We start from the raw sequence: 57,366 nt of genomic DNA on the forward strand, positions 1-57,366 counted from the left end.
CCTTGGGCTGGCGAGTAGAGGCCAGGATCCAGATGGCGGAGCGTGTAATCTCAAGCCCGACCCTGAGCGAGGGGCGGGAGAGTGGCTGATGAGCGACGGGCACTCAATGCATGGAGAGCGGTTTGGGAAATGCCCTACAGGAAATGTCGTAAGTTTTCCCAGTGCAGGAGGTCGTGCTACCGGTTTGTGTCAGGAATAATGCCCGCCCGGCTAAAGCCAGTCCTACGCAATTGCGTAAGTCTGTAGCAGCGGGAGCAGGGCGCTGGCATTCGCTACATGGTTTTTCAGAACTGCGGTGATTTCTACGGCAGTGGAGCAAACGGCGTACGCCCTTCAGCGGTTTGCAATTCCAGCAAATACTTGCGGAAAATCTGTCCCAGCACTTGAGTGGCTACTTCAAGTTCGTCGCGCTGCATGTGCTCGGCGACTTCGTCGGCAGCGTCCAGTGCGTCTTCGGAGCCGTTGACCGAGGCCATCTTCAGTACGATATACGCCTGAACATTGTTGGCCTGCACGCCTTCCCCCTTGGAGAACATCAAGCCGAGCTGATACTGCGACTGCGCGTGACCCTGCAGCGAAGCCTGCTCGAAATAACCAAGTGCCTTGGGCAAGTCTTGTGGCGCGTGTTTACCGTCGTAGTAAAACTCGCCCAACTCGTATTGTGCTTGTGCATCCCCGGACTGAGCCGCTTGCTGACACGCCGAAAGCGCCGCAGGCAGGTTGTCTGGCTGGGTATTGAGGGTGCAACGACCCACCGCTGGGATTAACAACGAGTTGCCGCCTGCATTCGCCAGCAGGGGATGAATAAGCAACAGGCAGCCCAATGCAAGGGTGCGGCCGGTGCGGTTCATGGGAATCGACTTACCTCTGAAAAAGGTGCGGGCGTGCCCGTCCAGCTAAACGTGCTGGCTGCGCATTATGAAATAAGCGAGGCCAACCTTACAAAGTCTTTACTGTTTTTCTGCTGCGCGGGGCTGAAAAGCCCGGTTTTGCGGGGGTAACGATACGATTAAATCCTGTGGGAGCGAATTCATTCGCGAAGAGGCCGGTACATATGACAGAAAATCATCGTTTGTAAAACCGTCTTCGCGAATGAATTCGCTCCCACAGTTGGTCATGCGCTGCCCTTATTTCAACGCCGCAAACGCCTTCTCGGCCGCATCCAGCGTCAACTTCAACTCTTCTTCGCCATGGGCAATGGAGGTGAAGCCTGCTTCAAATGCGCTTGGCGCCAGGTACACGCCGCCTTCGAGCATCAAGTGGAAGAAGCGCTTGAAGCGATCGGCGTCGCTGGTCATCACGTCATTGAAGGTGACGATTTCCTTGGCTTCGCTGAAGTACAGACCAAACATGCCGCCCGCCTGGGTGGTCACGAACGGAATGCCGGCAGCGTCGGCGCGTTGTTGCAGGCCCTCGAGCAGGCGACGGGTGAAGTCGCTGAGTTCGTCGTGGAAGCCCGGACGGCTGATCAGGCGCAAGGTGGTCAGGCCAGCTGCCATGGCCAGCGGGTTACCGGACAGCGTCCCTGCCTGATAAACCGGGCCGAGTGGCGCGATGTGCGACATGATTTCACGCTTGCCGCCGAAGCAGCCAACTGGCATGCCGCCGCCAATGATCTTGCCGAAGGTGCTCAGGTCTGGTGTTACACCGTAATAAGCCTGTGCGCCGCCAAGGGCCACGCGGAAACCGGTCATGACTTCGTCAAAAATCAGCACTACGCCGTGTTCGTCGCACAATGCGCGCAGGCCTTGCAGGTAACCCGGTGCTGGCGGTACGCAGTTCATGTTGCCCGCAACGGGCTCAACGATGATGCACGCGACTTCCTGACCCACTTCGGCCAATAGCTCTTTGACGGCGTCCAGATCATTGAACGGTACGGTCAGCGTGTGTTTGGCGAATGCTGCGGGTACGCCCGGCGAGCTTGGCACGCCCAGAGTCAGTGCACCGGAGCCCGCTTTGACCAGCAGACTGTCGGAGTGGCCGTGGTAGCAGCCTTCGAATTTGATGATGCTGTCGCGGCCGGTATAACCGCGGGCAAGACGAATGGCGCTCATGGTCGCTTCGGTGCCCGAGCTGACCATGCGGACCATCTCCATCGAAGGCACGATGGAGCAGACCAGATCGGCCATTTCGGTTTCCATGGCGGTGGGCGCGCCATAGGACAAACCGTGTTCCAACTGACTGCGTACGGCATCCAGCACTTCCGGGTGGCTATGGCCGAGGATCATCGGCCCCCACGAACCCACGTAGTCGACATAACGCTTGTCGTCTTCGTCGGTGACATACGCACCGACCGCGTGTTTGAAGAACAGCGGCGTGCCGCCGACGCTTTTGAAGGCCCGTACGGGCGAGTTAACGCCACCGGGAATGTGTTTTTGAGCATTGGCGAACAAGGTTTCAGAGCGGGACATAATTAAATCTCTTACGTAATCGAAATAAGGGCCGGGCGCGATCAGCGGCTGGAAAGCAAGGCGTTGAAGGCGCGGGCGCGGCGGGTAACTTCCTGAGTATTTTCGGCACCGAACAGGCCGTGCACCACGGCCAGCAGGTCGGCACCGTGCTCCACCAGTTGCGGAGCATTTTCCAGGGTGATGCCACCGATGACGGCAATCGGCATATTGAAGCGGGCCCGGGCCTGAGCCAGAACGTCCAGCTCGATGGCGGGGGCGTCGGGTTTGGTCGTCGAGTTGAAGAAACGTCCGAAAGCGAGATAAGTCGCACCGTCCGCCTTGGCTTTCTCAGCCATTGCGAGACTGCCGTGGCAGGTCGCGCCGACAATCGCCTTGTGGCCCAGCAGTGCGCGGGCGTCGGTCAGTGATCCGTCGGTTTGACCCATGTGCACGCCAACACCCAGACGAGCCGCAACCTCGGCGTCATCGTTGATAATCAAACGGGTTTTGTACTGCTCGCAAAGCCTCAGCAGAGCGGTGGCTTCACGCAGGCGTTTGGATTCATCGCCAGACTTATCACGGTACTGCAGCAGTGTAACGCCGCCATCAAGGGCGGCTTCGACGTAAGACAGGAATTTGCCAGCCAGCAGGCGACTGTCGGTAACGGCATACAAGCCACGTAGTTTCATAGAAAAAGCCTCATCACGTGGCGTTACGAACAGAAGTCCAGGGGCAGGCGACGGGGAACAAATTGTCCTTTACCCAGCTGTTCAGCATCGCGCAGCGTGCGCCAAGTGTAGTCAAGCGCGGTCTGCACGGCGCTGATCAGGTTTTCACCTTGCGCCAGTCGGCCCGCCAGGGCGCTTGCCAGTGTGCAGCCGGAGCCGTGGTAGCTGCCAGGCAGGCGCTGGCAGATGAAGGTGCGTGTTTCACCACCACGGATATATAAACGGTTATGGACTTCCACTTCATCGCCATGGCCGCCGGTGATCAACAGATGCTCGCAAAATGGCAGCAGCTTCTCGGCGCACTCGTCGGCTGTGCCTTCCGGCAGCTCGGCCAGAATTCGGGCCTCCGGCAGATTGGGCGTCGCAATGGTTGCCAGCGGCAGCAAGCGCTCACGCATGGCATAGCCGACTTCATCCTTGCCCAACCGTCCACCGCCGCCCGCACGTAGCACCGGGTCGCAGACCATCGGCAGGTGCGGATGCGCTTCAAGCAGCTCTACGACGGTATCGACCATTTCCAGCGAACCGAGCATACCCAGCTTAACTGCGGCGACAGTTGAGTCGTTGAGTACGGCATAGGCTTGCGCCAACACCCATTCGCGGTCCAGCACCCTGAAATCGGTGACATTCACGGTGTCTTGAACGGTCAAGGCGGTGATTGCCGGAGCTGCGTGGCAACCCTGGGCGAGCAATGCTTCGATATCTGCTTGCAGACCGGCACCGCCACTTGGATCGTGGCCGGAGAGGCAGAGGACAACAGGGCGGGAGCTATAGATATTCATGGTGCGCGAGCTTACCACTAAACTTTTTTGGGCACCGCTCAGCGGACTCGGAATTTTCATACAGCCGATAGAGATTCTGACGCGACGTTCAGCGCATGAATTTACTCTGAAAAAAGGTCGGCCTGTCTGTAAGTGCCGAGATAGAGCCTTTAAGGAGTTTTCATAAATTAATGCATAAGACCATTAGGCAGCTATGCTTTAACGCGTTGGCATGAAATAGTGATGGCATTAACCCGGTACCGCTGTTTGAGGTGAGCAGGTCTGCACAAACAGGCCCGCATTGAGTTCGTTGTTTCAGTCTGTCTGGAGCTACTCTAAAAAAATCAGGAATCGCAGAAAGCGTCGCTCCAATGGAAGGGGGCCAGCGGCGTCAACTGACGAATCTATCCGGGGCTTTATGCGCTATTTGTTGATCATGCTGGTCGCCTTGTTGTCGCAGCTAGCCAGTGCCGTCGAATTCGACGAGAGCACTCGCAGCCTGGCGTTGGGCCGTGCAGTTCAGGTGTTTGAAGATGTCAGCGGCGAAGCGACGATCAGTGATGTCAGCTCGGCGGCAATGGCGTCGAGTTTTCGAGCCCTCGACAGTGACACCCTCAACGCTGGCTTTTCCAACTCTGCCTTCTGGCTCAGGGTGGATTTGCGCTATATGCCCAAGGACGTAACCGCGCACCGCGACTGGATGGTAGAGCTCGCCTATCCGCCCATGGATTACGTGGACTTTTACTTGCCCGATGCCATAGGCACCCAGCACCTTGCCTGGCAGACCGGGGACATGCTGCCGTTCTCCAGCCGACAGATCAAACAGGCTAATTACCTGTTTGAAGTCAGTCTGGAGCCCGGGCAAAACAAGACCATTTACTTGCGTGTAAAAAGCGCTGGTTCGATTCAGGTCCCGCTGAGTATTTGGGACAGCAGTGCCTTTCTGGAAGATCAACCCCCGCGCATGTATGTGTTGGGTGTGCTGTACGGCGTGCTTCTGGTGATGCTGATCTACAACCTGTGCATCTATCTGGGTGTGCGTGACGTCAGTTATCTGTATTACGTGCTTTACATTGCCCCCCTCGGGCTTTATCAACTGGCGCTCAACGGCATCGGTGTCGAGTTTCTCTGGCCGGAAAGTCCCTGGCTGGCCAACGTTGCGCCCTTGTTTCTGCTGATGATGTCGGTTCTTTTTGCTTGTCAGTTTGCCCGTTCGTTCCTGCAGACCAGGAAAATCGGCACTTGGCTCGATCATTCGCTTGTACTTGTAATGGCCGCCGCAGGCGTGGTGATGCTATTGAGCTTGTCACCCAACCTGAACCTCGCGTTTCGCCTTTATGGCGGGTTGATGCTGATCTTTACCTCGATGATTTTTGTCGCTGGCATCACTGCAATGTGTCACGGGGTACGTGAAGCTCGTTACTTTGTCCTCGCCTGGACAGCGTTTCTGCTGGGCAGCGTTATTCACGTCGGCATGTTGGCGGGGTATCTGCCACACAACTTCTTCACCATGTACGCCAATCAGATCGGCTCGGCGATGGAAGCTGCGCTGGTTTCCATGGCATTGGCTGTGCGGATCAATCAGAGCCGTGAGGAACATGCGCAAATCATGCGCGAGGCCCGGGAAAACCTTGAGCGTGCCAACCAGCAACTGGCGGCAAGCAATCGGCTCAAGGATGAGTTCCTTGCCTCGTTGACTCACGAACTGCGCACCCCGATGAATGGCGTGATTGGTTCGCTGGAACTGATGCAGACCGTAGAACTGAATCCCGAACTCTCTTCGTATCACCAGACCGCTGCCAGTTCTGCACAGGACATGATGGGCATGGTGAATGGCATTTTGACCCTGACGGAGCTGCAGGCAGGAAGGCTTCATGTCGTGCCTGAATCCTTTGATTTAAGGTGCCTTGTTTATGGGCTCAAGGGGCAGTTCACCAACGCGGCGCAGGACAAAGGGATTAAATTGATCGTCGAGTGGGTGGAGCCGTTGCGGGCCGGTCTGATCGGGGATGTCTATAAGTTGCGCCAGTGTCTGGAATGCCTGCTGGACAACGCGATCAAGTTCACCCAGTTCGGCTCCGTCAGAATCCGCGTTCAGCAGCAGGCTCAAGGCGAAGAGCAGGTGCAGTTGTTGATTGAGGTCATCGACAGCGGCATAGGCTTCACCCGGCTGGATGAGTCGACGCTCTATCAGCACTTCTTTCAGGTGGACGGCTCGTTGACTCGTCAATATGGCGGGTTGGGCATTGGCCTGGCTATTTGTCGACAGTTGATTGAGTTGCATGGCGGGCGGCTCAGCCACAGTTCAGCGCCGGGAGAGGGCAGTTGTTTTGCGCTCAAAGTGACGCTGGGATGCGCGGCGCGGAATTTCGCGCCTGCAGAAACGTCTGTGAAACTGCACAGCGCTGACTAACAGAGGCAGGGCAAAAGCGCCGTGGATTCGTCGTGTATGGCGCTTTTTAAAGCGAGGTGTGCGTGATTCACTTCATGTCTGGTTGTGCTCGAAGCGCACCCGACAGAGAGGATATCGCCATGAACCTGCATCAGTTCGCCGAAACCCACGAAGTCACCAACCAGCCGCCCCCTCTGGACGGCGCGAATCTCTATCGCATCGATCTGCCGCTGCAGCAATGGACGGAGTGCTTTGGTGCCGGTTGGGCTCAGGGCCGAATCGACGCGTATGGCGCGCTGGCGGGCGGGCCGCTGATGGAGGCGGGTTTTCTCGCCAATCAGAACAAGCCGGTTTTCGCCAGTCATGATCGGTATGGGCATCGTATTGATCTGGTGGAGTTCCATCCGGCTTACCACCAGTTGATGAGTACTGCAGTGGAGCACGGTATTGCGTCGCTACCCTGGACAGATCCACAACCTGGTGCTCATGTTGCCCGCGCCGCCATGAGCTATCTGCACAGTCAGGCGGAAGCCGGTAGCGGATGCCCGTTGACCATGACCTTTGCCAGTGTGCCTGCGCTGCGCGTGCAGCCTGATCTTGCTGCCCGGTGGCTGCCCAAAATCCTTGCACGGGAATACGATCCACGAAATGTCGGCATGGCGCACAAGGCTGGCGTGACCATCGGCATGGCGATGACCGAGAAGCAGGGTGGCACCGATGTTCGCGCCAATACCACGCGGGCCTATCCCGTTGGAGCGTCAGGCCCGGGCCAGGCTTATGAGCTGGTCGGGCACAAATGGTTTTGTTCGGCGCCGATGTGCGATGCGTTCCTGACGCTGGCGCAGACTGACAAGGGCCTGACCTGTTTCCTGCTGCCGCGCCATCGTCCGGACGACACCCGCAACGAGTTCTACATACAGCGCCTGAAGAACAAGCTGGGCAATTGGTCCAACGCGTCCAGCGAAGTGGAATTTCGCGGGGCGTTTGCCTGGATGCTCGGTGAAGAAGGCCGTGGTGTGCCGACCATTATCGAAATGGTTGCCATGACCCGCTTCGACTGCATGGTCGGATCCAGTGCCCTGATGCGTCAGGCCTTGAGCCAGGCTGCACATCATTGCGCTCATCGCAGTGTTGGCGGTCGGGTCTTGGCTGAACAGCCTTTGATGCAGAACGTACTTGCTGATCTGGCACTGGAGAGTGAGGCGGCGCTGGCCTTGAGTATGCGCATGGGGCGCGCACTTGATCATCTGGACGATCCGCACGAGGCGCGTTTCGCCCGGTTGGTGACGGCAGTGGGCAAATACTGGATCTGCAAACGAGCCCCGGCCATGATCAATGAGGCTGCGGAGTGCATGGGCGGCGCGGGGTATGTCGAGGACAGCATCCTGCCGCGGCTTTATCGTGAAGCACCGGTCAACTCCACGTGGGAAGGCTCCGGTAACGTGCAATGCCTGGACGTGCTGCGGGCGCTGTCCAGGGAGCCGGGCGTGCTTGATACCCTGTTCGCAGAGTTGGGCGACGGGCATGGCGATCAGCATCTGGCGATGCATATCGATGGCTTGAAAGCCGCGTTTCGGGATACCGGTGATATCCAGTACCGGGCTCGACAACTGACCGAAGACATTGCGCTGGCGCTGCAGGCCAAGCTGTTGCTTGAAGTGGGCAATGCGGCGGTCAGTGATGCGTTTATTGCCAGTCGCCTGACGTCGCGGAGTTCGGTGTATGGCACCTTGCCAAGAGGCGTTGATGTGCAAGCGCTGGTCGCAAGATCCACCCCGATGGTTGGCTGAGGCACATAACCCACCGGGATCGCCTGGACCCTTGTGGGAGCGAGGCTTGCCCGCGATACAGACGCTGCGGTGTATCAGATAGAGCAAGTCGCCCCTATCGCGGGCAAGCCTCGCTCCCACAGAGATCGCGCGATACCGTAGGACCGGCTTTAGCCGGGAGAGCGTCAGGACATTCAAAAAAATCTTCTTCGCCAGGGATACCGCTCTTGTGGCTAAAGCGGAGCGCCTCCCGGCGATCAAGCTTTCAGGCAAACATAATATCTCCCACAGAGACCGCGCTTGCCCGTAGAACGGCTTTAGCCGGGAGGAGCCCGTGGCATTTGCTAGATATCCTTCGCCAGAAATACTGCACTCCCGGCTAAAGCCGGTCCTACGACTATTCCCCCCGCAATACGCCACTAGTGCCTTCCCTTCACGATGCAGGCAAGATGGGCCACTGCAAGATCAGAAGGATACTAATTGTGACTGAAACCTTTATTGTCGTTGAAACGCCTGAACAAGCCGTGGATCGCCTTGCTGAGCTGCATGAGCGCGCAACCAGTGCGCTGAGTAAGGCACTCAAGCAGTATCTGAAAGACCGGATCGAGCCTGATGCCGAGCAGCGTGCCCTGTTCCGTTATCCAGAATTGCGCCTGACTTATCACTGCCAGGGCGAAGTGCCGCTGACCACTCGCGCTTATGCCAAGGTTCAGTTGCCCGGCAACTACAGCGTGACCGTGACTCACCCGGCAGCCTTCCGCAAATACCTGCTCGAACAACTCGGGCCATTGATGAACGACTTCACGATTACGGTGGAAGTCGGCGTCAGTGAGCAAAACATTCCGTATCCCTATGTGGTTGAGCAGGGCGACGAACTGGCGGGTTCTGGCGTAACGGCCGCAGCGTTGGCGCGGGTTTTCCCCAGCACTGACTTGTCTGCCGCCACTGATGGCATCGCCGACGGTCTGTACGACTGGGCCAACACCGACCCTCTGCCGCTGGCCTTGTTCGATGCCGCCCGCGTGGACTTTTCCCTGCGACGTCTGGTGCATTACACCGGTAGCGACTGGCGTCATGTGCAGCCGTGGATCCTGCTGACCAACTATCACCGCTACGTTGACCAGTTCATCGTCCACGGGCTGGAAAAGCTGCGTGAAGACCCGCGTTTTGTACGCATGGTTCTGCCGGGTAACGTCATCGTCGAGAAGAGCATGGATCACGGTGAAGCGCAGGCCATCGTCGCCAGCGTGGTCTGGCATCGGTATCAAATGCCGGCTTATCACCTGATCGCCGAAGACGGTCATGGCGTCACGCTGGTCAACATCGGCGTCGGCCCGTCCAACGCCAAGAACATCACCGATCACCTGGCCGTGCTGCGTCCGCATTGCTGGCTGATGATCGGCCACTGTGGCGGGCTGCGCCAATCCCAGACTATCGGCGACTACGTGCTGGCTCACGCCTACATGCGTCGCGACGGGATTCTTGACCGCGTACTTCCGCCGCATATTCCGATTCCGGCGTTGGCCGAAGTGCAGCTGGCTCTTCAGGAGTCTGCAGCGCAGATCACTGGCGAGCGAGGTGACGATCTGAAGAAGCGTCTGCGTACCGGTACGGTTCTCACTTATGACGACCGTAACTGGGAGCTGCGCTGGGCTCAGGAGCGTCCGCTGATCAACCTGTCCCGTGCAGTGGCTGTGGACATGGAAAGTGGCACCATTGCAGCCCAGGGCTATCGCTTGCGGGTGCCGTACGGCACGCTGCTCTGCGTTTCGGACAAACCGTTACACAGCGAAATCAAGCTGCCCGGCTCGGCCAACGCGTTTTACGAGCGCGCGGTCAGCCAGCATTTGAAGATCGGTATTGCAGCACTGGACCTGATGCGTACTCAGCTTAATTCGCTGCATTCGCGCAAACTGCGCAGCTTCGATGAGCCGCCGTTCCGTTGATTTATTAGGTGATGAACGAAAGGGCCATTAAAGTGGCCCTTTCTGTTTTCCGAATACCGAAACTGTCATGTCCCTTACCCAGCGTCCTCCTGCTCGTCGCCCATCGCCTGCCAATGCCGGTGCAACCCGCCGTGTCGCCAAGGCTCCGCCCGCCGAGCCTAAGCTCATCCTGTTCAACAAGCCATTCGATGTGCTGACTCAGTTCAGTGATGGAGAAGGGCGGGCGACACTCAAGGATTTCATTGAGATCCCCGGCATCTATCCGGCGGGACGACTGGATCGGGACAGCGAAGGTTTATTGCTGCTGACCAACGACGGCCAGCTTCAGGCGCGCATCGCTGACCCGAAACACAAACTGCCAAAAACCTATTGGGTGCAGGTTGAAGGTGAGCCGAGTGCCGAGCAGTTGCAGCAATTGCGTGACGGTGTGCAGCTCAATGACGGCCCGACCTTGCCCGCTCAGGCTCGGCAACTGGACGAACCACAACTCTGGCCACGCGATCCTCCGGTGCGCTTTCGCAAAAGCGTGCCCACCAGTTGGCTGGAGTTGATCATCAAGGAAGGCCGTAACCGACAGGTTCGGCGCATGACTGCCGCGGTAGGTCTGCCGACGCTAAGGCTGGTGAGGGTCAGGATTGGCGACTGGACGATTGAAGGGCTGAATCAAGGGCAATGGCGGGAAGTGCCTGCGAAATTGTGAGCGGGTCTAGACCTTGTGGGAGCAGAGCTTGCTCGCGATGCAGGCAACGCGGTCTATAGTGAATCGTGTGCAGCCCTATCGCGAGCAAGCTCTGCTCCCACATGAAATTGCTTTAGCTCTCAAGATAAGCAATCACAACCGTCTTGATCACAAACGCCATAATCCCCAGGCCCAGCACGAAGAACAGGATCAGAGAGCCGAATCGTCCGGCTTTGGACTTCTTCGCCAGGTCCCAGACGATGAAGCCCATGAAGCCGACCAGAAGGGTGATGAGGCTTGTCATCATCCATTGTTCGTAAACTTCAGGCTCCATCACGCTCTCCAGCCAATCAGTTGCGCAGATGCACCAAAGGCAGCTCAGTGCTGGCCATCACCTGATTGAGCACGAAGCTCGATTTCACGCTGGTCACACCGTCAATACGGGTAAGGTGCCCTAATAGCAGCTTTTGATAGTGATCCATGTCAGCCACCACGACTTTCAACTGATAGTCCGCATCCATACCGGTCACCAGACTGCATTCCAGGACCTGAGGCAGGTTGCGAATCTGTGCTTCAAAGTTCTCAAAACGATCAGGCGTATGCCGATCCATGCCGATCAGTACATAGGCTGTCAGATTGAGGCCAAGCTTTTTTCGGTCCAGCAGTGCGACCTGTCTGACGATGTAGCCGTCGTCTTCCAGCTGCTTTACGCGTCGCGAGCATGGCGAAGGGGACAGACCGATTCGTTCAGCCAGCTCCTGATTTGAAATGCGCGCGTCACGCTGCAATTCCGCCAAAATACTCAGATCATATCTGTCGAGTTTGCTCACGAAGTTCACCTTCCTGGGTTGTATTGCGCTGAATTATTCATCCGAAGCTAAAAATTGCGCAAGTAATGTTTTATTCCGCAATTTTAGCAATCCTCTGCTACCGCCTCAGGCCTATGCTTTTAAACAGAATCACTGCCCGGACATAGCGTCCAGCGCGGCTCGCCCAATCAGGCCAGCTGCGGCCTCCAGCCCAAAAGGGTTGGCACGGCCCCCGGGCTACATACTGTCCAGAAGACGGCATGAGGTGAGCCGACGCCACAAGCGTTGAGCCAGGACGAAATTCTCGAAGGGGGGCCGCAAGGTCCCCCTTTTTCTTTGTGCATGGTTGTTTGCGCACAGGAACATGTTCGCGCTAGTAGCGTGCTGATAGCATGCGGCGAACGGCGCATCAATAATGCAGTCTTAACCCCATACATCCGGCGCCCCTGTGAGGAAAGCATGAAATCGCGTATCTGGCATTTGGCAGGTTTGAGCCTGTTATGTGTAAGCATCAGCACTCAGGCTTTGGCCGGGGATGACGCACCACGTGATCAGATTCGTGGCAGCGCGGGCGCGGGTCAGCAGCGCGAGCAACCCAATGCTCCGCAGCAAATGCAGCAGCGCCAGCAACAGAACCTGCAACAGCAACAGATCCAACAGCAGCGCGGTGTCGAGCGTCAGCAGGATCAGCAAATGCGTGATGTTCAACGTCAGCAGCAACAGCAGATTCAACAGCAACAAAATCAGCAACGTCAGGTCGAGCGCCAACAGCAGCAACAGATTCGTGACGTTGATCGCCAGCAACAGCAGCAGATTCAGCAGCAGCAAATTCAACAGCGTCAGGTTGAGCGCCAGCAACAACAGCAAATTCAGCAGCAACGCCAGGTTGATCGTCAGCAGCTACAGCAGCGTCAGGACAATCTACCGATTCAGAGCGGCCCCGGCGAGGCGCGCCAGACCCAGCCACCGCGTCAGGGGTATTACCAGGACCAGAACAATGGTTATCGCGGGAGTCGGGGTGATAACCGTCCTAATGATCACTGGACCGGTCGTCCTGATGGTCACGGCAATGGCTGGGGTCCCGGCCCGCAATATCGTCCGGGCCATGTGATTGACCGAGTGCCGGGCAGTTATTCCCGCGTCCCGTATCGCGGCCTGGATTACTACTATTCGGACGGCTACTGGTACCGTCCGCAAGGTCCGCGCTATGTGATCGTGACGCCGCCGTATGGCGTACGAGTACGCAGCTTGCCGGCCTATTCTCAGGAAGTCTGGATTGGCAGCTCGCTGTTCTTCGTGGCTGCCGGGACGTACTACAGCTATCAGCAAGATACACAGGATTATGTGGTGGCCTATCCGCCGCAAAACGTCGAGCCGGTTTATACGCCACAGGCGCCTGCATCCAGCCCGTATGACCCGGTCGCCTACCCAAACAATGGCCAGAGCGCCGAGCAGGTCGCACAGGACAAATATGACTGCTATCGCTGGTCGGTAGAACAGAGCAGCTTTGATCCGGCCGAACCGAATGTAAACAATGCACCGGCGATGATTCAGGTCTACCGTCGTTCGATGGTGGCTTGCCTGATGGGGCGCGGCTACACCATTAACTGATTCAGATCGTAGCTGGGCGCACGACTTCCTGCGGGTCGGCGTGCACCAGCACTTCGGCCTTCGGATACTCGCTGTTGATCGCGGCTTCAACCTGATCGCAAAGAGCGTGGGCGACGGACAGCGTCAGGCTTCCCGGCAACTCCAGATGCAACTGCACGAACCAATGGTTGCCGGAAATTCTGGTGCGCAAGTCATGGGCACCGAGTACGCCCGGTACGCTGCACGCCAGCTCCAGCATTCTTTCGCTGACATCCGTCGGTAATTCCTGATCCATCAGCACCGAAACGGTTTCCCTGGCGATCTGGAAAGCACTCCACAGGATGTACAGGGAGATACCCAGGCCAAACCAGGCATCCAGTTGCTGCCAGCCGAACCATGCCAACACCAGCGCCAGCAAAATGCCCATATTCAGCAACATATCTGAGCGGTAATGCAGCGAGTCGGCGCGGATCGCGGCGGAGCCGGTTTCCTTGATCACCTTGTGCTGGAAGGTCAGCAGGGCAAAAGTCAGCACCAGCGAAAGCAACATCACGGCGATGCCCAGACCGGGCGAGCCTATCGGTTCCGGATTCTGAATCCGCTCGACCGCCTGAAAGCCGATCAGGCAGGCACTGACTGCAATGAATAGCGCCTGTGCCATGCCCGACAGCGCTTCCGCCTTGCCATGCCCATAACGGTGATCGTCATCGGCCGGTCGCAGGGCGTAATGCACCGCCAGCAGGTTCAGAAATGATGCCGCTCCATCGAGCAACGAATCGGTCAACCCGGCTAGCAGGCTGACCGATCCACTGAGCCACCACGCCACCGCCTTGGCAATGATCAGGGTACTGGCAACTGCCAGCGAGGCCCGGGTTGCCAGACGCAACAAGCGGGCGTGTTCGAGGCTGGTGCTCATGGTGCTTCCTTCAGATTACAGTCAGGCCGACGGGGCGAGGCCCAGCGCTGCCAGTTGTTGCACGCTGCCACGATGCTGGATCAGGCGTGGATCGTTCAATGGCAGAGTGCGACCCAGTTCGGTTTCCAGAATGGCTTGCAGCTTGCTGTTGTCGACACTGCCATCAGCGTTCACAGCCGGTTGCAGTTTTTGCGGGTCGATCTGCGCACTCTGGCCGTGCGGGAAGTAGATCGCGCCGGTAGCGAAGTCGACACCAAAAGCGATCAGGCCAGGGATTACGTAAAACAGCAGGCCGACCGCGTCGAGCACGGCGATCGCCGGGTCAATCTTGCCATCGATCTGGCCACGACGATCAGGATAGAAAATGCTGCCGCATGCGGTGAGTTGGGTCAGCAGAGTAGCGACCACAACGCCGCCGATTAAACGAGAAGGAATGCGCATGAACATCTCCAGGAGTTGAAGTGGCAACTATACAAGGCAAATAACGCAGAGCTATGACTATTGCACGGTTCGGCGGTTCAGCAGTTACCCTCGTAGGACCGGCTTTAGCCGGGAGAGGGCGTTTAAAGTCGCTGCATCCTTGTGAGTTGGAACATTGCTCTCCCGGCTATAAGCCGGTCCTACGGATCGCTTGCCGACAATACAACGTCGATATTTACTCGCCCATCCATGCACTGCATATTGCCCACGTACTCAAAGGGAGACGAACAATGACAATCAGGGTTTTGACGTTGCCGGGGCTGTTCAATTCGGGCGAAACCCATTGGCAATCGCAGTGGGAGCGGCAGTTTCCCGAGCTGTACAGGGTAGAGCAGCAAGACTGGGAAACACCGTTTGCAGCGGATTGGGTTGAGCGTCTCAATCAGGAAATCACGGCAACCGACGGTGAAGTCGTGCTGGTCGGCCATAGCCTGGCCTGCACCTTGATCACTCTTTGGGCGGAGCAATATCCAGAGGCGAATAAGGTACTCGGCGCCCTGCTGGTGGCTCCCAGCGATACGGAAGCAGAAAGCTATCCGCCCGGTACGAGCGGCTTCACGCCGATGTCGACGCGGCGCCTGCCATTCCGAAGCATCACAGTGGCTAGCACGAATGACCCCTATGTCACCCAGAAACGAGCCCGGCTCTTCAGTGAGGCGTGGGGCAGCGAGTTGATCTGGCTGGAGAATGCCGGGCACATCAACGGACAATCCGGTTACGGTCCTTGGCCCGAGGGTATCGAGTTGTTGTACCAACTGACGGGCGACGCTCGTTTTAAGCTCAAATAGCCATCGGCACGTATAATCTGCGGCCTGTTCTGGAGCCGCTATGATTTCCCTGCCCATTGATGCTGTTTTACCCGACCTGCGCCAGGCGCTGTCCGAGCGCCATGAAGCGGTGCTCGAAGCCCCGCCCGGCGCAGGCAAAACCACGCGCGTGCCGTTGGCGTTGCTTGAGGAAACCTGGCTGGCCGGGCAAACCATTCTCATGCTCGAACCGCGCCGGTTGGCAGCACGGGCAGCGGCTGAACGACTGGCCAGTGAGCTAGGCGAAAAGGTGGGTGAAACGGTCGGCTACCGGATCCGTCTGGAAAGCAGGGTAGGGCCCAATACCCGTATTGAAGTCGTCACCGAAGGCATTCTGACCCGACGCTTACAGGATGATCCGGCGCTGGAAGGCGTGGGCTTGCTGATTTTTGACGAGTTCCACGAGCGCAGCCTGGATGCCGATCTGGCGTTGGCCCTGAGCCTGAACGGCCGCGACCTGTTTCGCGACGAGCAACCGCTGAAGATCTTGCTGATGTCGGCCACGCTGGAGGGCGAGCGGCTGTCGAGTTTGCTCGACGATGCGCCGGTGGTGCGCAGCGACGGTCGGATGTTCCCGGTGCAGATGCAGTGGGGGCGACCGTTTCAGCCCGGCGAATTCATCGAGCCGCGTGTGGTGCAGACGGTGCTGGATGCGATCAACGATGAAAGCGGCAGCCTGCTGGTGTTCTTGCCGGGGCAGGCCGAGATTCGGCGGGTCAATCAGCAACTGGCGGATGCGCTGGGCTCGCGCTCCGACATCATGCTGTGTCCCTTGCACGGCGAGCTTGATTTGAGCGCCCAGCGTGCAGCCATTGAGCCTGCGCCCAAAGGCATTCGCAAAGTGGTGCTGGCGACGAATATTGCCGAAACCAGCCTGACCATTGATGGCGTGCGCGTGGTGATCGACGCCGGGTTGGCGCGAGTCCCGCGTTTCGATCCGGGCAGCGGCATGACCCGCCTCGACACCCAACGCATCTCCCGTTCCAGCGCAACTCAGCGCGCGGGTCGAGCAGGGCGGCTGGAGCCGGGAGTGTGTTATCGGCTGTGGTCCGAAGCTCAACATGAACAATTGGCTGCTTACGGTGCAGCGGAAATTCTTCAGGCCGATCTCGCGGGTTTAGCCTTGCAACTGGCGCGCTGGGGCGTAACGCCGACACAGCTGGTCTGGCTCGATGTACCGCCCGCTGCGGCTTACGGCCAGGCTCAGGATTTGTTGGTCCGTCTGGGCGCGCTGACCCGTGAGCCGGGGCAAGAGCCCAAGCTCACGTCTCATGGTCAGGCCATGGCTGAGTTGCCCGCTCACCCGCGTATCGCCCATTTGCTCCTGCGCGGTCAGGCGCTGGGCCTTGGCAGTCTGGCCTGCGACGTTGCTGCACTGCTTGGCGAGCGCGACATTTTGCGTGGTGCCGGTGCCGATCTGCACAGTCGTCTGACGCTGCTTGATGGCAGTGAGCGCGCTGCCCGTGGCGCTCAGGGCGGCGTGCAACGGGCTAAACAACTGGCTCGCCAATATCGCGGCTATTTGCGCGGTTCTGCGTCTGAACCCGTCAGCGACCCCGACCATCCGCGCTGGCTTGGCGCGCTGCTGGCGCTGGCGTATCCCGACCGGGTTGCGCAACAACGCAAGGCGGGTGGTGCGGAATACCGGCTGGCCAATGGTCGTGCCGCCTTGTTTGCCGAAGTCGATGCGTTGATGAAGCAACCGTGGTTGGTTATCGCCGACCTTGGCAGTCGTCAGGGACAGCGCGAAGAGCGTATCTACATGGCGGCCGAGTTCGATCCTGCGTTGTTTGATTCAGTGCTGGCGGAACAAGTGGTTCAGCTCGATCAACTGGATTGGGATGAGCGCGAAGGTGTGTTCCGTGCCGAGCGGCAGCGCAAGGTGGGGGAGTTGATTCTAAGTCGTGAGCCGCTGACCGGGCTGGACGAGTCCGCCAAAGGTCAGGCTTTGCTGGCTTTGGTGCGCCGTAAAGGCCTTGAGCTGCTGCCGTGGACACCCGAACTTCGCCAATGGCAGGCACGAGTTGCTTTGCTGCGCTCGCTGGATTTAGAACAAAAAGACAGCAGCGAATGGCCGGATGTCAGTAATAACGGTTTGCTCGAACGGCTGGAAATCTGGTTGCTGCCCTATCTGGGCAAGGTGTCGCGGCTCAGCCATTTCAGCAATCTGGACCTGTCGTCGATCCTCCACAATCTGCTGCCGTGGCCACTGCCCCAGCGTCTGGATGAGCAGGCGCCACACCACTTGGGCGTTCCTTCGGGGTCATCGGTGCGGCTGGATTACAGCGAACACCCGCCAATTCTCGCAGTGCGCCTGCAAGAGCTGTTCGGTCTGGCCGATACACCACGCATCGCCAACGGGCGGCAGATCGTCAAACTGCACCTGCTGTCCCCGGCCCGCCGTCCGGTGCAGGTCACACAAGACCTGGCCAACTTCTGGCGCAGTACGTATGCCGAAGTGAAGAAGGATTTGAAGGGGAGATACCCCAAGCACTATTGGCCGGATGACCCGCTGATTGCCGAGCCGACTGCGAGGATCAAGCCGAGGAAGTGAGCCTGTTCGCACGCCGCCCCGTAGGACCGGCTTTAGCCGGGAGGGCGTCATTCCTTACGAAGAGAATGTGTCGGGTCTACTGGCCTTCTCCCGGCTAAAGCCAGTCCTACGGTGGAGTGGTGTTCTTAGGAGCGGCTTTAGCCGCGCGAACTCAGGGCAATACCGGCAACGAAAACCGCCCGATCACTCTGGAAGCTCGCGGTTAGGAGATGAACTCAATAGGACGGAGTTAAAGCACCGACCGTTCCAGAAACAACATCAAACGAAAATCTGTAATCCAGATTATTGATGTTTACAAAGAAGCACAGTTGCCCGGACACATAATAGACATCAGAAAAAATTCCTTGGCCGACTACGGTTTTTGCAGCCGCGCGGACATCCCACATCAGGTCGCCGTCAGGCTTGATAATCAAGGCTTCATTTTCTTTGATATCAAAGGGAGCAATCACAACCGCTATGCCAGTAGCGTCCACTAATAATTCGGGAATCAGTTTCTGGGGGTTTTCGATTCTGTGAGAACACCCAAGAAAAGACCATGCGACTCCGGTAGGCAACAGCTCCCAGACACTTAGCCCATGAAGGTTGGCGCCATGATCATGCGATCCAAGAATCGAATAATTTTCAATAACGCTCATTTACACCCCACTTGAACCTGATCACCTTCATGTATATGCCGTTTTTGCACGTGTCATATATCAGGCCTGAACTCTGGAATCACAGCCAGATGATTCGGAAAATAACGAACTGGCTGCGCGGATCAAACCGACTAAGTGAAGGGGCTGACCCTGCATACATGGCGCCGCACTTTTCGCGGCAAATCCGTGATCTGTAGGAGCGAGGCTTGCCCGCGAATCAGTCGACGAGGTAAGTCAGGTGTACCGCGTTATCGTTCTTCGCGGGCAAGCCTCGCTCCCACCTATTCCTGTTCCAGTTCGCAGGAACTCAGGGCAACACCGGCAACAAAAACCGCCCAATCACTGGCAAATGATTGGAGATCAGCAGCGTATCTTCCTGGCGCACAGCCGCCCCCACACGTTTGAGTCGCGGGCTGAAAAACAGGTAATCCACGGTGCGGTCAGGGCCACTGACGCGCGGATCATTGGGAAAGTGCGTTAGCCATTTCGAGCGATCAATGCCGCCGACTTCAACGTTGTTCGGGATCATCGGGTATTTGTCCCACAGCACATGTAACTTGCTGTCTGGCTGATACAACGAGCGCTGTTCGGCAGGCAGACGTTGATACTGACCGAGCGGCAGCAGGTTGAAATCCCCGCCGATCAGCCAGGGCGTGCCAGTGGCTTCGAATTTGTCGAGCAGCTTGCTGGTCGCCTGCACCTGACGCTGCATGGCGTCGTCGCCTTCAATGAATGTGTCCAGATGGGTGTTGATCACAGCCAGATGACCGCCGTCGCGCAGGGGCAGGTAACTGACCAGCAATGCGGGTTTGCGCTGGAACTGTCGACTGATCAGGTTGGCGTCGCGAATCGGTAGCTGAATGCGTTCGGCCCGGTCGATTTCGAATCGGCTCAGGGTCGCGAGTTTCATGCCGACGCTGCCTGCGATGTGCCGATTCGGGACGAAATCGGCTTTCCAGTAAAACGCCTCGGAGCTGCAGGGATACAGGTCGGTGACGCGCTCTTGCAGCAGCGCCAGTTGATCGTCGTAATCGGTGTTCTTCGCGCCGTCGTTCACTTCCTGCAACAGGACGATGTCCGGCTGTTCGTCGCGAATCACCCGGGCGACTTCATCAAGGTTGAAGGCGACATCTTCCGGCGTTGGCCGCTCGTCCTGACCGCTGCCATCAGTCACGTCATACCAGAACACGTAACGCTTGCCCGCCAGATACTGGATGTTCCAGGTCATCACCTTGAGCGCTTGCCCGGGTATCAAACGCGGTGCTTTATCAGCAGGACTGCAGCTGACAGGCAGTTCTTCGCGGGGTACAGGGCGCCAGGTCAGGGTGTAGACCAGCCCCAGCAGCACGCCGGCCAGCAATACAAGAATCAGCATGAAACGGATCAAGCGGCTCATCGGCTCGGCTTAGAACGCGTTGCGTTCAGTCAGAAGGTCGCGTTGCAGGGTTTCGAAAAAAGTGCAAACCCGAGCATAGCCCGACTGGAACATGATTGGCAGCCTTCGTCTCGTTTACTCCAGCTCTTCGGGTTGTTCAGGCGGTTCGTTGAGTAGCATGAACAGGCGAAACATCACCACGCTGGTGAACAGTTGCAGGAAGCTGCTGACGACGTTGATCAGCAAAACGGCGGCCTCATTTGGTTTCTCCGGGAGCAGGATATAAGCGCTTCCTTCAAGCAGCGACAGGGGAATATAGATGCACAGCACGCAGGTCAGGATACGCACGAAGTGACCCTGGCTCATCTCGAAGCTTGCGCGCATCGCCATCAGCGGCGTCAGGCCGCGCAGTACCAGCAGGTATTCCGAGAACACCAGTCTGACCATCACCCAGATACCGGGAAGGATAAACAGCGACAGACCGAACAGGATCAGTAGCGTGCTCAGCGCCGAGAGCACGGCGAAGGTCGGCCACATGCGTAATGCCATGGCGAGCAGATCAAGCGTTCCAGGCTGGTCACCACCACGGGTGCGTGCATCCAGAAACAGGATCAGGGCACAGGTGTAGAGCGGGTAGAACAACACACCGATCAGTAACTCGTAAGTCGATGAAGTGTTGGCCGCCAGCGAACTGCTCAGCACCTGCTTGGCCAGCGCCTCGACGATGACCAGCGGTAGACACAGCACCAGGATGCTCGTCAGGTTGCGCCGGAAAAAGTACAGGGAGTCGGTAAGAATGGTCAGCGGGTTCATTAGGATCGGGTCACAGAAAAAGCAGTCGGTCACTTTAGCTGGCTAACCAGGCACCGGCCAGAGCCTTCTTAACATTTACGACAGTCTATTGAAACGCCCTGGATTAGCCCCATTACCTTGCTTACGCGTTGGCTATTCGGCCAGGCGAAGATTTTTAACGGCAATCTAACGAGGTCGCCATGAACAGCGAAGAGCAAACCCTGATCGATGGTCTTTTCAGCAAACTGAAAAGTGCCGAAACCGGTTCAGCCCCCCGTGACGTCGAGGCTGAGGCCAGGATCAAGGAGCATCTCAACCAGCAGCCCGCCGCGCCTTATTACATGGCGCAGGCGATTCTGGTGCAGGAAGCGGCAGTGAATCAGCTCAACCAGCAGGTCAAAGAGCGCGACGAGCAAATCCAGCGTTTGCAGGCTGAACTTCAGCAGGCGAAGGCTCAGGGCTCTTCGGCTCCGGCGCAGGGCGGTGGTGGGTTTCTGTCGAGCATCTTCGGTGGCGGAGGCAACCGTCCGCAGTCTCAGCCGCAGCAGTCCTTCTCCCAGCCGCCAGCCTCGTCCGGTGGTGGCTGGCGCGACGGTGGTCCTTCCAGCCCGCCGCCTTATAACGCTCCGCAAGGTAATCAGGGTAACTACGCCGCTCCGCAACAGCAGGCTCCACGCGGTGGTGGTTTTCTCGGTGGCGCGTTGCAAACCGCAGCGGGCGTCGCCGGTGGTGTAATGCTCGCGCAAGGTCTGAGCAGCATGTTCGGCAGTCACAATCAGCCTGAAGAAGTTGTCGAAGTCATCAAAGAAGAGCCTGCTCAGGTTGCTGATCATAGCCCTCAGGATTCCGGTGGCGGCTGGAACGATAACCAAGAGAGTGTGACCAGCAACGATTCATACGGCAGCGATCAAGGCGGCTGGGATGACGGCGGTTTTGATGGCGGGGATGATGATTCGTTTGTTTGAGTGTTGAGCCGCACTGAAATCTGTAGGACCGGCTTCAGCCGGGAGTTGGCCGGTACTTCACAGAATCTGCGTTGTTACCTACATCGCCCTCCCGGCTAAAGCCGGTCCTACGGAGCTGTTAGCTCTGGCATACTAAGCGCCGATTCAACTTCTGAATCGGCGTTGTCGTTTGGCTGCGCTGCTGCGTCATGAGGATTACCGGTGAAGAAAATCGCTGTGTTCGCCGATGTACAGAACCTCTATTACACGGTCCGGCAGGCCCATGGTTGTCATTTCAACTATGCGGCGTTGTGGGCGGATATCAGCAAGCGTGGGGAAATTGTTGAGGCTTACGCCTATGCCATCGACCGTGGCGACAGCAAACAGCAGCAATTCCAGCAAATCCTCCGCAACCTCGGCTTTACCGTCAAACTCAAGCCCTACATCCAGCGCAGCGATGGTTCGGCCAAAGGTGACTGGGACGTGGGCATCACCATCGATATCATGGACGTCGCGCCACAGGTCGACGAAGTGGTGCTGGCTTCCGGCGATGGCGATTTCGATTTGTTGCTTGAGCGCATCATCAGCAAACATGGCGTCGAAGCGGTTGCCTATGGCGTGCCGGGGCTGACCGCCAACTCGCTGATTCGCGCCGCCACTCGTTACGTGCCCATCGAAGGCGCGTTGCTTTTACGTTGATTTTTCAAAGGTTCATCAAGTGTTGGAACAAGTAGCGGTCATCGACTTTGAAACCACTGGTATTTCTCCCAGCCAGGGCTGCCGTGCCACGGAGATTGCTGTGGTGATCATGGAGCAGGGGCGCATCGTTGATCGTTTTCAAAGCCTGATGAACGCCGGTGTGCGAATTCCAGGCTTCATTGAGTCGCTGACCGGTATCAGCAACAGCATGATTCGTACCGCGCCGTCGGCCGAGCGGGTCATGAGTGACGTGGCTGATTTTGTGGGCACGATACCGCTGGTGGCGCATAACGCCTCGTTCGACCAGAAGTTCTGGGACTACGAGCTGTCACGCATCGAGCGCAGCCGCCAACAAAGCTTTGCCTGCTCATTGCTGTTGGCGCGACGCCTGATGCCGACTGCTCCCAATCACAAGCTTGGCACCCTGACCAGCTATGCACGCCTGCCCAACACCGGCAAGGCTCACCGAGCCATGGCCGACGCCGAAATGGCCGCCAACCTCACCGCGTATCTGACCAATGAACTGCGCCACACCCATGGCCTTTCTGCGATCTCCCACCAATTGCTCTGCACGCTGCAAAAAGTGCCCGCAGCGAAAATCAGCGACGCCATCAAACGCCAGCGCGGATTTTAAAGGCGTCTTCTATTGCCTTGTTGCCAGTATCTACAGCAGATTGACCCGGGCTAATGGCGAAAGCCGCAGGCGGTGCGGGCCGGAATAGTCCGGACAGGGTAAACTGCGCGCCATCTCGCGTGATTTATCTACGGTATTCAAATGACATTCGCCACACTCGGCCTGATCGAACCCCTGCTGCGCGCTCTTGAAACGCTCGGCTACCAGACTCCGACGCCTGTTCAGGCGCAGGCGATTCCACCGGTCCTGGCCGGGCGTGACCTGATGGCCGCCGCCCAGACCGGTACTGGCAAAACTGCCGGCTTCGCCTTGCCATTGCTGCAACGCCTGACCATGGAAGGCCCGAAAGTCACTCCCAACTCGGTGCGTGCGCTGGTGCTGGTGCCGACCCGTGAGTTGGCCGAGCAGGTCCACGAGAATATTCGTCAGTACGCTGAACACCTTCCGCTGAGCACCTATGCGGTCTACGGCGGAGTGAGCATCAACCCGCAGATGATGAAACTGCGCAAGGGCGTCGATGTGCTGGTCGCTACTCCAGGCCGCTTGCTCGACCTCTACCGCCAGAACGCGGTGAAGTTCTCCCAGTTGCAGACCCTGATCCTCGACGAGGCGGATCGCATGCTTGATCTGGGCTTCTCCGAGGAACTGCGCGACATCTACAAGGCGCTTCCAAAAAAACGTCAGACCCTGCTGTTCTCTGCGACCTTCTCCGACGCCATCCGCCAGTTGGCCGGGCAGATGCTCGACGACCCACTGACCATTGAGGTCAGCCCGCGCAATGTGGCGGCGTCTTCGGTCAAACAGTGGGTAGTGACGGTCGACAAGAAGCGCAAACCCGAGTTGTTCATCCATCTGCTGAAAAAACTGCGCTGGTCTCAGGTTCTGGTGTTCGCCAAGACGCGCGTTGGCGTTGATCAACTGGTGGATCGTTTGCAGGGATTGGGCATCAGTTCTGACGGTATCCACGGCGACAAGCCACAAGCTACACGTCAGCGGGCGCTGGATCGTTTCAAGGCCAGCGAAGTACAGATTCTGGTGGCGACCGACGTTGCTGCGCGCGGCTTGGATATCGATGATTTGCCGACAGTGGTCAACTTCGACCTGCCGATCGTTGCCGAGGACTACATTCACCGCATTGGTCGCACCGGCCGCGCGGGCCTGACGGGCGAGGCCATTTCGCTGGTATGCGCTGACGAAGTGGAATTGCTGTCAGCCATTGAAACCCTGACCCGTCAGACGTTGCGTCGTGAAGAAGAACCGGATTTCGCACCGGAACACCGCGTGCCAACCACCGATGCCAGCGGCCAGATCCTGAAGAAACCGAAAAAACCGAAGAAACCCAAAACCTCCGGTGGCGGCAAACGTAACCTGGGCAAATGGATCGACAGTGGCGACGCCGCGCCGGAAGCGCCGTCGGCCAAGCCCGTGCGTAAAGTCCCGGTGTTCAACACAGGGCCGCGCAAGAAGAAGCCTTGATGTAAGTTTTCCCTGTTGGAGCGAGGCTTGCCCGCGAAGAAGACGACGCGATATGTCAGACACACCGTGTCATCGTTCTTCGCGGGCAAGCCTCGCTCCAACAGTTATTCGACAACCTCCGTCACCGGCTGCCAACCCCCCACCATATGCACCAACCCCGGTGCACCTTCCAGGCGGAATTGGCCATGGGAACCCGCTGCGCTGGCCGACAGCACAATCTCGCTGGGCAACCGCACCGGCTTCTGGAACTGCACTCTGATATCGACGTTCGACGCCGGAAGATGATTGGTCAGAAAGGCCAGGGTTCTTGCCTTGAGCCACATGCCATGGGCAATCGCCTTCGGGAAGCCGAACAGTTTGGCGCTTGGCCCGCTCAGGTGGATCGGATTGTAGTCGCCGGACACCTTGGCATAACGTCGGCCAATTTCCGCCGCCGCACGCCAGCGTGCAACTTCTGTCATGGGCATATCCGCAGGCTGATAATCGCCACTCGCTGCACCTTCCAGTTTCACGTCCCGACACAGCATCGTGCTTTCTTCTTCCCAGAGCAGACCCATTGAGTCTTCAACCTGAGTGATCAGATCGAACGTGGCGCCTTTGTCGTGAGGCTGAAGGTTTTCAGCTTTTACACCGATGTACACCTTGTTCACGCTGCCCAGCGGCCGATGAATTCTGATCCGGTTAGCCAGATGAACCAGCCCCAGCAACGGGAAGGGGAAGTCCTTGGCCGTCATCAATTGCATTTGCAGATTGAACGCCAGCACGTGTGGATAAGTGGGCGGCAGCAGGCTGTTTTCGCTGAAACCACACACTTCGCGGTACTGAGACAGCTTTTGCGGGTCCACGGACGTCCAGCAACGCAAGCCGATATCAGGCAGTTCAGTGCCGGTCACCTTGCGCCGCAGCGCGGCCTGGACGAACAGGTTCGGCAGTGTCGGCAGGGAATCCAGGTATCGCCAGTGAGCGCTCATCGTGCATCTCCTTGCTCTTGTTTATTGTCTCGCGCTTTATGCGCCGATGACGCTCTGACCACAGACCCGCAGCACTTGACCACTGACCGCACCGGCACCCGGCTGTGCCAGCCAGGCAACCGCCTCAGCCACGTCCTGCGGCAAACCGCCCTGACCGAGCGAGCTCATGCGGCGGCCCGCTTCGCGCAGGGCAAACGGCATGCTTGAGGTCATTTTGGTTTCGATAAAGCCGGGAGCCACAGCATTGATACTGATGCCGCGCTCGCTCAAAGTGGGTGCCATTGCCCGCGCCAGACCGATCAGGCCGGCCTTGCTGGTGGCGTAATTGGTTTGGCCGCGATTGCCCGAAAGTCCGCTGATCGAAGCCAGCAGAATGACGCGACCGTTGTCGCGCAGGGTACCGCTGTCCAGCAGCGCTTCAGTCAGTACTTGAGGCGCGTTGAGATTGACCGACAGCACTGAATCCCAGAAATCGGCAGACATGTTGGCCAGCGTCTTGTCCCGGGTGATCCCGGCGTTATGCACCAGAATGTCGATGCCGCCCTGCAGATGTTCGATCAATTGTGCGCCCGCGTCGGCCGCGCCAATGTCCAGCGTCAGGGCTTTGCCGCCCAGTCGTGCTGCCAGAGCATCAAGGTCTGATTTGGCCTGAGGCACATCGAGCAAGACCACTTCTGCACCGTCACGAGCCAGGGTTTCGGCAATCGCTGCACCGATACCGCGTGCAGCGCCGGTTACCAAAGCTCTGCGACCGCTGAGCGGCCGACTCCAGTCCTGAACCTGTGATGGGCAAGCGCTCAGGCGGATAACCTGGCCGGAGATAAACGCGCTCTTGGGTGACAGGAAAAACCGCAGCGCACCTTCGAGCTGATCCTCCGCTCCATTGTCCACTTGCAGCAGTTGCACGGTGCCGCCGTTGCGCATCTCTTTGGCCAGCGAACGGCCGAAGCCTTCGAGTGCTTGTTGGGTGCTGGCGGCAAGCGGCTCGCTGAGGCTTGCGGGTGCGTGGCCGAGAATCACTACATGCGCGCTGTAATCGAGCTTTTTCAACAAAGGCTGAAAGAATTCGCGTAATTGCTTGAGGTCTTCGGTGCGCGTAAAAGCGCTGGCATCGAAGACCACCGCTTTGATTTTCGGGCCCTGATCGGCAACCCAGGCGGTTGCGCCGGGTACCTCCGAGCCAAAGCTGTAGATCGACTCGGTCAAGCGAGGAGCAAATAGCCTGACCTGATCGGCCAGTGGTCCTGCGCTGATCAGCAGCGAGCCTTCAATCGGGCGCAGACGTCCGGCCTGCCAGCGTTCCAGTCTGACCGGTTTAGGCAGGCCAACAGCGCCAACCAGGCGGCTGCCCAGGTCAGAGTTGGCAAAATCTATGTAGCGATCAGACGGCATGGAACACTCTCCTTGAGTCGGGGTTCAAAGGAGTTGACCACACTCAAGCGACGTTCGTTCGAGTATCCCCTACGCTGCTCATCAGCGAATCCGTATCAATAAAGGGAGTTTTCAATGAATCAGCCACGCCGGGTCGCCATCGTCGGCGGTAACCGTATTCCATTCGCTCGCTCCAATGGCCCTTACGCCACCGCGAGCAATCAGGACATGCTGACCGCCGCGCTGGAGGGTTTGATCGAGCGTTTCAACCTGCATGGCTTGCGCATGGGCGAGGTCGTTGCCGGTGCTGTGCTCAAGCATTCCCGGGACTTCAACCTGACCCGCGAGTGCGTGCTGGGCTCGCGCCTGTCCCCGCAGACGCCTGCCTATGATCTGCAACAGGCCTGCGGCACCGGGCTGGAAGCGGCGTTGCTGGTGGCCAACAAAATCGCCTTGGGACAGATCGAGTGCGGTATTGCGGGCGGGGTGGATACCACTTCCGATGCACCGATTGGCGTGAACGAAGATTTACGTAACATTTTGCTGCAGGTTAACCGGGCCAAGTCCGTGGGCGACAAACTTAAACTTTTGTTGCAATTGCGTCCGCATAACCTCAAGCCTGAGTTGCCACGTAATGGCGAACCGCGCACCGGTCTTTCCATGGGGCAGCACTGCGAGTTGATGGCGCAAACCTGGAATATCCCTCGCGACGCACAGGACCAGTTGGCGCTGGAAAGCCATCTGAAAATGGCCGCAGCGTATGCCGAAGGCTGGCAGAACGACTTGATCACGCCGTTTCAGGGCCTGACCCGCGATAATAACCTGCGTCCTGACCTGACCCTCGACAAGCTCGCCAGCCTGAAATCCGCGTTCGAACGCAGCGCCAAGGGCACGCTGACAGCGGGCAACTCCACACCGCTGACTGACGGAGCTTCACTGGTGCTGCTGGCGAGCGAGGAGTGGGCCAAAGAGCGTGGTTTGCCGGTGCTGGCGTACCTGCGTGATGGAGAGTCGGCGGCGGTGGATTTCGTCAACGGCAAGGAAGGCCTGCTGATGGCGCCAGCCTATGCCGTGCCTCGGCTGTTGGCGCGCAATGGTCTGACCTTGCAGGACTTCGACTACTACGAAATTCACGAAGCGTTCGCCGCGCAGGTGTTGTGCACACTGAAGGCTTGGGAGGACGCAGATTATTGCCAGACCCGGCTTGGGCTTGACGCGCCTCTGGGCTCGATTGACCGCAGCAAGATGAATGTCAAAGGCAGCTCGTTGGCCGCCGGTCACCCGTTTGCCGCCACGGGCGGACGTATCGTCGCCAACCTGGCCAAGTTGTTGAGTGTCGCAGGGGAAGGGAGGGGATTGATTTCCATCTGCGCCGCTGGCGGGCAGGGGGTTACGGCGATTCTTGAGCGGTGATGAGAATGGACACAACTGCCAATATTGGAATGCATTGTGGGAGCTGGGCTTGCCCGCGATAAGGCTGGATGCGATCTAGGATAGACCGAGGTGTCCTTATCGCGGGCAAGCCCAGCTCCCACAAGTCCTGTATTAACCTGATATTGGGCTTGCTCACGCCGCGCGGGCTTCCTCCAGCGCTTCCGCCGACAGTTGCAGCTTGTGCCGGTTTGAATAATTCTCGGCCATCACCGAACACACGATCAATTGCAGCGGGTGGTAGATCATGATCGGCAGTAGGATCAGACCCAGCCCCGGATTGTTTCCAAAAATCAGCGCTGCCATCGGAGCACCGGCCGCCAGTGACTTTTTGGTCGCACAGAACACCGCCGCCACCTTGTCCGCATGATTGAATTTCAGGACGCGGGCCGTGCCGGTGGTCAGTAGCAGGATCACTACCAGCAATGCCGCACTGCCTGCGAAGGCCATGGCGATGACCGAGTTGCCCTGGGTTTGCCACAGCCCCGACACCATCGAATTACAGAACGCCGCGTAGACCAGCAACAGGATCACGATCTTGTCGATCAGGTTGGTGTACTTCTTGTGTCTGGCGAAAAACTTGCCCACCAACGGACGCACCAACTGGCCCAGGATGAGTGGCAGCAGCAACATCAGGCTCAGTTTCAGCAACGTGGAACCCAGGTCGATGCCGCCAGAGCCGGTACCAACGACCAGACTGACCAGCCACGGCGTCATGAAAATGCCGAACACGCTGGACATGCTGGCGTTGAGAATCGCCGCAGGGACGTTGCCGCCTGCACTGCCGGTCAATGCCACCGAAGAGGAAATGGTCGAGGGCAGTGCGCACAGGTACAGGAAGCCCAGCATCAACAATGCCGGAACGTAGGCACCAAATGCCTTGTCGCAGGCCAGCCAGATAATGGGGAACACCACAAACGTGAAGACCTGCACCATGATGTGCAGGCGCCAGTTCTTCAGGCCGTTTTTGATCTGCTCGCTGGAGAGATTGACGCCGTGCAGGAAGAACACCACGAACACGCCGATGTTGATGACGTATTCAGCATGCATGCCGCCACCCGTGGCACCAAAGCCCGGGAAGAAGTAGGCCAGAACCGTGGCCAGGACCATCCCGCAGAGGAACCAGTCGGTGACGACGCGTTTGAGATGTTTGAGGACAGACATAAGCGCTCGGCAATTGTTTGTAAAAATAGATGTCCGAAGGCTAACGCACTCGTAAACTTCCGTCTTGCGACATAAGGCCATTCCATAACGGCTAACGGACAAATTCATATGCATCGTCAAGGCAGCGAGCGACAGATTCCAGCATTGAGCGAATTGCCGCGTCCATTGTATGCCCGCGCCGAGAGCTTGATCGCTGGATCGTGGACGCCGCCACATCGTCATGAGTGGGTGCAGTTTTCCTACGCTATCAGTGGTGTTCTGGGCGTGCATACCGCCGAAGGTAGTTTCTTTGCCCCCCCGCAGTGGGGTGTCTGGATACCGGCGGGGCTGGAGCATGAAGTGGTGACCTCCATGCGCGCAGAAATGCGCAGCCTGTATGTGCGCAAAGAGGATTCCGGCTGGGCACCGCAGCGCTGTCGGGTTCTGGAAGTGACGCCTTTGGCTCGGGAGCTGATCAAAAGCTTCTGTCATTTACCCGCCGAGTATCCCTTGGGTGACACCAGCGAAGCGCGACTGGTGCAAGTGCTCATGGACCAGCTGGCGCATTTGCCTGAGGTGGGGTTCTCGCTGCCCCTGCCTCGTCACCCGCGTTTGCTGGAGCTGTGCAATGAACTGATCGAAAACCCGAGCCAGTTGATCACGTTGCACGATTGGGCAGTACGTCTGGGCGCTTCGGAGAAAACCTTGATGCGCCTGTTCCAGCGCGAAACGGGTTTGAGCTTCCGTGGCTGGCGGCAGCGTGCGCGGCTGCTTTCATCCCTTGGCGCGCTGGAGAATGGTGACAGCGTAACCAATACGGCGCTGGCCTGCGGTTACGACTCGACTTCGGCGTTCATCGCGGCTTTCAAGGGGTTGTTCGGGTTCACTCCCGGTGAACTGTTCAAGCAGTAATTGACCGGATTACCTTACGCAATGCGTGCAGTGGCTGAAGTTTCTTACCTTGAGATCCAGGTTTGTTTTTTTGCTCTCTAACGGCATGAAAGCTGCTTTATATCGGGGCGATGAGGGTTTTTCCGACAGAAACTATCCACATCAAACGTCAGCTCCTACTACTCGCTGGCAGAGGATTGCCGTATAACGGGCAACAATCGCGTGTTTGGCAACGAAGGACCCACAATAAAAGCTGATGAAAACTCCTAAACGCATTGAACCCCTGATCGAGGACGGTCTGGTGGACGAGGTGCTGCGCCCGCTGATGAGCGGTAAAGAGGCAGCTGTTTATGTGGTGCGCTGTGGCAATGAGCTGCGGTGTGCCAAGGTTTACAAGGAGGCAAATAAACGCAGTTTCCGTCAGGCATCCGAGTATCAGGAAGGCCGTAAGGTACGTAACAGTCGTCAGGCACGGGCGATGGCCAAGGGCTCCAAGTTTGGTCGCAAGGAAACAGAGGACGCCTGGCAGAACGCCGAAGTGGCGGCGCTGTTCCGGCTGGCTGGCGCTGGCGTTCGGGTTCCCAAGCCATACGACTTCCTTGAAGGCGTGTTGCTCATGGAGATGATCGCCGACGAGTATGGCGACGCCGCACCGCGATTGAATGATGTGGTTCTGGAGCCGGATCAGGCTCGGGAATATCACAAGTTTTTGATCGAGCAGATCGTACTGATGTTGTGTACCGGTTTGGTGCATGGTGACCTTTCGGAGTTCAACGTGCTGTTGACCCCGACTGGCCCGGTGATCATCGATTTGCCTCAGGCTGTCGACGCAGCGGGTAACAACCACGCGTTCAGCATGCTGGAGCGTGATGTGGGCAACATGGCTTCCTACTTCGGCCGCTTTGCGCCTGAGTTGCGTAAAACGAAGTACGCCAAGGAAATGTGGTCGTACTACGAAGCAGGGACCTTATCGCCAGCGACAGTGTTGACCGGCGAGTTTGATGAACCGGAAGACGAGGCCGATGTGGGTGGCGTTTTGCGGGAAATCGAAGCCGCGCGTCTGGACGAAGATCGTCGCCAGGCCGCCCGCGCTGCCGACGATGCTCCACCGAGCAAAACTGCCGAAGAACCGCCCCCGCCCTGGATGCAGTGATCGGCAGTTAATAAAAACCCGGCTTCGGCCGGGTTTTTTGTGGGCATTAAAAATTTTTGAGGGTTTATGCTTTCTCTGTTGGAGCGAGGCTTGCCCGCGAATCAGTAAATGAGGTGATTCAGGTAAACCGCGTCTTCGTCATTCGCGGGCAAGCCTCGCTCCAACAGAGAAAGGAGGACCACCTACCCACAACACCCACCCGAAGCCAGGTCCTTGAGAATGGGGCAATCCGGGCGGTCGTCGCCCTGGCAGTGCTCGACCAGTTCCTGCAGGGTGTCGCGCAAGCTCACCATTTCCTCGATCTTCTGGTTCAGATCAGCGATATGCTCGCGGGCCAGGGCTTTGACGTCGGCGCTGGCGCGTTGCCGGTCTTGCCAGAGCGTCAGCAGCTTGCCGACTTCTTCCAGCGAAAACCCAAGATCCCGCGAGCGTTTGATAAAGGCCAGTGTGTGCAGATCATCCTTGCCGTACAGGCGGTAACCACTGTCACTGCGGTGCGCGGCCTGCAGCAGGCCGGTGGCTTCGTAATAACGGATCATCTTGGCGCTCAACCCGCTCTGTTTCGCCGCTTGCCCGATGTTCATGAGTTTGCTCCCGGATCTTTTGGCTTCCACGCTTTAAGCAGCAAGGCGTTGCTCACCACGCTGACGCTGGACAGTGCCATGGCCGCGCCCGCCAGTACCGGATTGAGGAAGCCGAAGGCCGCCAACGGAATTCCGATCAGGTTATAGACGAAGGCCCAGAACAGGTTCTGGCGGATTTTTGCGTAGGTTTTGCGGCTGATCTCCAGCGCTGCCGGAATCAAGGCCGGGTCGCCGCGCATCAGCGTAATCCCTGCCGCATGAATGGCGACGTCAGTGCCACCGCCCATGGCAATGCCGATATCGGCGGCAGCTAGCGCGGGCGCATCGTTGATGCCGTCACCGACCATCGCCACGACGCCAAATCGCTTCAGATCCGCCACTGTTGCGGCTTTGTCGGCAGGCAGCACTTCGGAATGAACGTCACGAATACCCAGTGCCTCGGCAACCACTCTGGCGCTGCCATGGTTGTCACCCGTCAGTAAGTGGCTGCTGATGTTGCGTGCGGCTAATTGCTCAACGGCTTGCCGCGCTCCGGGCTTGAGTGTGTCACCAAAGGCGAACAAGCCCAGCACCGCGGGGTTCGGGTTTTGCTCGATCAACCATGACAAGGTCCGGCCTTCGGCTTCCCAGGCACGGGCTGCGTCGGCCAGCTCGTCCATGTGCAAACCGCTTTGCTCAAGCATTCGGCGATTACCCAAGGCCAGATCGCGGCCGTCCAGCGTCCCGGCAATCCCGACGCCAGGCAGGGCCCGACTGTTTTCAATGCTGGCCGGATGCAGGTGCCAATCCCGGCAGGCGTCCAGCACCGCCTTGGCCAACGGATGCTCGCTGCCGCGTTGCAGTGCGCCCGCCCATTCCAGTACCTGTTCTTCATTGCCGCCTTTGGCGCAGAAGTGGGCGATTTGCGGAGTGCCGGAAGTCAGCGTACCGGTCTTGTCGAACACCACTGTTGTCACTTCATGGGCACGCTCCAGTGCCTCGGCATCCTTGATCAAAATACCGTAGCGCGCCGCGACGCCGGTTCCGGCCATGATTGCCGTTGGCGTTGCCAGCCCCAGCGCGCAGGGGCAGGCGATGACCAATACCGCAACGGCGTTGATCAGCGCACTTTCCATCGGCGCGCCCGCCACCAACCAGCCGGCAAACGTAAAAAAGGCGATGACCAGAACGGTTGGGACGAACACCTGGCTGACCCGATCCACCAGTTTCTGAATGGGAGCCTTGCCTGCCTGAGCGTCTTCAACCAGTCGAATAATGCGTGCCAGAACCGTTTCGGTGCCTAGCGCTGTGGTTCGGACCAGCAGGCGCCCCTCGCCATTGATTGCGCCGCCGGTGACCTTGTCGCCGACCTGTTTGGGCACCGGCAGGCTTTCGCCGCTGATCAGGGCTTCATCGGCGTGGCTTTGGCCTTCGATCACTTCACCGTCTACCGGGAAGCGCTCGCCCGGTTTGACCAGCACCAGGTCGCCCAGATTCAGAGCGCTGATGGCGACGTCGTGTTCATGGCCGTCAATGACTCGCAGGGCGCGATCAGGTCGCAAGGCTTCCAGCGCGCGAATGGCGCTGGCGGTCTGACGTTTGGCACGGCTTTCCAGGTATTTGCCCAGTAGCACCAAAGCAATCACTACCGCCGACGCTTCAAAGTACAAATGCGGCATTTCGCTTGGGGCGGCAGTGACCCACTCATAAACACTCAAGCCGTATCCGGCACTGGTGCCTAGTGCTACCAGCAGGTCCATGTTGCCTGCCCCGACACGCACGGCTTTCCAGGCCGCTACATAAAATCGTGCGCCAAAAATGAACTGGACCGGGGTGGCCAGTGCGAATTGCGCCCAGGCGGGCAACATCCAGTGAATCCCGAAGGGCTGGAGCAGCATGGGTAGAATCAACGGGACTGCTAACAGAATTGCCAGAATCAGCGCCCAGCGCTCTCGGGTCAGCGTGCGAAGCTGCTGGTCGGCTTTCGCAATCGGGTCTTGATGCGCAGTAGCGGTATATCCGGCTTTTTCCACTGCCGCGATGAGGGTGGCGGTATCCGGCCCGCCGTCCGTCTCGATGTGCGCCTGTTCATTGGCAAGGTTGACGCTGACGGTCTTCACCCCTGGCACTTTGTTCAGCGCACGCTCGACCCGACCTGCACAACTGGCGCAGGTCATGCCGGAAATCGGCAGATCGAAGTTGAGCGGATTGAGCATGTTCATTCTCCCTGAAGGCAGTTGCCTGCAAGGATCAACCTTTCCACGAGGACAAGGTCAAGTCCAGATCAATAATTCAGATCGGCGCGTTTGAGATACATGCCATTGAGGCTGCTGGCGATTCGGTATTTGAGAATATCGCCGGCTTGAATCTTGATATTGGTGTTGCTCTGGGCCTCCATGCCGGGGTCGCAACCGAACACTGCACCTGGCAGCACACGCAGGCGAATGGCGACATTACCCGCGGGAAGGTTGAAGGATACGGACTGTTCCTGGAACAAGCGGCCCGCGAGCTGGTCCTGAATGTAGATGCCGATCTCGCAGGACGTCGCGACTTCCAGTCGCTCGCGAGAAATGATCAGAACGCCATAATCCTGATCAGCCTGAACTGCCGGGGAAGCAGCCAACAGGCCGAGAATGCCGAAGAGGCTCAATGCTGACCAGCGCATCGCTGATACTCCTGATGTAGACGGTGATGATGCAGCTTGGCCGAGCATTGCGCCGAATACCAGCCCGGCAGACAAACGAGAAACTTGACCTTGCCACGATGGGAAGGTGAAACATGGCGTAATCGTCACCTACAGCCCTGTTTGAAGGAGTAGCACCATGCAACGATTCAACGTTCAAGGCATGACTTGCGGCCACTGTGTCAAAGCGGTGACCACTGCCATCAAGGACCAGGACCCAAGCGCGCTGGTGCAAGTCGATCTGCCGACTGGCGAAGTCATTGTAGAAAGCGACCTGACCGGCGAGCAGGTGATTGGCTTGATTTCCGAGGAGGGGTATCAGGCGCAAATCGCCCATACCTGAGTGGGTTGGAACTCGATCTGTGAGAGATTCTATGTTTGCCTGCAAGCATGATCTTGATGTTGTAGGACCGGCTTTAGCCGGGAGAGCGGTATTTCTGGCCAAGGATATTTAGCGAATGTCCCGACGCCCTCCCGGCTAAAGCCGGTCCTACGGAATAGCGCGGCCTATGTGGGCGCTGCTTTCACGCGATAAGGCTGGACGCGATCTAAAGTGAACTGCATCCAGCCTTAACGCGAGCAAGCATCTCCCACAGTGTGAAATCTCCTACGAGGCGCGGCCGTGAAACTTTTTGAAGTAATTACCTTCTCCTGACACTCAGCCCGCACAGGCCCGGTTAAACTGTCGGGCTGCAAGAGTACTGTCTGGACGCCTCATGAACCTTCGCACCATCCTGATTCTCGGGGCGCTCAGCGCCTTCGGCCCATTGGCCATCGATTTTTACTTACCAGGTTTCCCGGCCATCGCTCTGGCGTTTGGCACTGACGAGAAACACGTTCAACTGACCCTGGCGTCTTACTTTCTGGGCCTCTCCATCGGCCAACTGGCCTATGGTCCTGTGGCTGACCGCTTCGGTCGGCGGATCCCACTGCTGTTCGGCGTGACCCTGTTCACTCTGGCTTCGCTGGCTTGCGCCTTCGCGCCGAATCTTGAGTGGCTGATTGGTGCGCGCTTCGTTCAGGCGTTGGGCGGTTGTGCGGGCATGGTTATTTCCCGGGCAATTGTCAGCGATAAATGTGACGCGGTGCAGTCTGCCAAGGTCTTTTCGCAATTGATGCTGGTGATGGGACTGGCGCCGATCCTTGCGCCGATGCTCGGTGGGTTACTGGTCAATCTTTATGGCTGGCAATCCATCTTTATCAGCCTGACAGCCTTCAGCGCACTGGCGTCGCTGGCGGTGGCGCTCGGGTTGCCTGAAAGCATGCCGGCCAGCCATCCGCGTCAGCCACTGGCTGGGGCGTTCAAGCAGTACCGCAGTTTGTTGGGAGACCGGATTTTCCTGGGGCATGCATTGACGGGCGGCATCGCCATGGCAGGCATGTTTTCCTATATCGCGGGTTCGCCGTTCGTATTCATCAAACTGTACGGCGTGCCTGCTGAGCATTATGGCTGGCTGTTCGGCACCAACGCTGCTGGCTTCATACTGGTCGCCCAGCTCAATGCACGGCTGGTAGGCAAGAAAGGTCCTGCGTTTCTGCTGTCGCGTACAGTCTGGATTTATCTGACTGCGGCTCTGACGTTGCTGGCCATTACCGGTTTGCGTACCGAGCAGCTTTGGCCGTTGCTGGTGCCATTGTTCATTTGCATTGCCAGCCTGGGCTGCATCATCCCCAACGCATCGGCTTGTGCGATGAACGGCCAGTGGGCGCGTGCCGGGAGTGCATCGGCGATGCTGGGGTGTCTGCAATTCAGTGTTGCTGCCGGTGCAGCGGCGTTGGTCGGTGTGTTGCACGATGGCACTGCCGTCCCCATGGCTCTGGTCATCAGTCTATGTGGCGGGCTGGCGGTCACTATGTCTGTGCTGACCCGTCGCTTGCAGCAAAAGCGTGATGCGTCAGTAACTCAGGCCTGATTGATGCTCCCGCGCATGTGCGGGAGCCGACCCATTTATATCAACCAAGCCCCAGTCGATCGCTTTCACTGTATCCATTGCCAAATGAATGCAGATTGATTGTCCATGTGCCGATAACCAATGTTGAGGTGAATACTGTTTATATTCCCTCAGTGTTACAGGTTAGAAGCCACGGGTATTGTAGATTTATCCTACGGACTTTTCGGAAAGTGACGAGTGTAAATATGATTGATGGTCGTTAGCTGCGAACATGGGCTCTACTATTTGTCTTATTTTATTGAGCGTTTCTAGTTGTCCATGTTGTAGGAAAATGCCGTGCACGATATGGCGGATTTTCTGTTCGAAGGGATGCAGGCCTTTGTAGCCGGGGTTCGGTGGGCGTCCTTGTGATATTTTCAGGAATGCTCTTCGCGTGAAAGATTGGCCAAGGTTCATCAGGAAACTCTGGATGCTCTTGATGTAACGGTCTGTTTGCCTGATCGAGGGAAAGGTTCCAAGGCTTATACTGATCGTCCGGAGTTGGTTGGATCCATAGTTATGTAAGTCCCGATCTATCATCGGGCCGTTGCCTTGTTTACGAGCTCCACATTAGATCTGTGCGTAAGTCGATAAACCGTACCGATGCAGTAATCAATGCCGTGGGTGCCTTAAGGCCTTTTTCCAGGTTAAAGGCCGTCAGTTACCTGAGGTGTTCTACTTCACTGGCTCATTACAGCCTCGACTATGGCGGTCTTGCTTCTTGGTTACAACTGTATTACTGCCACCATGTCATCGCGATAGACGATGTTTCAACAGGGAGTGAACATATGGAATATGCACCTTGCATCAGCCACGTTGCAACATTGCTGGCTGACCCGAAGCGTAGTGCAATGATCTGGGCCTTGATGGACGGTACTGCTCGATCCGCCAATGAGCTGGCTCTGCTTGCGGGCTTGACGACATCATCTGCCGGAGCGCATTTGGCGCGTCTGGCTGCTGGTGGTTTATTGAAGCAGGAAGTGCGGGGCCGAAAGCGTTTTTTCCGTCTGGCGGGTCCACAGGTGGCGACGGCACTCCAGGCGCTTGCATGTGCCTCTGCCGCGAGTACAGAACAGATCAACCGTAATGTTGCGCAACCTTTGCCTTCCATGCCTTTGCGTGAGGCGCGTATTTGCTGTGATCACCTTGGCGGTGATATGGCCGCGGAGTTGTATCAGCGGCTGCTGGGGGCGGGTTGGATCGAGCAACAGGAACATCGTGTCGAAGTCACCAGTGTGGGAGTGGCAAGGTTTGCGGAGAGGGGGATTTACGTGCCCGCACTTGCGTTGCGCCAACGCGAGACTGTTTGTGCCTGTGCCGACAGGAACGAGGTCACGCCGCATTTGGGCGGTGCGTTAGGGGCAGGTTTGTTGCAGCTTTTTATTCAGATGGGCTGGCTACGCATTACAGAGGAGTCGAGCACCCTGCAGGTTTCGTCCAGCGGGCAGCGCGAGATCGACAAGATCGCGGCTGCCGCTTGAGAGGGAGTCAGCTCAAGGCTTGATCAGTCGTGCGTCCAGGCTGTTTTGTGCAAGACGTTTCGCCTGATCCTCGGTCATGCCCAGATGGGTATACAGCGCATGGAAGTTCTCGGTGACATAGCCGCCGAAGTAAGCGGGATCGTCGGAATTCACCGTGACCTTCACACCACGCTCAAGCATGTCGAGGATGTTGTGTTTTGCCATGTCATCGAAGACGCAGAGCTTGGTGTTCGACAGCGGGCAGACCGTCAGCGGAATCTGCTCGTCGATGATGCGCTGCATAAGGCGCTCGTCTTCGATCGCGCGTACACCGTGGTCGATACGCTGGATTTTCAGAAGGTCCAGTGCTTCCCATATATATTCAGGCGGGCCTTCTTCACCGGCGTGAGCCACAGTCAGGAAACCTTCATTACGGGCACGGTCGAAGACGCGTTTGAACTTGCTGGGAGGGTGACCCATTTCCGAGCTGTCCAGCCCCACGGCGACGAACGCATCGCGAAACGGCAGCGCCTGGTCCAGGGTTTTTTCTGCTTCTTCTTCGCTCAAGTGGCGCAGGAAGCTAAGAATCAGACCACTGCCGATCCCCAGCTTTGATTGACCGTCTTTCAGGGCTCCCGTGATGCCGTTCAGTACCACTTCGAAAGGGATACCCCGGTCAGTATGGGTTTGCGGATCGAAGAACGGTTCGGTGTGAATCACGTTCTGGGCCTTGCAGCGCTCCAGATACGCCCAGGTCAGGTCGTAGAAATCCTGCTCGGTACGCAGTACATCTGCGCCCTGGTAATAGAGGTCGAGGAATTCCTGCAGGTTGTTGAAGGCGTAAGCGCCGCGCAGGGCTTCGACGTCATTCCACGGCAGCGCGATCTTGTTGCGTTCGGCGAGTGCAAAGAGCAACTCGGGCTCGAGAGAGCCCTCAAGGTGCAGGTGCAGTTCTGCCTTGGGCAGGGCGTTCAACCAGTCGTACATGTGCTTTTCTCATCAGGTGCAGATGCCCGGCATTCTACAGAGTCGTGCTTCGGGATGGGCAAAACCTGACCAAGCGGTTCAAATTTACCCGGCCTCTTGCTCCCGTCGATAGGCATAGGTATCGGCGAAACGCGACAGTAAAAATGCCGAGCAAGTAGTCACAGGGTAGCGTGCTGGCTCGGTTTCGCTCTTGCAGCCGGGCAAGCATTCAATTTCAGTGTCCGGGTTGGGCTCGACAAAAAACGGCATCGAATAGCGATCAACGCCCAGTGGACTGACCACCCGATGGGGCGTGGACACATATCGGTCGTTACTCCAGCGCGCCATCATGTCGCCGATGTTGACCACAAACGTGCCTTCAATCGGCGGCGCGTCGATCCACTGACCGCGCACATCTCGCACCTGCAGTCCGCCCTCAGAGTCCTGATGCAGAAGGGTGATGCAGCCATAGTCTGTGTGTGCGCCCGCGCCTTGTTGTTCGGCGCTGGTGGCGGTATGGCGCGGCGGGTAATGGATAAAGCGCAGCACGCTCACGGGGGCGAAAAAGCGCTTGTCGAAGAAGTCACGCTCGATGCCCAGCGCGACAGTGATCGCCTGAAGCAACTTCTGCGCGAGTGCCTGCATATCCAGATAGTGCTGTTCCATCAAGGCTTCCCAGCCCGGCATGTCGGGATGTCGGTTGGGACCGCGTAATGGTTTTCCAGCGACGACCTCAGGGTGATCGGCGGGCAGATGAAAGCCCATGTCGAAGGTCTCTTTGAGATCGCTCGGTATATTCGGGTCCAGCTGTTCGGTCGCGATAGCGCCATAGCCTCGATGGTGACGGCTTTGAGTGATGTCGATCTTGAGCTTTTCAGCCTGGGGCAGGGCGAAGAATTGCTGCGCCGTGCCGACCACTTGTTCAAGCCGCTCAGCGCTGATCGGGTGTCCTTTGATATAGAAAAAACCCCACTCCCGACAGGCCTGGTCGATTTGCCTGGCAATGTCTTGCCATGCGATTTGGTCATCGCTGTAGAGCGGGGCGATGTCGATGATGGGGAGTTGGTTCACGGTGTTTGTCCTGATAGTTTTGTTGTGGGCGCGCGTGCGCGTGCCGTAGGACTCTGCCTGGGTGGCGTTCCGCTTAGCCGGGAGGAAGGAAGGTGCATCCGCTGAATTTGTTTCGTCAGAGATGCAGCCCTCCCGGCTAAAGCCGGTCCTACGTAACTTGTTCCAAGTTACTTCGGCAATTCCGCCTTGATGCCTTCGACGTAATAGTTCATCGAGGCCAGTTCTGCATTGGTCGCAACCTTGCCTTCCGGGATTTTTACTGCGCCGGTCTGATCCTTGATCGGGCCGGTGAACGGGTGGAACGCGCCACTTTTGATGTCGGCAATGATCTTCTCGGCTTCTGCCTTGACGTCCGCCGGGACGATATCGCTGATCGGCAACTCAACCGTGCCTTCCTTCAGGCCGCCCCAGTAATCCTGAGATTTCCAGGTGCCGTTGATCACGCCTTCTGTGGCCTGAATGTAATGCGGTCCCCAGTTGTTGACGATGGAGGTCAGCACCGCTTTCGGGCCGAAGTGAGCCATGTCCGAGGCATAACCCACGGCGTAGACGCCACGACGCTCAGCCGTCTGGATCGGCGCCGGGCTGTCGGTGTGCTGGAACATGACGTCCACGCCCTGGTCGATCAGTGCGTTGGCGGCGTCAGCTTCTTTGCCCGGATCGAACCAGGAGTTGACCCACACGACTTTGATCTCGGTGCCCGGGTTGTATTTGTTCAATGCCAGCTGAATGGCGTCGATGTCACGCAGTACTTCAGGAATCGGGAACGAGGCTACGTAACCGATCTTTTTGGTCTTGGTCATTTTTGCCGCAAGAAACCCGCCGACGTAGCGACCTTCATAGGTGCGCGCCAGATAGGTACCCATGTTCTTGTCTTGCTTGTAGCCGGTCGCGTGCTCGAAAGTCACTTTCGGGAACTGCTTGGCGACTTTCAACGTCGGGTTCATGTAACCAAACGAGGTGGTGAAGACCAGATCGTAGCCACCTTTGGCCATATTGCGGATCACGCGCTCAGCGTCTGCGCCTTCCGGCACGTTTTCGACATAGCTGGTGGTGACCTTGTCGCCCAAAGCTTCAACCATGGCCTTGCGGCCCTGTTCATGCTGATACGTCCAGCCGTGATCGCCGATCGGGCCGATATAGACGAAGCCGACTTTCAACGGGTCTGCCGCTGATGCCAGCAGGCTGGAACCTAGGCCAACGACCGCGGCCATGGCACACAGCAATTTTTTCAGGGGGCGACGCGGGTGTGTGGTGGAGTGCATCGGGTCTAGCTCCTTTTGGTCTTGTTGGCACGGCCGTCTAAGCGGGTTGCTCGAACAATGCAAAAAACTGACCAACTGGACAGTTAATGACAGGGCTTCATCTGCGATGGCTTTCCCGCGATACAGACGACACCGGACGGTGCATTCCAGCCCAACGTTGCTGCTAACTGGTGCGCCCATGATCTGTAGGAGCTGCCGAAGGCTGCGAATGACAGCGTGTCAGTCGGATCGCCTTCGCAGCCTTCGGCAGCTCCTACAGGAATGCGCGACATCAGATCTCACCCATTTTGAAACCTTTGCTTACACTCGGCACTCTCAACGCCTTGAACACGTTATCCGGACGTTTCACCCAGGAAGGTTTAAAGGCTAGTCAATGGGCTCAATACTCAAGCAAGAAAAATTTCTCCTGCTCGCGATCATCGCGACAGTTGTCGCCTACGTGTTCGAGCATTCGTTCCTCAATAACGGGCAGGGCGTTGCGCTGACGGCGGGGATTGCGCTGGTAGGTTTTATCGTCTGCGCGTCGTTGCGCGTGGCTCACCATGCGGAGTTGCTTGCAGAGAAAGTCGGCGATCCCTACGGCACCATGATCCTCACCCTTTCGGCGGTGCTGGTCGAAGTGGTCATCCTGGCGATCATGATGAGTAACGAGCCGTCGCCAACATTGGTGCGCGACACGATTTACTCCGCAGTGATGCTCGATATCAATGGCATCCTTGGTCTGGCTGCCCTGATGGGCGGTATCAAGCACGGCGAACAGTCCTACAACGACGATTCAGCCCGCACTTACAGCGTGATGATTCTCACCGCGATGGGCGTTTCCATGGTGGTTCCCGAGTTCATCCCCGAAGGCGACTGGAAGCTGTATTCGGCGTTCACCATTGGCGCGATGATCCTGCTTTACACCTTGTTCCTGCGCATGCAGGTCGGGCCGCACAGCTACTTTTTCAGCTACAGCTATCCAGAGAAAAAGAAGCGCAAGGATCAACCTGAAGCCGAGAGCGAACCGGTCAATCTGACGCTGTCGATCGGGATTCTGATGCTGGGCGTGGTGGTGATTGGTGCACTGGCGGAAGTCATGTCCAAGACCGTTGATCTAGGGCTTGAAGGTACTGGCGCACCGCCGGTCATGACGGCGATTCTGGTGGCGGCCATTTCTGCCGCGCCGGAGATTCTGACTGCATTGCGCGCTGCTTTGGCAAACCGCATGCAATCGGTGGTGAATATCGCGCTGGGTGCGTCGCTATCGACCGTGATCCTGACCGTACCCGTCATGGAAGCCATGGCACTTTACAGCGGCCAACCGTTTCAAATGGCAATGACTCCGGTGCAGACCGTGATGATTTTCATCACCCTGCTGGTGAGCGCAATCAACCTGAATGATGGTGAAACCAACGCGATAGAGGGCATGACCCACTTTGTGTTGTTCGCGACGTTCATCATGCTGTCGTTGTTGGGGTTATAGCGCTTTCTTGAATTAACGCACCACTGGCTGAATATGTTGGAGCGAGGCTTGCCCGCGAAGGGCGATGATGCGGTCGTTCTGGTAGAATCCAGGCGTATCATTCGCGGGCAAGCCTCGCTCCAACAGGAACGCGTTGATCAGCCGCGAATCAACTCTCGCGCTGCCTGGCTGTGATCAGCAATCAACCCCTTCAGATCGAGCCCTTCGACCTGACCATCAATCACTCTCCACTGGCCGCCAATCATCACCCGATCAGCACGATCAGCGCCGCACAACAGCAGCGCCGATAACGGATCATGGCTCCCGGAAAAGCGCAGTTCATCCAGCTTGAACAGTGCCAGGTCCGCTTGTTTACCGACTGCCAGCTCACCTATGTCGCTACGGCCGAGTAACTGCGCCGAGCCCTTTGTTGCCCAGCCAAGCACCAGCTCGGGTGTGATTTTTTCTGCGCCATAACGCAGACGTTGCAGGTACAGCGCCTGCCGCGTTTCGAGGATCATGTTCGAGGCGTCATTGGAGGCCGAGCCGTCTACGCCAAGCCCCAACGGCGCGCCTGCTGCGATCAGATCCAGTGTCGGGCAAATGCCGGAAGCCAGGCGCATGTTGGAGCTCGGGCAATGACAAACACCGGTGCCTGCTGCGCCCAGTCGGGCGATTTCGTCAGGGTTGAAATGAATGCCGTGGGCCAGCCAGGTCCGCGGCCCCAGCCAGCCAACGCTGTCGAGATAATCCACCGTGCGCAGGCCGAAACGCTGCAGGCAGAAATCTTCTTCATCGAGGGTTTCGGCCAGGTGAGTGTGCAGGCGCACGTCGAGCTTTTCCGCCAGCGCTGCGCTTTCACGCATGATCTGCGGCGTAACTGAAAAGGGTGAGCATGGCGCCAGGGCGATCTGGATTTGCGCGCCCGCGCCACGCTGGTGATAGCGCTCGATCAGGCGCTGGCTGTCTTCAAGAATCACCTCTCCCTGCTGCACGGTTTGTTGCGGCGGCAAACCTCCATCGTCTTCACCCAGGCTCATCGAGCCTCGGGTGAGCATGGCGCGCATCCCCAACTCACGGACGCTTTCAACCTGAACATCAATGGCGTGTTCCAGCCCGTCCGGAAACAGGTAGTGATGATCCGCCGCTGTGGTGCAACCCGACAGCAGCAGCTCGGCCAGTGCGACTTTGCTGGCCAGCGCGAGCTTTTCGGGAGTCAGCCTCGCCCAGACCGGATACAAAGTCTTCAGCCACGGAAACAAAGGCTGGTTGACCACCGGAGCCCAGGCACGGGTCAGGGTTTGATAAAAATGGTGATGGGTGTTGATCAAGCCCGGCAGCAGCACATGCTCGCGGGCGTCGAATACTTGGTCGCACGGGCTGGCGGGTTGCTGACCCACGCCGAGCATTTCGACGATGACACCGTTTTCAATCACCAGACCGCCTCGGGCATCGAGGGCATTGGCCGTGAAAACAGCGAGGGGATTTTTCAACCAGATACGGATCGCAGGCATCGTGCCGGCTCCTCTGAAAGACAGGTTCAGGTTAGCCAGCTCAGTGTTGCCCTGTCTGCTGATCCAGGGTCGCCTGCGCTTTGCAGCGTCGGCGAGGCCGAGATTCTACCTGTGAACCCCGGCAGGAGCCAACTTGTTGGCGAGAGGGTTATACGCGGTGATTCAGGTCTACCGCCTCGCGAACAAGTTCGCTCCTACCGGTTAGTGTGGTGCCAGGCGGTCGCTCCTACGTGAGAGCATTCCGATTCGCCACTTCACCAGGGAATAGTTTCGCCCTTGTAGTCCACAAAATGATGTCCGCCTTTACCCGCATAGGCCACGAGCTGTTCCACCAGCCCGCTAGTACTGGTTTTAACGTCGATAGCCGCACCTTCGCCGCCCATATCGGTTTTCACCCAGCCCGGGTGTAAAGACAAAACGGTTGGGCGAGGCGCTGGCAACTGCAGGACGAAAGTGTTGGTCAGGGAGTTGAGGGCTGCTTTGCTCGCCTTGTACAGCGAAGCATCTGCCCCGTCCGGACAGGTAACGCTGCCAAATCGGGAACTCATGAAAGCCAATACACCTGTAGTGGGCCGGATCTGCTGAACGAGGCGTTCAGCCAGCCGGATAGGTGCTATAGCGTTAGTGAGGAACAATTGAGTCAGTTCCGCCGTGGTGACCTGCTCGGCACTTTGTGGCCTCGGCCCCATGATCCCGGCATTGATGACCAGCGCATCGAAGACTTGCCCCTCCAGTTTGTTTTTCAGAGCATCCAGAGATGCGACGTCATCCAGATCAAGAGTCTCAATACGGACGCCGGATATTGCTTTGAGATCAGTTGCTTTTTGTGGATCGCGAACGGTGGCAGTGACGTTCCAGTTTTGTTCAGTCAGCCGTTTGACCAGTCCCAGGCCGATGCCACGAGAGGCGCCGACGATCAGTGCAGTTTTTTGAGTGGACAAGAGTTTTCTCCTTGAAAAGTTATCAGGGGCTCAGCGGGCAGCTCTGGCCCAGACGATTCTGTAACTCGATGCGCAGTTCGCCGAGTTCAGCGATGCGTGTCTCGATCAGCACGAGTTTGTCCCGAAGTAATTGAGCAATGGCCAGGTCTGGCGCTGGGGCCTTCCAGAGTTCGGCAACGCTGTGGCCGATTTCGTTCAGGCTGAAACCCAGGCGCTGCGCGGTTTTGATGAACTGCACCAGTTGCACCATCTCCGCAGGATAGTGCCGATAGCCGTTATCGCTGCGTTGCGCTGCAATCAAACCACGCTGCTCATAGAACCGCAGAGTGTCGCGGCTGACCGCGGTGGCTTGAGCCAATTCACCAATGCGCATTTTTCCGTTCCTTGGGGTTGACCCTGGAGCGTACTCCAGCCTTTAGCCTGTTGGAATGTTAAATCCTCTGGAGTGTTTATATGTGGCAACCGCAACACTATCGCCAACTTGTCCGTGCCAGTGGCTGGTACGACCTGATCGTCACGGCCGCTTTTGTAACGCCTTGGAGTTTTGTCGCCTTGCACGGGCTGCTATCCAGTGTGAGCCAAGCCTGGAATGTTCCCGGCACGCTGCCACCGTTCGAGCCCATGCATATGTTGATGGCCAACTTGCTGGGTTCGATTGTTTGCGTGTGGTCAGTGCTTCGGATTCGCGATCCGCAGATGATTTTCGGACGTTACGACGCGGCAGGTCGACTGCTCTTCGCGACGTGGCAGGCCTATGCCCTGATGCAGGGGGCAACGTGGCTGCTGACGGGATTCCTGGTCATGGAATTGATGTGGGCGGTTTTGCAGTTATTACCAGTCCGCTCAACGTACGACGACGTAGGACCGGCTTTAGCCGGGAGGCGGCCAGTACATCCACCATATTGTCATGGCCTGGAGCAAAGCCCTCCCGGCTGAAGCCGGTCCTACGGGATGCATGCTTGCCGAGTCATTTCCAGGATTCTCAATGCCCCGCCTGCCAGGGCTGTCCTAGCGAAACCGGGGCATAAAGACGTGTACGCAGGGCATTGCGCGACAGCAGCACCAACACGACGATGGTCGCCACGTAAGGCAGCATTGCCAACAGGTTGGACGGGATCGCCAGGCCGATACCCTGCGCCACCAGATGGAGGATGCTGGCGAGGCCGAACAGGTACGCACCCAACAACAGGCGCCACACTCTCCAACTGGCGAACACCACCAGCGCCAGGGCGATCCAGCCACGACCGGCACTCATGTTTTCGGCCCACATCGGCGTGTACGCCAGAGACAGGTAAGCCCCGGCCAGTCCGGCCATGGCACCACCGAACAGCACTGCTAGAGTTCGCACGCGCAGCACCGGCAAGCCCATGGCGCTGGCTGCGTCCGGGTTCTCGCCAACGGCCTGAATGATCAATCCGACGCGGCTTTTCAGCAGCGTCCAGGCCACGAGGGCAAACAGCGCGAAGGACAGGTACACCAAAATGTCCTGGGCAAACAGCATGCGGCCGATCAACGGGATGTCGCTCAAGTAGGGGATCAGAATTGGCTCGAAACCTTGCAGCGGTTTACCCACCCAGGCTGCGCCGACGAAGCTCGACAAACCAACGCCAAAGATAGTCAACGCCAAACCTGTTGCGACCTGATTGGCATTGAAGACCAGCGCCACCACCGCGAATAATCCCGACAGCAGCATGCCCGCCATCATCGCCAGCAGCACACCGAGCCACAGGTTGCCGGTGCTCAAGGCGATGATGAAACCGATCACCGCACCGAACAGCATCATGCCTTCTTGCCCAAGATTGAGAACGCCGCTTTTTTCGCAGATCAATTCGCCCAGTGCGACCAGCAGCAGCGGAGTCCCGCAACGCACCATGGCGAAGAAAATATTGCTCAGCAGATCGATATCCATCACACAGCTCCCGTGGCAGCGGGTGCCATCTGACGTTTGGCCCAGCGCGCATTCAGGCGTGGGCGATAGAGAATCAGCACATCACAGGCCAGCAGGAAAAACAGCATCATGCCTTGAAACAGCTGTGTGATGGCTTGCGGCAGGTTAAGAGCCATTTGCGCGTTTTCGCCGCCCAGATAGAGCAACGCCATCAGCAAGCTGGCGAACAGAATCCCGATTGGATTCAGGCGGCCGAGAAAGGCCACGGTGATCGCTGCGTAGCCGTAACCCGGCGACACTTGCGGTACTAGCTGACCAATGGGCCCGGCGACTTCGCTTACCCCGGCCAATCCTGCGAGGCCGCCGCTTATCAGCAAGGCCAGCCAGACCAGACGTTTTTCGCGAAACCCGACGAAACCTGCAGCGCGTTTATCCAGCCCCAGCACTTTGATCTGGAAACCGACAAAGCTGCGTTGCAGCAAAACCCAGACTGCGACCAAAGCCAGCAAGGCGAAGTACACACCGGCATGCACGCGGCCGTCCTCGGTCAGCAGTGGCAAGCGGCTAGCGTCACCAAACATCGCTGACTCAGGGAAATTCATCCCGGCAGGGTCTTTCAACGGTCCATGCACGAAGAACAGCAGCAGGTTCAGCGCGATGTAGTTGAGCATGATGCTGGTCAGGATTTCATTGGCATTGAAATGGGTGCGCAGCCAGGCGGTCAAGCCCGCCCATGCCGCGCCACCGAGTGTGCCAACCAGCAGAACCAGCACCAGTGCCCAGCGGCTTTCCATGTCGATGATATTGACTGCCAGTGCGCTGCCAGCCAGCGCGCCCATCAACAATTGGCCTTCGGCACCGATGTTCCAGATACGCGCCTGGTAAGCCACTGCCAAACCCAGCGCGCAGAGCAGAATGGGCAGCGCCTTGACCATCAATTCGGATACGCCATACCAGTCGCTGACCGGTGCAATCAGCAACTTATGCAGAGTGAGCAAAGGGTCCAGACCCAGGGCGATAAACAGTAATGAGCCGCAGATCAGGGTCAATACAGCGGCCAGCAGCGGCGAAAACCACAGCATGGCCCGCGATTGTTGCCCGCGCGGTTCCAGAGAAAGCAGCATCGGAAACTCCGTTAATTAAGCGCGGCGGCTTGGAATTGAGGTTGAGTGCCAGGCGGTGCATCGAATTCACCGGCCATCCAGCCGCCGACCTGCACGGGCGAGGTCTGCCCGGTCGGTACAAGAGGGGAGAGCCTGCCACTGCTCAGCGCGGCAAGGCGGTCGCTGATCTGGAAGAGTTCGTCGAGATCTTCGGAAATCACCAGAATCGCTGCGCCCGCATCGCGCAAGGCAATCAACGCGCGATGAATCGCTGCGGCGGCCCCCACATCGACGCCCCACGTTGGATGCGCGGCGACCAGCAGTTTCGGGTTCTGCAAGATCTCGCGGCCCAGAATGAATTTCTGCAAGTTACCGCCGGACAGGCTTCGAGCGGGCGCTTGAGCGTCCGGAGTTTTCACTGCGAAGCGTTTGATGATTTCATCGGCCAGGCTTCGGACCTTGCCGCGTTGGACCAGGCCCTTGCTGACCAGTCCTTGCTGAAATGCCGTCAGCAGCGCGTTATCGCTTAGGCTCAAGTCCGGCACCGCGCCGTGCCCGAGTCGTTCCGCTGGAACAAACGCCAGGCCGTTTTTACGCCGTGCATCGGGACGTAGATGACCAACGTTCAAGTCTGCAAAGCGAATACTGGATGACAGCGAGTTGCTTAATGTTTGTTCGCCGCTGAGCAGGGCCAGCAGCTCGTCCTGACCATTACCTGCGACGCCCGCAATGCCGACGATTTCGCCGCTGCGCACTTCAAGATCGAGATTGACCAGAGAGCAACCGAACGGATCGGGGTTATGCCAGGAGAGTTTTTCCACCTGCAGGAACGGTTTATGCCCCGCGACTTTTGGATGCTGCGCGGTCAGGCCTTCAGCATCGCCGACCATCAACCGCGCCAGCTCCAGATCCGAACATTGTGCCGGAATACAGTGCCCGGACACTTTGCCGCCGCGCAATACCGTCGCGCTATGACACAAGGCGCGGACTTCACCCAGCTTGTGACTGATAAATAGAATGCTGCAGCCTTCAGCGGCCAGGCGGCGCAGGGTGACGAATAGTTCGTCGGCTTCCTGCGGCGTCAGCACTGAAGTCGGCTCATCGAGAATCAACAGGCGGATGTCCTGCATCAGGCAACGAATGATCTCGACTTTCTGCCGCTCGCCGATCGACAGGCTGTGGACAAGTCGTTGCGGCTCGACCGCCATGCCATAGCGTTGGGAGACTTCACGGATTTTGGGTTCCAATTGCTTTGGCGTACCGGCCGCGCCGCCCATCGCCAGCGCGATGTTCTGAGCTACGGTCAGGGTTTCGAATAATGAGAAATGCTGAAACACCATGCCAATGCCCAGGCTGCGGGCCTGGGCTGGGTTACGCATTTTCAGAGCCTGTCCCTGCCAGACGATTTCGCCTGAATCGGGCTGCGTCACGCCGTAGATGATCTTCATCAAGGTGCTTTTGCCTGCGCCGTTTTCGCCGAGCAGGGCGTGGATTTCTCCGGGGGCGATATTCAGGTAAATGGCATCGTTGGCCAGGCAGCCGGGATAGCGCTTGCTGATGGCACGCAGCTGCAGGCGTGCAGATGTCACAGGGTTTGGCATGACAGGCTCAAGGTAAGAGGATCGCCTGTGGATAAAGCAATTTCCTGGCCAGGCAGTCAGGTTTTTGCGGGTAAATGCTGATTTGCTTGTAACGACGATGTCGCAAGAGCGATAGGGTGGCTCCTGTGGTGCAACTGATCGCCAGCATCGGCACCAGATCAGGGCGTTTCGGACATTTAATGATTCAATTTCGACCAGCCTGTCTGAGTAAAAAACATACAGTCGCTGTCGAGTCAGGCAACTCCGGCGTCACCGCAACCCTTGCACCTGTTATCCACAGGTTCCTCCACAGTAAATGTGAGCAAGCTCAAAAGTGCGATATAAGCGGGCAGTCGCTAGTAGCGTCTGACGATAAGAGATCGTAACGCGCTGTTTTAACGATGCTTTTAGCGGTATGTGACAGTTTTGTATAAAAACTAATCAATTGGCTGGAAGCTAAGCGTGGCAAGGCTTGCGGAGGCATGTACTCAGCTTGTCCACAGCCGGATGCACAGTAAATGTGTGCAGTCCGAGTTCGCGCTTCCACAGATCTGCGCAATCCCGTAGGACCGGCTTTAGCCGGGAGGATGTCGGTACCTGCGCTGCACTTACGTCAACAGAAATGCCGCTCTCCCGGCTAAAGCCGGTCCTACGGGATTGCGGGCAAACAGAAATCTCCCGAATGAGCCTGCATGTGGCGCACGACAACGTGAAATCATTCCCCGTCTTTGCTCAAAACAATCCGCCCCCGGCTCAAATCCGCCAACTGCCGCTGCAGCACTTCGACCTGCTCTGGGCCAACCGCAATCGCAAGGTCCACTCCATTAGCCGTGAAGTCTTCGTTCTGCACCAATCCGTTCAATTCGGCGACCCGCAATTTGACCAGCGCCAGTTCGCTGAAGCTGCACGACAGGCTCAATGGCACCCGAGTAACCAACGCTAGACGCTCAGCCTGTTGCAGGCATTTATTGGCACCGCCGCCGTAGGCCCGGGCGAGGCCGCCGGTACCCAGTTGAATGCCGCCGTACCAGCGAATCACCAGCACCACGACCTGATCAAATTCCTGGGCTTCGATGGCGGCCAGAATCGGTCGTCCTGCTGTACCGCCAGGTTCGCCATCGTCATTGCTGCGGTATTGATCGGCCAGTTTCCAGGCCCAGCAATTGTGCGTCGCGTTGAGGTCGCTGTTCTGTTCGATAAACGCTTGTGCGTCGGCGGCGCTGGAAATGGGCGCGGCGAGAGTGATAAAGCGGCTCTTGCGAATCTCTTCGCGAAATTCACAAGGGCCAACCAGAGTAAAGGGCATGCGTGGGTTCCAGCTGTAAACAGATGTCGCCAGTTAAGCGCCTGGAGGCGTCAGGCCGCAACCCTTGAGGATGATGCGAATGAGATTATCGCCCGCAACTTCCATGTCTTGCTTGGTCAATCGAGTGCGTCCGGTCACTTGGCAAATTTGCGTAGCGAAGTCGGCGTAATGCTGCGTGCTGCCCCACAGCAGGAAAATCAGGTGCACCGGATCCACCGGGTCCATTTTGCCCGCATCGATCCACGCTTGAAAAACAGAGGCCCGGCCTTGAAACCAGGCTTGGTAATCCTGGCTGAAATACTGGTTGAGGCATTCGCCGCCGCTGATGATCTCCATGGCGAAAATCCGCGATGCCTGAGGCTGACGACGCGAGAACTCCATTTTGGCTCGAATGTATCGGCTCAATGCCAGAGCCGGATCGTCCTCGACGGTCAGGTTGTTGAAGGTGCTGTCCCATAACTCGAGGATGTTGCTGAGTACCGCGACGTACAGCCCGAGTTTGTTAGTGAAGTAGTAATGAAGGTTGGCCTTGGGCAGCCCGGCGTTCAGCGCGATGGTATTCATGCTGGTGCCTTTGAAGCCGTGGCGAGCGAACTCGTCTTCGGCGGCTTTGATAATGGCCTCTTCATTCTTCTGACGAATGCGACTGGCGGGCTTGGTGCCGTGACTACTGTGCGCAGGGACTTCAAGGATCATGGGGCCGTTCCGGACAGATCATGGGGATACAACACTGAATACCTGACCCAATCAGGTGTTCAGCATTATCAGTAGTTAGTGTGTCGATGGCTCAGCTTCGGTTGCAGATTCTGTACCCGCAACGCTTGTCTTGTCCTCCGGCAATAACAGGCACATCACAATGGCGGTGATGCCGCCGCTGGTGATTGCCGAGTCGAACAGGTTTTGTACCAGTTTAGGCAGGTGATGCAGCAATGCCGGTTGGGAAGCGATGCCCAAACCAACGCCAAAAGACGTTGCAATGATCAGCATGCTGCGCCGATCCAGCGGTGCCTGAGCCAGAATGCGTACGCCCGCAGCAGCAACGCTGCCGAACATGACCAGAGTCGCTCCACCCAGTACGGGTTTTGGGATTTGTTGCAGCAAAGCGCCAATGGTCGGGAACAGGCCGAGCATGAAGAGGACTGCGCCGATGTACAGACCGACATAACGACTGGCCACGCCGGTGAGCTGAATCACACCGTTGTTTTGCGCGAAAGTCGTATTGGGGAAGGCACTGAAGGTTGCAGCGATCATGCAACTGAATCCGTCGCCCAATACGCCACCTTTAAGCCGGGCAATGTACGTGGGGCCGCTTATGGGCTTTTTAGCGAGCATGCAGTTGGCGGTCAGGTCGCCGACTGTTTCGATGGTGCTGATCAGATAAATCAGCGCGACGGGCAGGAAAGCTGTCCAGTCGAAGGCGAAACCGAACCTGAACGGGACCGGTACGCTGATCAGGGGCAGGTCGCCAACGGAATGAGGGACCAGCTTTCCGCTGAACCACGCTGCCAGACTGCCTGCAGCGAGGCCGATGATGATCGCCGACAGGCGTATCCAGGGAGTATTTGACCGGTTGAGCAGAATGATAACGACCAGCACAAAACCGCCCAACGCCAGGTTCAGCGGTTCGCCAAAGTCTGGAGCGTTGAATCCACCGCCCAGGTCCGTCACCCCGACTTTGATCAGGCTGACGCCTATCAGGGTGATCACGATGCCGGTCACGAGCGGCGTAATGACTCTGCGCAGTTGGCCAATGAAGCGACTCAACACAATCTGCACCATCGCACCGAAAAAACAGACCCCGAAAATCATCGCCAGAATGTCTTCAGGACTCCCGCCGCGTTGTTTGACCAGAAAGCCCGCAGACAAGACTGCGCCGAGAAAAGCGAAGCTGGTGCCTTGCAGGCAGATCATCCCTGCGCCAATTCCGAATGGCCGACGTGCCTGGATGAAAGTGCCTACGCCTGAAACCATCAATGCCATGCTGATCAGGTAAGGCATGTAGGCGCCCAGCCCAAGTGCAGAACCGATGATTAACGGCGGTGTGATGATGCCGACGAAACTGGCGAGCACGTGTTGCAGCGCAGCAAGTATGGCCGGTAGTGGCTTGGGCCGATCATCGAGGCCGTAGATCAGATCGCTGCTGGGTGAGGCGTCGGGCTGCATGTCGTGCTCTCGCGGGTCGTTTAATACAACCACTGTGCAAAAAGCTGTCCAAGTGCTCAGGTTTTTTTGAGGGCTAGTGTTTGGCGGATATCTGTAGGATCCGCCCCGACGTGCCTGACACATCGCTGTCGTGCAGCAAACTCATGATCTGTAGGAGTGAGCTTGCTCGCGATTCGGTCTATTGGTCGACGAATTCATCCGCTGAATTGACGCTATCGCGAGCAAGCTCACTCCTACGGGGCGGTAGGTTGCAACTGGGCGCCATGTCTCACCGTGTAGCAGCCAGTGTCTGCAGAAAACTTTCCAGCACCAAATGAGGGCGGCGTCCTTTGCGGGTTACCGACACCAGGCTTAGATCATAGAAGCGCGATGCCGGTTTCAGTGCCCGCAGGCGACCCTGTTGCACCCAGAAACTCGCATAGTGATCCGGCAAATAGCCGATGTAACGCCCGGTCAGGATCAAAAACGCCATGCCTTCCCGGTCAGACGCGCTGGCGGTGCAATTGAGCGCCTGATAATGAGCCTGAATCTCTGCGGGTAATCGGAAAGTCGGCGCGATGGCGTCCTGTTCTGCAAGACGCCCGTCATCCAGCGCAGCATCCTCCATATAGAAAAGCGGGTGGCCCACCGCGCAGTAGAGCAGCGAGCGCTCGCTGTACAGCGGCTGATATTCAAGGCCCGACAATGCACTGGCTTGAGGAACGACACCCACGTGCAACCGACCGTCGAGTACGCCTTGTTCCACTTCATTGGGCGCAATCATGCGGATGTTGATGTGCACATCAGGTCCACGCTCTTTCAACTGAGCCAGTGCGTGAGTGATGCGCATGTGGGGGAGGGTGACCAGATTGTCAGTCAGGCCAATGTTCAACTCACCACGCAGATGCTGGTGGAGGCCGTTGACCTCAGTGCGGAAGCTTTCCAGTGCGCTCAGCAGTTGTAACGCCGACTGGTAAACCTCCCGGCCTTCTTCGGTAAGCGAAAATCCGGCACGTCCACGTTGGCAAAGGCGTAAGCCCAGGCGTTGCTCCAGATCACTCATTTGCTGGCTGATGGCCGAGCGTCCTATGCCGAGTGCGCTTTCGGCGGCAGAGAATCCTCCCGACTCAACTACGCTTCGAAAGATGCGCAGCAATCGGATATCAAAATCGCTGACTTGTGCCAGTGGATCGGGGCGACGGCTGCTCATAGTTTAGTCATCGGCTAACTGAAGATCGTAAAAGTTGAGTTTTTCCGACTTTATCCCCGTGGCACCGTAGCTGCATCAAGTATTTGCAGTCACTCAACCGCCCAGCGCTCCAGCGAGGTCCGTTTCGATGAACAGTTTCGAGTCGTCCGAGATGTCTATTGCCAGCCAATTGAAGCTTGATGCTCATTGGATGCCTTACACCGCCAATCGCAATTTCCAGCGTGATCCGCGCTTGATCGTCGCGGCGCATGGCAGCTATCTGACAGACGACAAGGGACGCAAGATCTATGATGCGCTTTCTGGTCTGTGGACCTGTGGTGCGGGTCATACGCGCAAGGAGATTCAGGAAGCTGTCTCCAGGCAGTTGGGCATTCTGGACTACTCCCCGGGCTTCCAGTTTGGTCACCCGCTGTCCTTTCAGCTTGCTGAAAAAATCACCGAGCTGACGCCGGGCAATCTGAATCACGTGTTCTACACAAACTCAGGTTCCGAGTGCGCCGATACCGCCGTGAAAATGGTGCGTGCCTACTGGCGTTTGAAGGGGCAGGCAACCAAAACCAAAATGATCGGCCGTGCGCGTGGCTATCACGGTGTGAACATTGCGGGGACCAGTCTCGGTGGGGTGAACGGCAACCGTAAGATGTTTGGCCAGTTGATGGACGTGGATCATCTGCCGCACACCTTGCTGGCCAGCAACGCTTATTCGAAAGGCATGCCGGAGGCGGGCGGTATTGCTCTCGCGGATGAAATGCTGAAGTTGATCGAGTTGCACGATGCCTCAAACATCGCTGCAGTCATCGTCGAACCAATGGCCGGTTCGGCCGGTGTGATTGTGCCGCCTCAGGGCTACCTCAAGCGGCTGCGGGAAATCTGCGATCAGCACAACATCCTGCTGATCTTCGACGAAGTCATTACGGGCTTTGGTCGCACCGGCTCAATGTTTGGCGCAGACAGCTTTGGTGTGACGCCTGATCTGATGTGCATTGCGAAGCAAATCACCAACGGTGCGATTCCGATGGGGGCCGTGATCGCCAGCAGTGAGATCTATCAGACATTCATGAATCAACCGACGCCTGAGTACGCGGTGGAATTCCCGCATGGTTATACCTACTCCGCGCACCCGGTTGCATGTGCTGCCGGTCTCGCAGCACTTGATTTGCTGCAGCGGGAAAATCTTGTTCAACAGGTTGCTGAGGTGGCGCCGCATTTCGAAAGCGCACTGCATGGCATCAGAGGTACGAAGAACGTCGTCGACATTCGTAACTACGGCCTGGCTGGCGCTATCCAGATTGCGCCGCGAGATGGCGACGCGATCGTTCGCCCATTCGAGGCAGGCATGAAGCTCTGGAAGGCTGGCTTCTATGTGCGTTTTGGCGGCGACACCTTGCAGTTCGGACCTACTTTCAACAGCAAGCCGCAAGACCTGGATCGTTTGTTCGATGCGGTTGGCGAAGCGCTGAACCAGATCGACTGATAAACCCTTCTATATAGGTGACAGGCGCGGATTCGTTCGCGCCTGCTTTGGAGTCATTTCATGAGCACCATTCAACACTTGATCGACGGCCAACTGGTCAGCGACAACGGCCGTACTGCCGACGTGTTCAATCCGTCGACCGGTCAGGCTATCCATAAGGTATCGTTGGCCAGCCGCGAAACGGTGCAACAAGCCATCGACTCGGCAAAGGCAGCGTTTCCGGCCTGGCGCAACACGCCACCGGCCAAGCGTGCTCAGGTCATGTTTCGCTTCAAGCAACTGCTGGAGCAGAACGAAGGCCGTATCGCTCAGTTGATCAGCGAAGAGCACGGCAAAACGCTCGAAGACGCTGCGGGTGAACTCAAGCGTGGCATCGAGAACGTCGAATACGCCTGTGCTGCTCCCGAAATTCTCAAGGGTGAGTACAGCCGCAATGTAGGACCGAACATTGATGCCTGGTCCGACTTCCAGCCTTTGGGTGTCGTCGCGGGTATTACGCCGTTCAACTTCCCGGCGATGGTGCCTTTGTGGATGTACCCGCTGGCGATCGCTTGCGGTAACTGTTTCATCCTCAAACCGTCCGAGCGCGATCCAAGCTCCACGCTGCTGATCGCACAATTGCTGCACGAAGCCGGTCTTCCTAAAGGCGTACTCAATGTCGTCCATGGCGACAAGGCTGCGGTGGATGCTCTGATCGAAGCTCCGGAAGTCAAAGCGCTGAGTTTTGTGGGTTCAACGCCGATTGCCGAGTACATCTATAAAGAAGGCGCTGCGCGCGGTAAACGAGTGCAGGCCTTGGGTGGCGCGAAAAACCATGCGGTGCTGATGCCGGATGCTGACCTGGATAACGCGGTCAGTGCGTTAATGGGCGCTGCTTACGGTTCGTGCGGCGAGCGCTGCATGGCGATCTCGGTGGCCGTATGTGTGGGTGATCAGATTGCCGATGCGCTGGTCGCCAAACTGGTGCCGCAAATTGCCTCCCTGAAAATCGGTGCCGGTACAACGTGCGGGCTGGACATGGGGCCTTTGGTCACTGGTCAGCATCGCGACAAAGTCAGCGGCTATATAGAAGACGGCGTGCAAGCGGGCGCCAAACTGGTTGTTGATGGTCGCGGCTTGAGTGTTGCCGGTAATGAAGATGGCTTCTTCATGGGTGGCTGCCTGTTCGATCAGGTGACCCCAGAGATGCGTATCTATAAAGAAGAGATCTTTGGGCCGGTGCTGTGCATCGTGCGAGTTGCCAGTCTTGAGCAGGCCATGCAACTGATCAATGATCATGAGTACGGCAATGGCACCTGCATCTTCACTCGAGACGGAGAAGCTGCACGTTTGTTCTGTGATGAGATTGAAGTAGGCATGGTTGGGGTCAACGTTCCACTGCCGGTGCCGGTTGCCTACCACAGCTTCGGTGGCTGGAAGCGTTCACTGTTCGGTGACCTACATGCCTATGGGCCGGATGGGGTGCGTTTCTATACGCGCCGCAAGGCGAT

The 57,366-nt window shown here is 57.8% G+C and carries 51 protein-coding genes (1 of these 51 only partly in view); 21 read left to right on the plus strand and 30 right to left on the minus strand.

Features of this window, described 5'->3' with window-relative positions; translation table 11 throughout:
* Positions 1–302: 302 nt before the first annotated feature.
* The 4 genes from AO242_RS15580 to AO242_RS15595 form a co-directional block, all read right to left on the minus strand.
* The gene (locus tag AO242_RS15580; RefSeq protein WP_027899834.1) at positions 303–851 is read right to left on the minus strand and encodes a tetratricopeptide repeat protein; all 549 of its coding nucleotides are present in this window, start codon (positions 849–851) and stop codon (positions 303–305) included.
* 276 nt (positions 852–1,127) lie between these two features.
* Positions 1,128–2,411: a glutamate-1-semialdehyde 2,1-aminomutase gene (gene hemL / locus AO242_RS15585; RefSeq protein ID WP_027899835.1), complete on the minus strand. Its 1,284-nt coding sequence runs from the start codon at positions 2,409–2,411 to the stop codon at positions 1,128–1,130.
* A 41-nt stretch (positions 2,412–2,452) separates the two neighbouring features.
* Positions 2,453–3,079, minus strand: coding sequence for a thiamine phosphate synthase (gene thiE, locus AO242_RS15590; protein ID WP_099269441.1), 627 nt, complete (start codon positions 3,077–3,079; stop codon positions 2,453–2,455).
* A 23-nt stretch (positions 3,080–3,102) separates the two neighbouring features.
* Positions 3,103–3,900, minus strand: a complete 798-nt coding sequence (locus tag AO242_RS15595; protein ID WP_099269478.1) for a hydroxymethylpyrimidine/phosphomethylpyrimidine kinase — start codon at positions 3,898–3,900, stop codon at positions 3,103–3,105.
* Between the two features lie 397 nt (positions 3,901–4,297).
* Here AO242_RS15595 and AO242_RS15600 point away from each other — a divergent pair, with 397 nt between their 5' ends.
* From AO242_RS15600 to AO242_RS15615, 4 genes are all read left to right on the plus strand, one after another.
* Entirely contained in the window at positions 4,298–6,292 is a 1,995-nt protein-coding gene (locus tag AO242_RS15600; RefSeq protein WP_099269442.1) for a sensor histidine kinase, read from the plus strand.
* Between the two features lie 119 nt (positions 6,293–6,411).
* On the plus strand, positions 6,412–8,061 hold the full coding sequence (locus tag AO242_RS15605; RefSeq protein ID WP_099269443.1) for an acyl-CoA dehydrogenase family protein: 1,650 nt from the start codon (positions 6,412–6,414) through the stop codon (positions 8,059–8,061).
* A gap of 428 nt (positions 8,062–8,489) precedes the next feature.
* The gene (amn, locus tag AO242_RS15610; protein ID WP_176560639.1) at positions 8,490–9,986 is read left to right on the plus strand and encodes an AMP nucleosidase; all 1,497 of its coding nucleotides are present in this window, start codon (positions 8,490–8,492) and stop codon (positions 9,984–9,986) included.
* A 67-nt stretch (positions 9,987–10,053) separates the two neighbouring features.
* Entirely contained in the window at positions 10,054–10,686 is a 633-nt protein-coding gene (locus tag AO242_RS15615) for a pseudouridine synthase (RefSeq protein ID WP_099269444.1), read from the plus strand.
* 112 nt (positions 10,687–10,798) lie between these two features.
* Here AO242_RS15615 and AO242_RS15620 read toward each other — a convergent pair whose 3' ends face one another.
* Positions 10,799–10,999, minus strand: coding sequence for a DUF2788 domain-containing protein (locus AO242_RS15620; protein ID WP_099269445.1), 201 nt, complete (start codon positions 10,997–10,999; stop codon positions 10,799–10,801).
* Between the two features lie 16 nt (positions 11,000–11,015).
* Complete coding sequence (locus AO242_RS15625; RefSeq protein ID WP_099269446.1) at positions 11,016–11,495, minus strand: Lrp/AsnC family transcriptional regulator; 480 nt, start codon at positions 11,493–11,495, stop codon at positions 11,016–11,018.
* Positions 11,496–11,933: 438 nt separating this feature from the next.
* Here AO242_RS15625 and AO242_RS15630 point away from each other — a divergent pair, with 438 nt between their 5' ends.
* Positions 11,934–13,085 carry a DUF6515 family protein gene (locus AO242_RS15630; protein WP_099269447.1) on the plus strand — a complete coding sequence of 384 codons (1,152 nt, stop codon included), beginning with the start codon at positions 11,934–11,936 and terminating at the stop codon, positions 13,083–13,085.
* Between the two features lies 1 nt (position 13,086).
* On the opposite strand, the gene AO242_RS15635 is transcribed toward AO242_RS15630, so the two are convergent.
* Positions 13,087–13,980 carry a cation diffusion facilitator family transporter gene (locus AO242_RS15635; RefSeq protein WP_099269448.1) on the minus strand — a complete coding sequence of 298 codons (894 nt, stop codon included), beginning with the start codon at positions 13,978–13,980 and terminating at the stop codon, positions 13,087–13,089.
* A 21-nt stretch (positions 13,981–14,001) separates the two neighbouring features.
* The gene (locus AO242_RS15640) at positions 14,002–14,421 is read right to left on the minus strand and encodes a hypothetical protein (RefSeq protein WP_027901831.1); all 420 of its coding nucleotides are present in this window, start codon (positions 14,419–14,421) and stop codon (positions 14,002–14,004) included.
* A gap of 269 nt (positions 14,422–14,690) precedes the next feature.
* On the opposite strand from AO242_RS15640, the gene AO242_RS15645 reads away from it, so the two are divergent.
* Both AO242_RS15645 and hrpB read left to right on the plus strand, forming a co-directional pair.
* Positions 14,691–15,248, plus strand: a complete 558-nt coding sequence (locus AO242_RS15645; protein ID WP_099269449.1) for an RBBP9/YdeN family alpha/beta hydrolase — start codon at positions 14,691–14,693, stop codon at positions 15,246–15,248.
* A 40-nt stretch (positions 15,249–15,288) separates the two neighbouring features.
* Entirely contained in the window at positions 15,289–17,820 is a 2,532-nt protein-coding gene (gene hrpB / locus AO242_RS15650) for an ATP-dependent helicase HrpB (protein ID WP_099269450.1), read from the plus strand.
* 215 nt (positions 17,821–18,035) lie between these two features.
* Here hrpB and AO242_RS15655 read toward each other — a convergent pair whose 3' ends face one another.
* The 3 genes from AO242_RS15655 to AO242_RS15670 all read right to left on the minus strand — a co-directional run bounded on the left by AO242_RS15655 (position 18,036) and on the right by AO242_RS15670 (position 20,643).
* On the minus strand, positions 18,036–18,455 hold the full coding sequence (locus tag AO242_RS15655; RefSeq protein WP_099269451.1) for a hypothetical protein: 420 nt from the start codon (positions 18,453–18,455) through the stop codon (positions 18,036–18,038).
* A gap of 307 nt (positions 18,456–18,762) precedes the next feature.
* On the minus strand, positions 18,763–19,851 hold the full coding sequence (locus AO242_RS15665) for an endonuclease/exonuclease/phosphatase family protein (RefSeq protein WP_099269452.1): 1,089 nt from the start codon (positions 19,849–19,851) through the stop codon (positions 18,763–18,765).
* Positions 19,852–19,965: 114 nt separating this feature from the next.
* Positions 19,966–20,643: a YciC family protein gene (locus tag AO242_RS15670; RefSeq protein WP_099269453.1), complete on the minus strand. Its 678-nt coding sequence runs from the start codon at positions 20,641–20,643 to the stop codon at positions 19,966–19,968.
* A 179-nt stretch (positions 20,644–20,822) separates the two neighbouring features.
* Between AO242_RS15670 and AO242_RS15675 the strand changes: the two genes are divergently transcribed.
* The 4 genes from AO242_RS15675 (at position 20,823) to AO242_RS15690 (ending at position 24,375) form a co-directional block, all read left to right on the plus strand.
* Positions 20,823–21,587 carry a DUF2076 domain-containing protein gene (locus AO242_RS15675; RefSeq protein WP_099269454.1) on the plus strand — a complete coding sequence of 255 codons (765 nt, stop codon included), beginning with the start codon at positions 20,823–20,825 and terminating at the stop codon, positions 21,585–21,587.
* A gap of 201 nt (positions 21,588–21,788) precedes the next feature.
* Positions 21,789–22,265 (plus strand): NYN domain-containing protein, encoded by a 477-nt coding sequence (locus AO242_RS15680; RefSeq protein ID WP_099269455.1) that lies wholly within the window; start codon positions 21,789–21,791, stop codon positions 22,263–22,265.
* 22 nt (positions 22,266–22,287) lie between these two features.
* Positions 22,288–22,899, plus strand: a complete 612-nt coding sequence (locus AO242_RS15685; RefSeq protein WP_176560642.1) for a 3'-5' exonuclease — start codon at positions 22,288–22,290, stop codon at positions 22,897–22,899.
* Between the two features lie 141 nt (positions 22,900–23,040).
* A complete protein-coding gene (locus tag AO242_RS15690; RefSeq protein WP_027902937.1) occupies positions 23,041–24,375 on the plus strand; it encodes a DEAD/DEAH box helicase in 1,335 nt (444 codons plus the stop codon).
* A 104-nt stretch (positions 24,376–24,479) separates the two neighbouring features.
* Here the strand turns inward: AO242_RS15690 and AO242_RS15700 are convergent, their stop codons facing one another.
* Together AO242_RS15700 and AO242_RS15705 are read right to left on the minus strand one after the other, a co-directional pair.
* Entirely contained in the window at positions 24,480–25,346 is an 867-nt protein-coding gene (locus tag AO242_RS15700) for a MaoC family dehydratase (RefSeq protein ID WP_099269457.1), read from the minus strand.
* A 36-nt stretch (positions 25,347–25,382) separates the two neighbouring features.
* On the minus strand, positions 25,383–26,738 hold the full coding sequence (locus AO242_RS15705; protein ID WP_099269458.1) for a 3-oxoacyl-ACP reductase: 1,356 nt from the start codon (positions 26,736–26,738) through the stop codon (positions 25,383–25,385).
* Between the two features lie 114 nt (positions 26,739–26,852).
* On the opposite strand from AO242_RS15705, the gene AO242_RS15710 reads away from it, so the two are divergent.
* Entirely contained in the window at positions 26,853–28,130 is a 1,278-nt protein-coding gene (locus tag AO242_RS15710) for an acetyl-CoA C-acetyltransferase (RefSeq protein WP_099269459.1), read from the plus strand.
* Between the two features lie 153 nt (positions 28,131–28,283).
* On the opposite strand, the gene AO242_RS15715 is transcribed toward AO242_RS15710, so the two are convergent.
* On the minus strand, positions 28,284–29,312 hold the full coding sequence (locus tag AO242_RS15715) for a bile acid:sodium symporter family protein (protein ID WP_099269460.1): 1,029 nt from the start codon (positions 29,310–29,312) through the stop codon (positions 28,284–28,286).
* Between the two features lie 84 nt (positions 29,313–29,396).
* Between AO242_RS15715 and AO242_RS15720 the strand changes: the two genes are divergently transcribed.
* Together AO242_RS15720 and AO242_RS15725 are read left to right on the plus strand one after the other, a co-directional pair.
* Positions 29,397–30,203 (plus strand): AraC family transcriptional regulator, encoded by an 807-nt coding sequence (locus AO242_RS15720; protein WP_099269461.1) that lies wholly within the window; start codon positions 29,397–29,399, stop codon positions 30,201–30,203.
* Between the two features lie 235 nt (positions 30,204–30,438).
* Positions 30,439–31,335: a PA4780 family RIO1-like protein kinase gene (locus AO242_RS15725; RefSeq protein WP_027898139.1), complete on the plus strand. Its 897-nt coding sequence runs from the start codon at positions 30,439–30,441 to the stop codon at positions 31,333–31,335.
* Positions 31,336–31,517: 182 nt separating this feature from the next.
* On the opposite strand, the gene cueR is transcribed toward AO242_RS15725, so the two are convergent.
* The 3 genes from cueR to AO242_RS15740 form a co-directional block, all read right to left on the minus strand.
* On the minus strand, positions 31,518–31,919 hold the full coding sequence (gene cueR / locus AO242_RS15730; protein ID WP_099269462.1) for a Cu(I)-responsive transcriptional regulator: 402 nt from the start codon (positions 31,917–31,919) through the stop codon (positions 31,518–31,520).
* Positions 31,916–34,114 carry a heavy metal translocating P-type ATPase gene (locus AO242_RS15735; protein ID WP_099269463.1) on the minus strand — a complete coding sequence of 733 codons (2,199 nt, stop codon included), beginning with the start codon at positions 34,112–34,114 and terminating at the stop codon, positions 31,916–31,918. The genes cueR and AO242_RS15735 overlap by 4 nt, the downstream gene beginning before the upstream one ends.
* Before the next feature lie 68 nt (positions 34,115–34,182).
* Positions 34,183–34,563 (minus strand): hypothetical protein, encoded by a 381-nt coding sequence (locus AO242_RS15740; protein WP_099269464.1) that lies wholly within the window; start codon positions 34,561–34,563, stop codon positions 34,183–34,185.
* 157 nt (positions 34,564–34,720) lie between these two features.
* Between AO242_RS15740 and AO242_RS15745 the strand changes: the two genes are divergently transcribed.
* The 3 genes from AO242_RS15745 to AO242_RS15760 all read left to right on the plus strand — a co-directional run bounded on the left by AO242_RS15745 (position 34,721) and on the right by AO242_RS15760 (position 37,993).
* On the plus strand, positions 34,721–34,924 hold the full coding sequence (locus AO242_RS15745) for a heavy-metal-associated domain-containing protein (RefSeq protein ID WP_099269465.1): 204 nt from the start codon (positions 34,721–34,723) through the stop codon (positions 34,922–34,924).
* A gap of 373 nt (positions 34,925–35,297) precedes the next feature.
* Entirely contained in the window at positions 35,298–36,494 is a 1,197-nt protein-coding gene (locus tag AO242_RS15750) for a multidrug effflux MFS transporter (protein ID WP_099269466.1), read from the plus strand.
* Positions 36,495–37,300: 806 nt separating this feature from the next.
* Positions 37,301–37,993 (plus strand): ArsR/SmtB family transcription factor, encoded by a 693-nt coding sequence (locus AO242_RS15760; RefSeq protein ID WP_099269468.1) that lies wholly within the window; start codon positions 37,301–37,303, stop codon positions 37,991–37,993.
* Between the two features lie 12 nt (positions 37,994–38,005).
* Here AO242_RS15760 and AO242_RS15765 read toward each other — a convergent pair whose 3' ends face one another.
* The 3 genes from AO242_RS15765 to AO242_RS15775 all read right to left on the minus strand — a co-directional run bounded on the left by AO242_RS15765 (position 38,006) and on the right by AO242_RS15775 (position 41,274).
* A complete protein-coding gene (locus tag AO242_RS15765) occupies positions 38,006–38,959 on the minus strand; it encodes an adenosine deaminase (protein WP_027898605.1) in 954 nt (317 codons plus the stop codon).
* Positions 38,960–39,043: 84 nt separating this feature from the next.
* Positions 39,044–40,009, minus strand: coding sequence for a 2-oxoglutarate and iron-dependent oxygenase domain-containing protein (locus AO242_RS15770; protein WP_099269469.1), 966 nt, complete (start codon positions 40,007–40,009; stop codon positions 39,044–39,046).
* A gap of 167 nt (positions 40,010–40,176) precedes the next feature.
* Positions 40,177–41,274: a BMP family ABC transporter substrate-binding protein gene (locus AO242_RS15775; RefSeq protein WP_027898104.1), complete on the minus strand. Its 1,098-nt coding sequence runs from the start codon at positions 41,272–41,274 to the stop codon at positions 40,177–40,179.
* A 373-nt stretch (positions 41,275–41,647) separates the two neighbouring features.
* Here AO242_RS15775 and AO242_RS15780 point away from each other — a divergent pair, with 373 nt between their 5' ends.
* On the plus strand, positions 41,648–42,739 hold the full coding sequence (locus tag AO242_RS15780) for a calcium:proton antiporter (protein ID WP_027898103.1): 1,092 nt from the start codon (positions 41,648–41,650) through the stop codon (positions 42,737–42,739).
* Between the two features lie 137 nt (positions 42,740–42,876).
* Here the strand turns inward: AO242_RS15780 and AO242_RS15785 are convergent, their stop codons facing one another.
* From AO242_RS15785 to AO242_RS15795, 3 genes are all read right to left on the minus strand, one after another.
* Positions 42,877–44,232 carry an 8-oxoguanine deaminase gene (locus AO242_RS15785; protein ID WP_099269470.1) on the minus strand — a complete coding sequence of 452 codons (1,356 nt, stop codon included), beginning with the start codon at positions 44,230–44,232 and terminating at the stop codon, positions 42,877–42,879.
* A gap of 254 nt (positions 44,233–44,486) precedes the next feature.
* Positions 44,487–45,173: an SDR family oxidoreductase gene (locus tag AO242_RS15790; protein WP_099269471.1), complete on the minus strand. Its 687-nt coding sequence runs from the start codon at positions 45,171–45,173 to the stop codon at positions 44,487–44,489.
* 22 nt (positions 45,174–45,195) lie between these two features.
* Entirely contained in the window at positions 45,196–45,546 is a 351-nt protein-coding gene (locus tag AO242_RS15795) for a MerR family transcriptional regulator (RefSeq protein WP_027901277.1), read from the minus strand.
* Positions 45,547–45,626: 80 nt separating this feature from the next.
* Here AO242_RS15795 and AO242_RS15800 point away from each other — a divergent pair, with 80 nt between their 5' ends.
* Entirely contained in the window at positions 45,627–46,109 is a 483-nt protein-coding gene (locus AO242_RS15800; RefSeq protein WP_257153451.1) for a hypothetical protein, read from the plus strand.
* 46 nt (positions 46,110–46,155) lie between these two features.
* On the opposite strand, the gene AO242_RS15805 is transcribed toward AO242_RS15800, so the two are convergent.
* The 7 genes from AO242_RS15805 to AO242_RS15835 form a co-directional block, all read right to left on the minus strand.
* Positions 46,156–47,082, minus strand: a complete 927-nt coding sequence (locus AO242_RS15805; protein ID WP_099269472.1) for an ABC transporter permease — start codon at positions 47,080–47,082, stop codon at positions 46,156–46,158.
* Positions 47,082–48,185: an ABC transporter permease gene (locus AO242_RS15810; RefSeq protein WP_099269473.1), complete on the minus strand. Its 1,104-nt coding sequence runs from the start codon at positions 48,183–48,185 to the stop codon at positions 47,082–47,084. Before AO242_RS15810 ends, AO242_RS15805 begins: the two co-directional genes overlap by 1 nt.
* Before the next feature lie 11 nt (positions 48,186–48,196).
* Positions 48,197–49,765: an ABC transporter ATP-binding protein gene (locus AO242_RS15815; RefSeq protein ID WP_099269474.1), complete on the minus strand. Its 1,569-nt coding sequence runs from the start codon at positions 49,763–49,765 to the stop codon at positions 48,197–48,199.
* 694 nt (positions 49,766–50,459) lie between these two features.
* Positions 50,460–51,050 (minus strand): IMPACT family protein, encoded by a 591-nt coding sequence (locus AO242_RS15820; RefSeq protein ID WP_027901272.1) that lies wholly within the window; start codon positions 51,048–51,050, stop codon positions 50,460–50,462.
* A gap of 33 nt (positions 51,051–51,083) precedes the next feature.
* Complete coding sequence (locus tag AO242_RS15825) at positions 51,084–51,746, minus strand: TetR/AcrR family transcriptional regulator (protein ID WP_027901271.1); 663 nt, start codon at positions 51,744–51,746, stop codon at positions 51,084–51,086.
* A 75-nt stretch (positions 51,747–51,821) separates the two neighbouring features.
* Positions 51,822–53,213 (minus strand): uracil-xanthine permease family protein, encoded by a 1,392-nt coding sequence (locus AO242_RS15830; protein ID WP_099269475.1) that lies wholly within the window; start codon positions 53,211–53,213, stop codon positions 51,822–51,824.
* Between the two features lie 268 nt (positions 53,214–53,481).
* Complete coding sequence (locus AO242_RS15835) at positions 53,482–54,402, minus strand: LysR family transcriptional regulator (protein ID WP_099269476.1); 921 nt, start codon at positions 54,400–54,402, stop codon at positions 53,482–53,484.
* Between the two features lie 127 nt (positions 54,403–54,529).
* Here AO242_RS15835 and AO242_RS15840 point away from each other — a divergent pair, with 127 nt between their 5' ends.
* Both AO242_RS15840 and AO242_RS15845 read left to right on the plus strand, forming a co-directional pair.
* Positions 54,530–55,876: an aspartate aminotransferase family protein gene (locus tag AO242_RS15840; RefSeq protein WP_027901268.1), complete on the plus strand. Its 1,347-nt coding sequence runs from the start codon at positions 54,530–54,532 to the stop codon at positions 55,874–55,876.
* A 60-nt stretch (positions 55,877–55,936) separates the two neighbouring features.
* On the plus strand, positions 55,937–57,366 hold the 5' portion of the coding sequence (locus tag AO242_RS15845) for a CoA-acylating methylmalonate-semialdehyde dehydrogenase (RefSeq protein WP_099269477.1). It continues 64 nt past the right edge of the window; the window shows 1,430 of its 1,494 coding nt (coding positions 1–1,430); the start codon lies at positions 55,937–55,939; its stop codon lies off the right edge, out of view.

It is taken from the genome of Pseudomonas sp. ICMP 561 (assembly GCF_002699985.1).
Classification (GTDB): domain Bacteria; phylum Pseudomonadota; class Gammaproteobacteria; order Pseudomonadales; family Pseudomonadaceae; genus Aquipseudomonas; species Aquipseudomonas quasicaspiana.

What these genes read in the sequence shown, in the direction of transcription:
- AO242_RS15735 (WP_099269463.1), bottom strand. Translation starts at nt 34,114, where the DNA reads ATGCTCAATCCGCTCAACTTCGATCTGCCGATTTCCGGCATGACCTGC.
- AO242_RS15580 (WP_027899834.1), bottom strand. Translation starts at nt 851, where the DNA reads ATGAACCGCACCGGCCGCACCCTTGCATTGGGCTGCCTGTTGCTTATT.
- AO242_RS15700 (WP_099269457.1), bottom strand. Translation starts at nt 25,346, where the DNA reads ATGAGCGCTCACTGGCGATACCTGGATTCCCTGCCGACACTGCCGAAC.
- AO242_RS15830 (WP_099269475.1), bottom strand. Translation starts at nt 53,213, where the DNA reads ATGCAGCCCGACGCCTCACCCAGCAGCGATCTGATCTACGGCCTCGAT.
- AO242_RS15635 (WP_099269448.1), bottom strand. Translation starts at nt 13,980, where the DNA reads ATGAGCACCAGCCTCGAACACGCCCGCTTGTTGCGTCTGGCAACCCGG.
- AO242_RS15760 (WP_099269468.1), top strand. Translation starts at nt 37,301, where the DNA reads ATGGAATATGCACCTTGCATCAGCCACGTTGCAACATTGCTGGCTGAC.
- AO242_RS15840 (WP_027901268.1), top strand. Translation starts at nt 54,530, where the DNA reads ATGAACAGTTTCGAGTCGTCCGAGATGTCTATTGCCAGCCAATTGAAG.
- AO242_RS15740 (WP_099269464.1), bottom strand. Translation starts at nt 34,563, where the DNA reads ATGCGCTGGTCAGCATTGAGCCTCTTCGGCATTCTCGGCCTGTTGGCT.
- AO242_RS15655 (WP_099269451.1), bottom strand. Translation starts at nt 18,455, where the DNA reads ATGAGCGTTATTGAAAATTATTCGATTCTTGGATCGCATGATCATGGC.
- amn (WP_176560639.1), top strand. Translation starts at nt 8,490, where the DNA reads ATGGGCCACTGCAAGATCAGAAGGATACTAATTGTGACTGAAACCTTT.
- AO242_RS15800 (WP_257153451.1), top strand. Translation starts at nt 45,627, where the DNA reads ATGTGGCAACCGCAACACTATCGCCAACTTGTCCGTGCCAGTGGCTGG.
- AO242_RS15600 (WP_099269442.1), top strand. Translation starts at nt 4,298, where the DNA reads ATGCGCTATTTGTTGATCATGCTGGTCGCCTTGTTGTCGCAGCTAGCC.
- AO242_RS15815 (WP_099269474.1), bottom strand. Translation starts at nt 49,765, where the DNA reads ATGCCAAACCCTGTGACATCTGCACGCCTGCAGCTGCGTGCCATCAGC.
- AO242_RS15780 (WP_027898103.1), top strand. Translation starts at nt 41,648, where the DNA reads ATGGGCTCAATACTCAAGCAAGAAAAATTTCTCCTGCTCGCGATCATC.
- AO242_RS15835 (WP_099269476.1), bottom strand. Translation starts at nt 54,402, where the DNA reads ATGAGCAGCCGTCGCCCCGATCCACTGGCACAAGTCAGCGATTTTGAT.
- AO242_RS15810 (WP_099269473.1), bottom strand. Translation starts at nt 48,185, where the DNA reads ATGCTGCTTTCTCTGGAACCGCGCGGGCAACAATCGCGGGCCATGCTG.
- hemL (WP_027899835.1), bottom strand. Translation starts at nt 2,411, where the DNA reads ATGTCCCGCTCTGAAACCTTGTTCGCCAATGCTCAAAAACACATTCCC.
- AO242_RS15620 (WP_099269445.1), bottom strand. Translation starts at nt 10,999, where the DNA reads ATGGAGCCTGAAGTTTACGAACAATGGATGATGACAAGCCTCATCACC.
- AO242_RS15705 (WP_099269458.1), bottom strand. Translation starts at nt 26,738, where the DNA reads ATGCCGTCTGATCGCTACATAGATTTTGCCAACTCTGACCTGGGCAGC.
- AO242_RS15595 (WP_099269478.1), bottom strand. Translation starts at nt 3,900, where the DNA reads ATGAATATCTATAGCTCCCGCCCTGTTGTCCTCTGCCTCTCCGGCCAC.
- AO242_RS15645 (WP_099269449.1), top strand. Translation starts at nt 14,691, where the DNA reads ATGACAATCAGGGTTTTGACGTTGCCGGGGCTGTTCAATTCGGGCGAA.
- AO242_RS15765 (WP_027898605.1), bottom strand. Translation starts at nt 38,959, where the DNA reads ATGTACGACTGGTTGAACGCCCTGCCCAAGGCAGAACTGCACCTGCAC.
- AO242_RS15670 (WP_099269453.1), bottom strand. Translation starts at nt 20,643, where the DNA reads ATGAACCCGCTGACCATTCTTACCGACTCCCTGTACTTTTTCCGGCGC.
- AO242_RS15615 (WP_099269444.1), top strand. Translation starts at nt 10,054, where the DNA reads ATGTCCCTTACCCAGCGTCCTCCTGCTCGTCGCCCATCGCCTGCCAAT.
- AO242_RS15725 (WP_027898139.1), top strand. Translation starts at nt 30,439, where the DNA reads ATGAAAACTCCTAAACGCATTGAACCCCTGATCGAGGACGGTCTGGTG.
- cueR (WP_099269462.1), bottom strand. Translation starts at nt 31,919, where the DNA reads ATGAACATCGGGCAAGCGGCGAAACAGAGCGGGTTGAGCGCCAAGATG.
- AO242_RS15690 (WP_027902937.1), top strand. Translation starts at nt 23,041, where the DNA reads ATGACATTCGCCACACTCGGCCTGATCGAACCCCTGCTGCGCGCTCTT.
- AO242_RS15640 (WP_027901831.1), bottom strand. Translation starts at nt 14,421, where the DNA reads ATGCGCATTCCTTCTCGTTTAATCGGCGGCGTTGTGGTCGCTACTCTG.
- AO242_RS15805 (WP_099269472.1), bottom strand. Translation starts at nt 47,082, where the DNA reads ATGGATATCGATCTGCTGAGCAATATTTTCTTCGCCATGGTGCGTTGC.
- AO242_RS15750 (WP_099269466.1), top strand. Translation starts at nt 35,298, where the DNA reads ATGAACCTTCGCACCATCCTGATTCTCGGGGCGCTCAGCGCCTTCGGC.
- AO242_RS15775 (WP_027898104.1), bottom strand. Translation starts at nt 41,274, where the DNA reads ATGCACTCCACCACACACCCGCGTCGCCCCCTGAAAAAATTGCTGTGT.
- AO242_RS15675 (WP_099269454.1), top strand. Translation starts at nt 20,823, where the DNA reads ATGAACAGCGAAGAGCAAACCCTGATCGATGGTCTTTTCAGCAAACTG.
- AO242_RS15605 (WP_099269443.1), top strand. Translation starts at nt 6,412, where the DNA reads ATGAACCTGCATCAGTTCGCCGAAACCCACGAAGTCACCAACCAGCCG.
- AO242_RS15745 (WP_099269465.1), top strand. Translation starts at nt 34,721, where the DNA reads ATGCAACGATTCAACGTTCAAGGCATGACTTGCGGCCACTGTGTCAAA.
- AO242_RS15825 (WP_027901271.1), bottom strand. Translation starts at nt 51,746, where the DNA reads ATGATCCTTGAAGTCCCTGCGCACAGTAGTCACGGCACCAAGCCCGCC.
- AO242_RS15710 (WP_099269459.1), top strand. Translation starts at nt 26,853, where the DNA reads ATGAATCAGCCACGCCGGGTCGCCATCGTCGGCGGTAACCGTATTCCA.
- AO242_RS15820 (WP_027901272.1), bottom strand. Translation starts at nt 51,050, where the DNA reads ATGCCCTTTACTCTGGTTGGCCCTTGTGAATTTCGCGAAGAGATTCGC.
- AO242_RS15715 (WP_099269460.1), bottom strand. Translation starts at nt 29,312, where the DNA reads ATGTCTGTCCTCAAACATCTCAAACGCGTCGTCACCGACTGGTTCCTC.
- AO242_RS15665 (WP_099269452.1), bottom strand. Translation starts at nt 19,851, where the DNA reads ATGAGCCGCTTGATCCGTTTCATGCTGATTCTTGTATTGCTGGCCGGC.
- thiE (WP_099269441.1), bottom strand. Translation starts at nt 3,079, where the DNA reads ATGAAACTACGTGGCTTGTATGCCGTTACCGACAGTCGCCTGCTGGCT.
- AO242_RS15795 (WP_027901277.1), bottom strand. Translation starts at nt 45,546, where the DNA reads ATGCGCATTGGTGAATTGGCTCAAGCCACCGCGGTCAGCCGCGACACT.
- AO242_RS15630 (WP_099269447.1), top strand. Translation starts at nt 11,934, where the DNA reads ATGAAATCGCGTATCTGGCATTTGGCAGGTTTGAGCCTGTTATGTGTA.
- hrpB (WP_099269450.1), top strand. Translation starts at nt 15,289, where the DNA reads ATGATTTCCCTGCCCATTGATGCTGTTTTACCCGACCTGCGCCAGGCG.
- AO242_RS15785 (WP_099269470.1), bottom strand. Translation starts at nt 44,232, where the DNA reads ATGCCTGCGATCCGTATCTGGTTGAAAAATCCCCTCGCTGTTTTCACG.